This is a genomic window from Erwinia aphidicola (genome assembly GCF_014773485.1).
Classification (GTDB): Bacteria; Pseudomonadota; Gammaproteobacteria; order Enterobacterales; family Enterobacteriaceae; genus Erwinia; species Erwinia aphidicola.
Window position 1 is genome coordinate 288,034 of the sequence record NZ_JACXBP010000006.1, and the last position, 56,168, is coordinate 344,201.

Genomic DNA, 56,168 nt, shown 5'->3' on the forward strand with positions numbered 1-56,168 from the left:
GTTCGCGATGAGGTAGCCTTTTGTCTTATTAATAGGCCTCACATTTCAAAAATTCTGCTTATCAGACGCATTTCGCCCAGGCGGGCATCGACCTTCGCGTTTGAGTAACGCAGCGCACGTCCATAGGTGGGCGCTTTATCCGTGTTGATGGAGCGTGGGATCTGCCACTTCTTCATGTTGTTGAAGATTTTACCCAAGAACCGATATGCCGCCTTGCTGTTACGACGCTGGGAGAGGTAAAAATCGACAGCGCGGCCCATGCTGTCAACTTTGCAGTACCAGCGAACCGCCCATAGGATGTTGTCTCTCTGAAAATGCCGGCCTTTGAATAGGTTCATGTGCTACTCCATCAGCAAATGGAGCGATCACTCTACCACCTACAGATTTTTGCAACAGAGCCCCACAGGTCGGTTTCGGACGTTGAAGCGCAGTCGTCACGCCATTCGGTTATAACAAAAAGCATTATGGCTGGAAGCAACAGGGAGGATCTGTACGAGTGAGTGCCAGGAGCGGACATTGTGGAATGTGTACGAGGCTGGCCGCTATTCCCGATAGTTCACCTCTGATGCTACACTCTTCTCAATTATCATTACCCCAACGAATAAATTAATGACCAGCGCTGATTTCAAACGCCCTAAATTGGAACTCCCAAATGGGGCAGATAAACTGCTTCTACACTCGTGCTGCGCTCCCTGCTCCGGTGAGGTTATGGAGGCGATCCAGGCCTCGGGAATCGACTACACCATTTTCTTCTATAACCCGAACATTCACCCGAAGAAAGAATATCTGCTTCGTAAAGATGAGAATATTCGCTTTGCAGAACAGCATGGTGTTCCGTTTATCGATGCAGATTACGACACGGATAACTGGTTTGAGCGCGCCAAAGGCATGGAATGGGAGCCTGAGCGCGGCATCCGATGCACCATGTGTTTTGACATGCGCTTTGAACGGACGGCGCTATACGCCGCTGAAAATGGCTTCAGCGTGATCAGTAGCTCACTGGGCATTTCGCGCTGGAAAAATATTCAGCAAATCAATGACAGCGGACAGCGGGCCGCCGCGCACTATCAGGGAATAGTGTACTGGGACTATAACTGGCGCAAGCAGGGCGGTTCGTCGCGCATGATTGAAATCAGCAAGCGCGAGCAGTTCTACCAACAGGAATACTGTGGCTGCGTTTATTCGCTGCGTGACAGCAACCTGCACCGCAAATCCCAGGGCCGTCCTCTTATTCAGCTCGGTAAGCTTTACTACGGTAAAGAAGACGAGCAGGCATGATTTTTATGTGACGCCCTCGATGGAGTGACAGTCTTCCTTCTGCTTTCCTTTAACAACTGAATGCGCCACACGGCATGGAACAGTAATTTTTCAGTCATGAGATGGCTGAATGCCGATCTTGGGGTTGTACGCCGCAACACCAGAAAAATTCCGTCACCAAAGCTAAAGACCATCTGAAGCTCAAAAAATAAAAAAACTTTGTGCGCTGCAGGATGAGAGCTAGGTACCGGAACCGCATTTCGAGAAAGTACACTTTACTGCCCCTGACACCGTTCGAATACGCATGAATGTCATCAGTCGTGGTGAAATATTTTTCACCACGACTGATCGCTCTCCTATATAAAGCAATTTCCGGTAGCAGTACCTGCATCACGCGGATTAAGAGTGTCGGGCGCCTCCACCCTCAAAGAGTTCGTCGATAAGTCATATTTACATTCAAATATTTTGATTAAAAAAATATTTAGTTACATTTTAGCTCTAAAAAAAGACACATACTCAAGATACATTACAAAAAGCAGCGTGCATGCCTTCTGCTGGTTTTGATACATGAAAAAGAACTACAAGCTGTGTTCTGATTTCCTTATCGGCATAAAATGGAGTTCGTAGAGTGAGAAAGGGAAAGCTTAATAATTTACTTAGTTGTAAGTATCTCGTAATGACTTCAGTGTTCATGCTTATCCTGATATTCAAATCCGGATCATGTGAAGCGTATGAAGAGATAGACATCCCTGATGTTAGGGCTCTTCTGAACCCGCCTGAAATTTACATTAAAGAAGATACGCTCTTCTACAACGGACAAATCACGGACACATCATTTCTCGTTTTTCTTAAGCTTGTAAATAAACACCCTGCCAAAACTGTATCTATAAGCAGCACCGGTGGCGATGCTGAGAATGCATTGAAAATAGCCAGTTACATCTTCAGTCATGGGATGGATGTCGATGTTCGCAGCGTCTGTGCTTCAGCCTGTGCTAATTATATCTTCCCGGCAGGAAAAAATAAGCACCTGAGTAATGATTCGTACCTCCTGTGGCATGGCGGCCTCAACGGTCCCGACAGGGAGTTAACTGTCACGGGAAACATATCTAAAGAAGATTTTTTGAAACTTGATCAAATCAAGAGGCTGAGAAAAGAAGATGCTGAATTTTATAAAATGATAGATGTAGGTTTACAAGTATCCTTTTGCCCTCAACTGAACCCTGATTATAAAGACAAGTATCCGGAGAAATGGTTTTCATATTCCCCGGAAGACATTGAAAAGTTTGGCATAAAAAACATCCACTATGCCACCTCAGCTTCTCAGTGGGTTGCATCCATGAGAAAAAAGCACGTTATATTCGGAAATTACTGTAATTAGGAGAAACAACAATGCGTGAACTTTCTTTAAATGAAATGAATGTAGTAGCAGGCGGTTTTTCAATTGGCAGCTGTTCCTTTGGCGGTTCTTATTCCTCATCTAAAAACGGGCATGGTGGCTCCTCCACCTCGGGCAGTTTTCACGTGGGATGTAACGTAAACGTACCTGATTCGGCACTGTTGTAAAGTTCGCGATGAGGTAGCCTTTTTTCTTATTAAAAGACCTCACTTCAAAAATTCTGCTTATCAGACGCATTTCGCCCAAGGGGTCACCATAATAAAATTCTGAGGCCTGGCCTTTGCGTAGCGCACGCATCACCTCAATTCCTTTTTTACAGTACCAGCGAACCGCCCATAGGATGATGTCTCTCTGAAAATACCGGCCTTTGAATAGGTTCATGTGCTACTCCATCAGCAAATGGGGCGATAAGTCTACCACCTACAGATTTTTGCAACAGAGCCCATTTACTGGCCTTGGCCTCATTCTAGCGCTGTCATTTCAGAGACTTCATGCTGGAAAACGTAAGGGTCTGACAGCAGCTGAAACTGTTCATCATCCGGGTAGGTCACCGCAACGTGATAATCCTCACCCGCGAATGCTTTTACTGCCGTGAGGTCTAACCAGTAAGTCGCGAGGAAGAAATGCTCCCACTCGCCCTGAGTTGAGCGCCGAACAAATGCTCCCTGATTTCCGGGGGTGTTTTGAGAGTGTTCAATACCGGTTTTCTGCAGGTGTGCGCTGAAGCCTTCAGCATGTTTGAGAGGTACGCAGCCGTGCCAGGTTCTGACGATCATGGGCTATCTCAATCCGTGTTGTTTAGGTATAAAAACCATAATGTTCATGAGATTAACTGGCAAGTTCTTTTATGACATAAAAGATCTGATTACGGCAGACCGATATACATCGTGAAGATTACGGATATGGCTGGGGCGTTAGAGTGTTTAAGAAATCACTGCATAAATAGACAGTGTTATCAATTTTATGAGAGATTCATTGAGAAGAGCAGCACGATTGGTACTGCCCTGATGTAGCAGAGTATTTTTAATTAAGTAGTGTGTTTATGGTATCGAACTGTACTGAAGTGGTTAGGTCACCAAAGTGGAAGGTTCATAAAGAGCCTGTACAGACCAACTAAAGTCAGTATGCCCACGCCAGACAGGCAAAAGCAGAAAAGACTGGCACCCAGGGTCAAGCTAACATCCTTTTTCATCACAATACCTCCTTGAGAACAATATGGTGCAGCAATTAGCGGGCCAAATATAATCGATTTGTAGCCCAGCCGAACGACAAAAAAACTTATTCCGGCATAAATGGATGGATGACTAAAGCCTGGGGTAAGCGATGGTCTTTCACTCCTTGTCAGCAGCTTGGATGAAAGTGAACTGCACGGCATCATGTTACCGCTTTCAGAGTAAGAGTTTGTGCGGAGCGTTGGGACTGACCTGGCGCAACTACCCTCATCAGGCCACTCGCGATTAAGCCTTATGATGCAAACAAAAAAAGCCCGAATAGGATATTAATTCTTCTCAAGAATTCTTATGCAGCATGTTGTGCACTGCCAGCATAATCACACATATCCCTACAAATATCAGAAACCCATATCCCAGCAGATGGAACAGCCAGATACCCGCCACACCACCCAAGAGAAATGCCCCTAACGTCGAGGCGTGCAGCCTGAGTCTTTCAAGATATAGCGGGGCATCTTTAGGGGATTCTTTTCGTCTGACCACATCAAATAACATGGCCAACTCTATACCGATATCCGTAGACGTCCCTGAAATATGCGTTGTTCTGACTCGTGCGTTGGATATTCGCGTCACCACGGCATTCTGTAATCCCATCAGAAAACTCAGGCTCAGGATAAGTATCACGCCTGCTGAAACAGGTTTTAGCCAGATTTCAACCATACCCAGTACGACAAGGCCAATCCCCTCACAAATGATGTTCATGGCATAAACCGCGCGCATGTTTCTTCTGCGACCCGCATTGATCATAAAGGTAGAGAATGCTGAGCCGGCGATGAAAATACAGACAATTTCGAAAAAGAAAATGCCGGGTACCAGGTTGGCTTTAGCAAGGTGATCCGATAGAGAAGAGACGTTACCGGTCATGTTGGCAGAGAAAAAGCCCACAACTTCAAAGGCTGCTGTGTTCAGGGCTCCGGCAACCGCAGCTAGCGTGCAGGCAAGTTTGGTATCTGCACTGTTGCTACGTAGATTTTCAGTACTGATTAACATAGAAGCAGCCGCGTTCAACTGAGGTCATCCTATGTTCCGCTCATTTCAAATCAGGAACAAGACCACAAATTAAAAAAGGAAAATGCTCCGGTTGCTTAAGGCATTGCTGGCGAACGATCTTCACAGGTGCGCAGTTCCGAAAACGCCCCCCGGGTGACAGATGCCTGTCTGTTCATTCATACATACTGAATGAATGTCCACTTATTGTACTACTTCAGCTCAGGTTATGATTAAAGGGTCCGTAGGGAATCAAATTTTTCAATCGGTATAGTGAGGCAGTTATGGATGACGCAGATTTAGCACAGGAATTAGAGCAGGCAATTATCCAATCTTCATTGGTCAGTCGCCAAAAGAGTCCTAAAAGCCCTGACGGTAGGTGCATATGGTGTAAAGACCAGCCTGTAGTTGCCGAAACAGCTTTCTGTTCAGCTGACTGTGGTGTCGACTACAACAAGCACCTTAGAGAAATGAAGCTGCGCGGCACGAGCCCATCGACGCGAGATTCAGGTGATGAAGATTGACCTGCATTGAGTGGCAGGAAGATAGGTTCGGGTGGGTAGTTTTAATGACTCTCAAGTCAATTCCCACTTCAGAACTTCCAGCAAGATTTCGCTGAGGTCAGTGCCGCTATCGCAAGGCTCGTGCAAAAGCTAAGCCATCTGATTCAGAACGCCGAATTTTCGATACTTATGAGTATAGGTATCAGTGCTGGTCTTTCCCGGTAAAGACCTAAAAGTAAAATCAAACGCGGGCGCAGTACCGTTTTTTTGGCCTGACTTTCCTCCCCTTTAACCTGATACCTGCTCTGTACTCATCGAATTATATTAAAGTTTTTCCTAACGCGAGTAGAGTGCTCACGCAGCTTAGGCTGTGTTTGGATTTCCTTTCCCTTGCACGAATTTATGCCTGTGTAACGCCGGCTTTTATCTGCATCTAACGACTTGAGCGAGAGAGGTGCAAAATCGTAACGATGAAAATTAATCATAATAGCACGCTATCTAATAGCGCATTAATGAACTACCTTTAAGAAAGGATCCATTGCTGGTTCCATTTAGGGTGCAGATTATACCGCCGGCAGCTTGCCGGTTTTTTTTGCCTAAAATTGCAATTATAACTGGCACTACTAAACTCAAATTGACACAAGATAGTGTCAACCTCATAGAGCCATGGCTCTGCGTAACAAGGATTTTCGCCCGCCATAACTTTTGCGGGCAATTTTTTTGCATATTTTAGTGCCAGATTAGACTGGTTTTACTGGCGCATCACCTGCACTATTGTTACCAGGTAAGAGATTGATCTCTATCTAGCGCGATGCGGTTCTGAGCCTTTACTTAGTTCATTTCAGGCACGCAACGTCGCAAGTTGTGCATGGCGAGCTCCATCACAACCACGTTCAATAAAGCCAGATTATATAGAACTGTAATTAGGCTGAGTTTTATACAGTTTGGGGAAGGGTTGTGGGGACGTTTAGAGGAAAAGTTTTCTCGGGGTGAAACGATGGCGGGAACACGCGGTCCCCGCCGACAAACACCATTACATGTGTTTGATCATCGCGTCGCCAAACTCTGAAGATTTCAGCAGCTTAGCGCCATCCATCAGGCGCTCAAAGTCATAGGTCACGGTTTTGGCAGCGATTGCGCCTTCCATGCCTTTAACGATCAGGTCTGCGGCTTCGAACCACTCCATATGGCGCAGCATCATCTCTGCGGACAGGATAACGGAACCTGGGTTCACTTTATCCTGGCCTGCATACTTAGGTGCGGTGCCATGGGTGGCTTCAAACAGTGCACATTCGTCACCGATGTTAGCACCCGGAGCAATACCGATACCGCCAACCTGCGCCGCCAGGGCATCAGAAATGTAGTCACCGTTCAGGTTCATACAGGCGATAACGTCATACTCGGCCGGGCGCAGCAGGATCTGCTGCAGGAATGCATCGGCGATCACGTCTTTAACCACGATCTCTTTGCCGGTGTTCGGGTTCTTGATTTTCATCCATGGGCCGCCATCGATCAGCTCGCCGCCGAACTCTTCTTTCGCCAACTGGTAACCCCAATCTTTGAAAGCGCCTTCGGTGAACTTCATGATGTTGCCTTTGTGAACCAGGGTAACGGAATCACGGTCATTAGTGATAGCGTATTCGATGGCAGCGCGAACCAGGCGTTTGGTGCCTGCTTCAGAGCACGGCTTCACGCCGATACCACACTGCTCAGGGAAGCGAATTTTCTTCACGCCCATCTCATCACGCAGGAACTTGATGACTTTATCTGCTTCCGCGCTACCCGCTTTCCATTCGATACCTGCATAGATATCTTCGGAGTTCTCGCGGAAAATAACCATGTCGGTCTCTTCCGGGCGTTTAACCGGGCTTGGTGTGCCGGTGTAGTAACGGACAGGACGCAGGCAGATGTACAGATCCAGCTGCTGACGCAGGGCAACGTTCAGGGAACGAATACCGCCGCCGACCGGGGTGGTCAGTGGGCCTTTGATGGCTACGCGATATTCTTTAATCAGTTCGAGAGTTTCTTCTGGCAGCCAAACATCCTGGCCATAAAGCTCTACCGATTTCTCACCGGTATAAATTTCCATCCAGGAAATCTTACGCTCACCGTTGTAAGCCTTCTGCACAGCGGCATCGACAACTTTAATCATCACTGGAGACACGTCAACGCCAATGCCATCACCTTCGATAAACGGGATGATTGGATTGTTTGGTACGTTGAGTTTTCCCTGGACCAGGGTGATTTTCTGACCTTCCGCCGGAACAACTACTTTGCTTTCCATTAACCTCTCCTATCGAGCGCTTTTTTGTTAATGATTTGTAAGATGCGCGTCAATACTACTTGAATATTGACTCCGCGCCAATCTTCTCGGGTTTGCGGTATAATGCGCCTATTGTTACCAAGTGCAAAGACTATGCGAAAAACTCCCGTTACGAATCACCGCCTTAAACGTTTCAGCCAGCGTAAAGTCGCACCGATCGTGGACAAAGGCCCGCGTACCGTGGTGCTGTTTAATAAGCCTTTTGACGTGCTGCCGCAGTTCACGGATGAAGCCGGGCGCGCCACGCTGAAGGATTATGTTCCGCTGCCGGGTATCTACGCCGCCGGGCGTCTTGACCGCGACAGCGAGGGGCTGATGGTGCTGACCAACGATGGCGCACTGCAGGCGAAGCTTACGCAGCCGGGTAAACGCACCGGGAAAATTTATTATGTTCAGGTGGAAGGCGACCCGCAGGAGAGCGACATTCAGCCACTGCGCACTGGCGTAAATCTGAAAGATGGCCCTACTCTACCTGCACAGGTAGAAAAAGTGGCCGCTCCGGAGTGGTTGTGGGATCGTCAACCGCCCATTCGTGAACGCAAGGCCATCCCGACCTGCTGGCTGAAAATCACCCTGTTTGAAGGGCGCAACCGCCAGGTACGCAGGATGACCGCACATATTGGCTTCCCGACTTTGCGTCTGATCCGCTATTCAATGGGGGCACTGCAACTCAACGGGCTGGCCCCCGGCGAATGGCGCGATATCAGCAGTGAAATCTGACGACTTCGCGTGTGACAACCCATGCGCTTTAACCTAATGGAGAGCACCATGTTTAAACCGCACGTAACCGTAGCCACCGTGGTCCAGGCCGAAGGGCTGTTTCTGGTGGTGGAGGAGCGGGTGCGCGGGCGTGCCACGCTGAATCAGCCTGCCGGGCATCTGGAAGCCGATGAAACGCTGCTGCAGGCCGCCGTTCGCGAACTGTCCGAGGAGACCGGTATTGATGCCGTACCGCAGGCTTTCTTACGCCTGCACCAGTGGATAGCGCCGGATAACACCCCGTTTTTACGCTTCCTGTTCGCACTCGACCTGCCAAAAGCTGTGGAAACTTATCCGCAGGACCGTGATATCGACCGCTGCTGGTGGCTGCCGCCGGAGGAAATTATCACTTCGCGCAAGCTGCGTTCGCCGCTGGTGGCGGAAAGCCTGCAGATTTACCTGAGCGCCCCGCGCTACCCGCTGGAGATCCTCAGCGCTTTCCAGTGGCCGTTTAGCGAGAGTGCGCTGATCGCCGACGCATGATAGAATGCGCCGCAATTTTATCAGAGTCGCCTTTAACGACTCCTTAAAACTTAAAGTCGGGTAATTCATGTCAAACAGCTCTAACAGCCAAAAAAAAGTGATCGTCGGGATGTCCGGCGGTGTTGACTCCTCCGTTTCCGCCTGGCTGCTGATGCAGCAGGGCTATCAGGTTGAAGGCCTGTTTATGAAAAACTGGGAGGAGGACGATGGCGAAGAGTACTGCACGGCGGCGGAAGATTTAGCCGACGCGCAGGCAGTCTGTGACAAACTCGGGATTTATCTGCACACGGTCAACTTTGCCGCCGAATACTGGGACAACGTGTTCGAGCACTTCCTGGCGGAGTACAAAGCTGGCCGCACGCCAAATCCGGATATTCTCTGCAACAAAGAGATCAAGTTTAAAGCCTTCCTCGAATTTGCCGCCGAAGACCTGGGTGCCGACTATATCGCTACCGGTCACTACGTGCGCCGCGCGGATGTGGACGGCAAAAGCCGCCTGCTGCGCGGTCTTGACGGCAACAAAGACCAGAGTTACTTCCTCTACACCCTCGGCCATGAGCAGATTGCACAAAGTCTGTTCCCGGTGGGTGAACTAGAGAAACCCGAAGTGCGCCGCATTGCCGAGCAGCTGGAGCTGGTGACCGCGAAGAAGAAAGATTCAACCGGTATCTGCTTTATCGGCGAGCGCAAATTTACCGAGTTCCTCGGGCGCTATCTTCCCGCGCAGCCAGGGCCGATTGTTTCCACAGAGGGCGATACCGTAGGCCAGCATCAGGGGCTGATGTATCATACGCTCGGCCAGCGTAAAGGGCTGGGCATCGGCGGCACTAAAGACGGCAATGAAGAGCCGTGGTACGTGGTCGATAAAGACGTCGCCGGCAATACGCTGGTGGTGGCGCAGGGCCACGATCACCCGCGCCTGATGTCGGTGGGCCTGATTGCCCAACAGCTGCACTGGGTTGACCGCGAAGTGCTGAGCGCCCCGCTGCGCTGCATGGTGAAAACCCGCTATCGCCAGGAAGATATCCCCTGCACCGTGACCCCGATCGATGCAGACCGCATCGAAGTGCGTTTTGACCAGCCGGTTGCCGCAGTGACGCCAGGCCAGTCAGCGGTATTTTATCTCGATGAAGTTTGCCTTGGTGGCGGCATTATCGAACAGCGCCTGCCGCTGGTAAACGCGTAATTCGGTCCGCATACAGGAGTAAACGTGGCGAAGAACTATTATGATATTACTCTGGCGCTGGCGGGCATCTGCCAGTCCGCTCACCTGGTGCAACAGCTGGCGCATCAGGGCCAGTGCCCGCCGGACGCGCTGAAAATCACGCTGAACAGCCTGCTGGACCTCAATCCGTCCTCCACGCTGGCGGTGTACGGTGACAATGAAGCCAATTTGCAGTTTGGCCTGGAAACCCTGATTGCGGTGCTGAACAGCAACAGCCGCCAGGGCCTGGGCGCCGAGCTGACGCGTTATACCCTGAGCATGATGGTGCTGGAGCGTAAGCTCAACGCCAGTAAAAGCGCGCTGAATGAGCTTTCAACCCGCATCGCCCAGCTCGATCGTCAGCTGGCGCACTACGGTCTGGAGTCCGATACCCTGCTGAGCGCCATGGCCGCAATTTATGTCGACGTAATCAGCCCGCTCGGCCCGCGCATTCAGGTCACCGGTTCTCCGGCGGTTCTGCAAAATGCCCAGGTGCAGAGTAAAGTTCGAGCCTCACTGCTGGCGGGTATCCGCGCAGCAGTGCTGTGGCAGCAGGTCGGCGGTGGCCGCCTGCAGCTGATGTTCTCCCGTAACCGCTTAGTCAACGAGGCGAAAGCGATTCTGGCCCGCATCAACGGGACCGCAACCTGATTTTTTTAAACCGATCTGGAGCAGCAACAATGGAATTATCCTCTCTGACCGCCGTCTCACCTGTTGATGGTCGTTATGGTGACAAAGTCAGCCCACTGCGTAGCATTTTCAGCGAATTTGGCCTGCTGAAATTCCGCGTTGAGGTTGAAGTTCGCTGGTTACAGAAACTGGCCGAAACCGCTGTAATCAAGGAAGTTCCTGCATTTGACGCCGACGCAAACGCTTTCCTTGATGCCATTGTCAGCAATTTCAGTGAAGCTGACGCTGCGCGCATTAAAACCATCGAGCGTACCACCAATCACGATGTGAAAGCCGTCGAATACTTCCTGAAAGAGAAAGTTGAAGCCGTCCCTGCCCTGCACGCGGTATCTGAATTTATTCACTTCGCCTGTACCTCTGAAGATATCAATAACCTGTCGCACGCGCTGATGCTGGAAACCGCTCGCCGTGAGGTGATTGTGCCTTACTGGAACAAAATCATCGCCGCAGTGAAAGACCTGGCGGTGCAGTACCGGGATATTCCGCTGCTGTCACGTACCCACGGCCAGCCAGCCACCCCGTCCACGCTGGGCAAAGAGATGGCGAACGTCGCTTACCGCTTCGAACGCCAGCTGCGCCAGCTGGAACGCATCGAAATGCTGGGTAAAATTAACGGTGCTGTCGGTAACTATAACGCCCACATTGCGGCCTATCCGGAAGTGGACTGGCATCAGCTGAGTGAAGAGTTCGTCACTTCCCTGGGCATTACCTGGAACCCGTACACCACGCAGATCGAACCGCATGACTATATCGCCGAGCTGTTTGACTGCATGGCGCGCTTTAACACCATCCTGATCGATTTCGATCGCGACGTCTGGGGCTACATTGCGCTGAACCACTTCAAGCAGAAAACCATTGCCGGTGAAATCGGTTCTTCTACTATGCCGCACAAGGTTAACCCCATCGACTTCGAAAACTCAGAAGGTAACCTGGGCCTGGCGAACGCGGTGATGCAGCATCTGGCAAGCAAACTGCCGGTATCCCGCTGGCAGCGCGACCTGACCGACTCCACCGTGCTGCGCAACCTTGGCGTGGGCGTGGGCTATGCGCTGATTGCTTACCAGGCAACGCTGAAAGGCATCTCCAAGCTGGAAGTGAACCGCGACCGCCTGCTGGACGAGCTGGACCACAACTGGGAAGTACTGGCCGAGCCAATCCAGACCGTCATGCGCCGTTACGGCATCGAGAAGCCTTATGAGAAGCTGAAAGAGCTGACTCGCGGCAAGCGTGTCGATGCGGAAGGCATGAAGGTGTTTATCGACGGTCTGGCGCTGCCGGAAGAAGAGAAAACCCGCCTGAAAGCGATGACGCCAGCGAACTACATTGGCCGTGCTGTGCAGATGGTTGACGACCTGAAGTAACCCCTCCCCACGCGGGCTGGCGCTAGTCAGCCCGTGTTAAGCTGCTGTTTATCTGCTTCCTCCTATACTCAAGGCAGTTTATGCTGTCGACTCCGGCAGTTCTTTGTTTAAGGATTAGATTATGCGTGTGTTAGTTGTGGAAGATAATCCACTGCTGCGTCATCATCTTGCGGTTCAGCTGCGTGAGATGGGTCATCAGGTGGACGCCGCCGAGGGCGCGAAAGAAGCTGACTATTTTCTCAATGAGCACACTCCGGATATCACGCTGGTCGACCTCGGCCTGCCTGATGAAGACGGCATGGCGATGATCCGCCGCTGGCGCAGCCAGGAAGTGCGTCAGCCGATTCTGGTGCTGACCGCGCGCGACGGCTGGCAGGCAAAGGTCGAAGCGCTGGAAGCCGGTGCCGATGACTACGTCACTAAACCGTTCCATATCGAAGAAGTGGTGGCGCGCATGCAGGCGCTGATGCGCCGCAATAGCGGGCTGGCCTCACAGATTATTACCCTGCACCCTTTCCAGGTGGATCTCTCGCGCCGCGAGCTGACCATCAACGACAACCACATTAAGCTGACCGCCTTTGAGTACACCATCATCGAAACCCTGATCCGCAATGCCGGAAAAGTGGTGAGTAAAGATTCGCTGATGCTGCAGCTCTACCCCGATGCTGAACTGCGCGAAAGCCACACCATCGACGTACTGATGGGGCGCCTGCGCAAAAAAATGCAGGCGGAGCATCCGCTGGAAGTGATCACCACGGTGCGCGGTCAGGGCTACCGCTTCGACCTGTAAATGCGCTTTAGCTGGCGCCGAAGAAAACCGCTCTCGCTGCGGGTCCGTTTCCTGCTTGCTACCGCTGCGGTAGTGTTAACCATGTCTCTCTCCTACGGCATGGTTGCCGTGGTGGGCTATGTCGTTAGCTTTGATAAGAATACCTACCGCGTTCTGCGCAGCGAAAGTAACCTGTTTTTTACCCTTGCTCAGTGGCAGGACAATAAGCTCAGTATCGTGCAGCCGGAGCGGATGAGCCTCAATTTTCCGGCGCTGGTATTTATCTATGACGATCGCGGCAACCTGCTGTGGCAGCAGCGCGACGTGCCGGATATCCGTAGCAAAATCCGCCGTGAATGGCTGAATAAATCTGACTTTTACGAAATCGATACCAATAACCATACCAGCCGCGAAGTGCTCGGCAATGACCGTGATGCGCAGAATAAGCTGACCGCCTATGACGACGACGGGGATGACACCTTTACGCACTCGGTGGCGGTTAACCGCTATGAAGCCACGACTACCCTGCCGGAACTGACCATTGTAGTGGTCGACTCAATCCCGCAGGAGCTTCAGCACTCGGACGTGGTCTGGTCGTGGTTCAGCTATGTACTGCTGGCCAACCTGCTGCTGATTATTCCGCTGCTGTGGCTGGCGGCGCACTGGAGCCTGCGCCCGATTGGCGCGCTGGCGGGCCAGGTGCGCGAACTGGAGAGCGGCAGCCGTGAAACGCTCGATCCCGCGCCGCCGCAGGAGCTGAAAGGGCTGGTGCGCAACCTGAATATGCTGCTGGATAACGAACGTCAGCGCCATACCCGCTATCGCACGACTCTGAGCGACCTGACCCACAGCCTGAAAACGCCGCTGGCGGTATTGCAGACCACGCTGCGTTCACTGCGCGGTGGGCAAAACCTGTCGGTGGAGCAGGCTGAGCCGATAATGCTGGAGCAGATCAGCCGTATCTCGCAGCAGATTGGCTATTATCTGCACCGCGCCAGCATGCAGGCGGATCACCACGCGCTGAAGCGCGATCTGCACTCCGTCCCTGCCCTGCTCGACAGCCTCTGCTCCGCGCTGAACAAGGTTTATCAGCGCAAAGGCGTGGTGCTGACGCTGGATATCTCTCCCGAGCTGATTTTCGTCGGTGAACAGAACGACTTTATGGAAGTGATGGGCAACGTGCTGGATAACGCCTGTAAATACTGCCTGGAGTTTGTGGAGATAACCGCCCGTCAGACCGACAACTCACTCCACCTGATTGTTGAGGACGATGGCCCCGGCATCCCGGAAAATAAACGCGATCTGGTGTTTATTCGCGGCCAGCGCGCCGACACCCTGCGCCCCGGCCAGGGGCTGGGCCTGTCGCTGGCACGTGATATTCTGGAACAGTACGCCGGTGATATCATCGCCAGCGCCAGCCCGTTGGGTGGCGCCCGCATGGAGGTGATCTTCGAGCGCCAGGAACCCCTGCACAAGCACGAGTGACAGATTTCTGCGCGAGGGTACACAGCGACTGCCGCGCACTGTTATAATCGTTTCACTTTCGCGTTTCAGGAAATCATCATGGATTATCAGCTCGATCTCAACTGGCCCGACTTTATTCAGCGCTACTGGCAGAAACGCCCGGTAGTGCTGAAACGCGGCTTTAAAAACTTCGTTGACCCGATCTCCCCGGATGAACTGGCCGGCCTGGCGATGGAAAACGAAGTCGACAGCCGACTGGTCAGCCACCAGGATGGAAAATGGCAGGTCGCTCACGGCCCGTTCGAGAGCTATGACCATCTTGGCGAGAACAACTGGTCGCTGCTGGTACAGGCGGTCGATCACTGGCATGAAGCGTCTGCCGCGCTGATGCACCCCTTCCGCACAATCCCCGACTGGCGCATGGACGATCTGATGATCTCCTTCTCGGTGCCGGGCGGCGGCGTGGGGCCGCATTTCGACCAGTATGACGTATTTATCATTCAGGGCACCGGCCGTCGTCGCTGGCGCGTGGGTGAAAAAACCGAACTGAAACAGCACTGTCCACATCCCGACCTGCTGCAGGTGGAGCCGTTCGAGGCGATCATTGATGAAGAGCTGGAGCCGGGCGATATTCTCTATATTCCGCCAGGATTCCCGCATGAGGGCTATTCGCTGGAAAATGCGATTAACTACTCGGTGGGATTCCGTGCGCCAAGCGGGCGTGAGCTGATCAGCGGCTTTGCCGACTACGTGCTGGCCCGCGAACTGGGCAGCCGCCGCTTCAGCGACCCGGACGTGCAGCCACGCGAGCATCACGCCGAAATTCTGCCCGCGGAGCTGGCGGGCATTCGCGCCATGATGCTGGAAGTGATTGACCAGCCGCAGCACTTTAATCAGTGGTTCGGCGAGTTTATCTCCCAGTCGCGTCACGAACTGGACATCGCGCCGCCGGAGCCGCCATATCAGCCGGATGAGATTTACGATGCGCTTCAGCAGGGCGATAAACTGTCACGCCTGGGCGGTCTGCGCGTGGTGTCGATCGGTGAAGCGGTGTTTATCAACGGTGAGCAGGTGGAATCCCCGCACCGTGCTGCCCTCACTGCGCTGGCCAATCAGCTGACGCTCGGCCAGGAACAGCTTGGTGATGCGCTCGACGATCCGTCATTCCTTGCGCAGCTTGCCGCGTTGGTGAACAGCGGATACTGGTATTTCCCCGAGGAAGAGTAAACCTTTGCGGGGCGGCCCCTCTTTTCCGGTCCGCCCGCAGGTCCCACCGTTGACACGGGGCGACCGAAACAAAAGGTCGTCCCCTACGAAATCTTGCCCTCGTAGGGGCGGCCCCTCTTTTTCGCTCAGCCCGCAGGTCCCACCGTTGACGCGGGGCGACCGAAATAAAAGGTCGCCCCCTACGAAATCTTGCCCTCGTAGGGGCTGACCCTCTTTTTGGGTCAGCCCGCAGACCCTGCCGTTTTCGCCTGTTCCGCCGCCAGCGCCGCAATGCGCACAATCACCTGTACAGCCCGCTCCATATTATCCAGCGAGGCAAATTCATGCCTGCCGTGATAGTTGTAGCCGCCGGTAAACAGGTTCGGGCATGGCAAGCCCATAAATGACAGCTGCGCGCCATCGGTGCCGCCGCGGATCGGTTTCACCTGCGGGGTAATATCGCAGTCGCGCATCGCCTGCAGCGCCAGCTCGATACTCTGCGGGCAGGCTTCCACCTTTTCACGCATATTGTAATAGCTGTCCTCGACCAGCAGCTCAATCCCCGCCGCGGCAGGCAGCGTCTGTTCCAGCCGTGCGGCGATTTCCGCCAGCAGCTGCTTACGCTGGCTGAAGCCGCTACGCGAGAAGTCACGCACAATGTAGTGCAGCTCGGCACGATCGACCGCGCCCTTGATCCCGTGCAGATGGTAGAAGCCTTCGTAACCGGCGGTTTTCTCCGGCACCTCATCTTCCGGCAGCTCTCGGTGGAAACGCATCGCCACGTCCAGCGCGTTAACCATTACCCCTTTTGCAGTTCCGGGATGCACATTATTGCCGGTGATCTTTACCGTCACCGAGGCCGCATTAAAGTTCTCGTACTCGAACTCGCCCATGCCACCGCCGTCAACGGTATAGGCCCAGTCAGCGCCGAATGCCGCCACGTCAAAGTTGTGAATGCCTTTACCAATCTCTTCATCCGGGGTAAACGCTACGCGCACTTCACCATGCTCAACGCCGCCCTGCGTTAAGTGCGCCAGCGCGGTCATGATCTCGGCAATACCGGCTTTATCATCAGCGCCAAGCAGGGTTTTGCCATCGGTGGTGATCAAGGTATGGCCGATCAGCTCGTGCAGCACCGGGAACATCACCGGGGAGAGGATCTCATCGCCAACGCCGAGCGCGATATCGCCCCCGCGGTAGTTTTCAATCACCTGCGGATTGACGTTTTTGGCGGTAAAATCCGGCGAGGTATCCATATGCGAAATAAACCCGATCGCCGGCGTAGGCCAGCTGACGTTGGACGGCAGCGTCGCCATGACAATACCCTGCTTGCTGCAGCGGATATCCTGCATGCCAAGCGCTCTCAGCTCTTCACACAGTATCTGCGCCAGGCGTAGCTGCCCCTCGGAGCTGGGTATCTGACGCACGTTAACTTTTGATTGCGACTCCACGGATACATAGTTTAAGAAGCGATTGAGTAAGTTGTTCATCTGTCGTCCCTCTGAATGCCAGCGTTTATTATGGGTAGCCGTACCAGGGCAAATATTGTTTCAAATCACTTTGCGTCGGTGAACGCGTGATTAACGCCGGGGATAATGAATCAGATCATGAAAACGCACTTTTTCATTACCCACATTATGGTAGCTGTGCATGCAGTCGGCCTGAAAGCGCAGCGCCTCCCCCCTGCCCAGCCGCTGAACCTGACCATCAACCACCAGTTCCAGCGCCCCTTCCAGCACAATAACGTGTTCTATCACGCCCTTCTCATGGGCGGCGGATTCACTCAGCGCGCCGGGTGCCAGTTCAATCACCAGCATCTCGAAGCGTAGCTCAGCATCGAAAGGAAACAGTGAAACGATCTGCATCCCGTTCCCCGCCGGTGAATAGCCCGGCAGAAGGGATTCACGGCGCGGAGCGCGATCATCATCGGCGGCGACCGGTTCAATAAACAGAGAGAATGGCAGATTAAAACCGGTGGCGATTTTCCATAGCGTGGCGATAGTCGGGCTGGACTCGGCGCGTTCAATCTGCCCGAGCATCGCCTTACTCACCCCAGTGATCTGAGCCGCATGGCTCAGACTCCAGCCGCGCAGCGAACGCTGCTGCTTTAGCGTGTTGGCCAGATAATGTTGCAGAGCGTCCACGATGTTCCTCCCGCGATCTTTTGCCGAGTATAGCCGCTTGTACGTTATAACGCACGATGCTACTTTGTGCGTGATAACGTACAACCTGCGGAAACCGTATATGCGCCCTCCACTCACGCTCAGCCATCTGACCTTTCCCGCGATTGTTGCCGGGTTCGTCGCCGTACTGGTGGGATACACCAGCTCCGCGGCCATTATCTTTCAGGCCGCCGCTGCCGCCGGGGCCAGCCCGCTGCAAATTGGTGGCTGGCTAACCATGCTCGGGCTGGGGATGGGCGCCACATCGCTTGGGCTGTCGCTGTGGTATCGCACTCCGGTGCTCACCGCCTGGTCAACCCCCGGGGCTGCGCTGCTGGTGACCAGCCTGCCCGGCACGCCGCTGAATGAAGCGATAGGGGTATTTATTTTTGCCTCCGCGCTGATCCTGATCTGCGGCGTAACGGGGCTGTTTGCGCGCGTGATGAACGCGATTCCGCAGGCGATCTCGGCGGCAATGCTGGCCGGTATTTTGCTGCGCTTCGGCATGGATGCCTTTGGCGCTCTGCAGGTCAACTTCGCGCTCAGCGGCAGCATGTGCCTGGTCTACCTGCTGGCAAGAAGGCTGCTGCCGCGTTATGCCATCATCCTGACGCTGCTGGCCGGGCTGCTGGTGGCGGCCATTCAGGGCAATATCCACGTTATGCCGGGGCAAAGCAGGGTTATGCCGCAGTTTATTGCGCCACACTTCAGCCTCTCCAGCCTGCTCGGCATCGGTATTCCGTTCTTTGTGGTGACGATGGCTTCGCAGAATGCACCCGGCATCGCCACGCTGAAAGCGCACGGCTATACGCTGCCGGTGTCGCCGCTGATCGCCTGGACCGGGCTGACCGCCCTGCTGCTGGCGCCGTTTGGCGGTTTCACCGTCTGTATCGCCGCGATTACTGCCGCAATCTGCATGGGGCCGGAGGTGCACAGTAACCCGCAGCGGCGCTACTGGGCGGCGGCAGCGGCCGGGGTGTTTTATCTGCTGGCGGGGGTATTTGGTGGGGCGATTGGCGGGTTATTTACCGCGCTGCCGCAGGCGATGATCCACACCATCGCCGGGCTGGCGCTGTTGGGGACCCTTGCCGCCAGCCTGCAGCGGGCGCTCAGCGATGAGAAACAGCGCGATGCAGCGGCGATCGCCTTTTTGATCACCGCTTCCGGCGTTACGCTGCTGGGCGTGGGCGCCGCGTTCTGGGGATTAATCGGCGGTGTTATCGCCCATCTGATCCTGACGCAGGCCAAACGCTGACGGCGCATCGGGACCTTTGCGCGCATCAGGCCTGGCGATGTTTTCCAGCAGGTCGTGCACCCACTCCGGCACCACTTCGCTGGCCAGGCCATACTGCTTCTCTTCAAACTCGCTGCCAACCTGGCTTGGCTCCAGGTTGAGCTCAACGGTGTGCGCGCCCTGCAGCCTGGCCTCATGGACAAAACCGGCCGCCGGATAGACGTGGCCGGAGGTACCGATAGCCACAAAGTAATCAGCCTGCGCCAGCGCCTGATAGATCTCATCCATCTGCAACGGCATCTCGCCAAACCACACCACGTGCGGTCGCAGCACCGACGGGAACTGGCAGCAGTGGCAGCGATCGTCCGGCTTAACGTCTTCGGTCCAGTGCAGGACCTGGCCACTGCTGACACAGCGCACTTTCAGCAGTTCGCCATGCATGTGAATCACGTTGCGGTTACCGGCACGCTCATGCAGGTTGTCGATGTTCTGCGTGACCAGCAGGAAATGGTCACCAAGCGCGGCTTCCAGCTCGGCCAGCGCCAGGTGCGCAGCGTTAGGCTGGATCGCCGGCTGCTGCAGCTGCTGGCGGCGCAGATTATAGAACTGCTGCACCCGTTCAGGGTTGCGGGCGAAGCCTTCGGGCGTGGCGACATCTTCGACCTTGTGCTCTTCCCACAGGCCATCGGCAGCGCGGAAGGTCTGAATGCCGGACTCGGCAGAGATGCCAGCCCCGGTCAGTACCACCACGCGCGGCAGCGGATGACGGGCTATTTCGATATTACGGTCGCGTTCGAAAATGCGCTGACGAAAACGCTGATGTACCTGGCGTCGGGTCTTCTTGTAGCGTGCCAGCCTTAAGCGGCGACGAGGTGTACGCATAACCAAATCCTCTAATCCTTAGAATCTGTCCCATCAGGCTATTTTACTTGCCGTTTTGAACCTGAGCAGTGCTCAAAATTGTCTGCGACAATTACGCCTGTTGGGACAGGTTCTTAATGTGCAGGAATGCGGCACCGCGCATTCCGCCTGCGTCTCCATGACGTGCCTTTGCAAAGCGCGGGGGCCTGGCAACCGGTAACAGATGTGGCGTTACCCGCTGCGCAAGGTCGTCATACAGCGCATCGAAATTGGACAAACCTCCGCCCAGCACTACCAGCTGGGGGTCGAGCAGCGTCAGAATGTTGCCCAGACAGACTGCCAGCAGGTCACGATAACGTTCGACGTGTGCCAGCGCGGAAGTATCTCCCTGATAATACCGGGTGATTATCTCAGGCGCACTGAGAGTCTGCTGATAAAAGTGCTGCCACAGCCATGAAAATCCTGTTCCTGAGAGATAGCCCTCAATACAGCCTTTTTTTCCACAGCCGCAGGTCAGCAGGGGGATATCACGGCCCAGCACCTCCAGCGCATCGACCGGCAGGCGCATATGTCCCAGCTCCCCGACCACGTAATTGCGCCCGGTGACCGGTTTGCCGTCAACGATCAACCCACCGCCCACGCCGGTGCCGAGGATGATCCCCAGCACCACCGGGTAGCGCTGAAATTCATCATCCCAGGCTTCCGACAGCGCAAAACAGTTGGCATCGTTATCAATGCGTACCTGGCGATTCAGGCGCTGGCTAAGATCGGCACACAGCGTGCGTCCGCGTGCCGCCGGAATATTGGCGGTGAACAGCGTGCCGTCATCCGGCACCGGCAGTCCCGGCACGCCCAGCCCGACGCTGCCCTGCAGCCCGCAAAACGCATCGGCCTCAAGCGTTAACTGCTCCAGCAGCGCCAGCAGCTGCGGATAATCATTCTGCGGCGTGGCAACGCGCTGCTGCCAGACCAGCTGGCGCTGAGCGTTATACACTCCAAGGGCGATTTTGCTACCGCCAATATCAAAGCCGTAATACATGCTGCCCCCGCGATGATTAACCGCTGCCTCTACTGTCCACTGTACTTATTGACCGCTGTACTTATTGACCACTTAGCACCCGCGCCGGGTCGATGCGGCTGGCGCGGCGTGCCGGATACCAGCTGGCGATCAGGCTCAGCAGCAGGGAGGTCACCAGCACAATGCCAACGTCGCCCCAGTGCAGCTCGGAGGGCAGGAAGTCGATAAAGTAGATATCCCCCGAAAGGAAATGATAGCCAGTCAGCGCTTCAATCGCATGAATGATCGGTGTCAGATTGAGAGCGGCCAGCACGCCAACCACCACTCCGCTGACGCTGCCCACCAGCCCGGCCAGCAGGCCGTACCAGACAAAGATGGCGCGGATTAAGCCATCTTTAGCCCCGAGGGTGCGCAGCACGGCAATGTCGCCGCTCTTATCTTTCACTGCCATCACCAGCGTAGAGACAATATTGAAGCAGGCCACGCCGATCACCAGCACCATCGCAAGGTACATAATGGCGCGGATCATCTGAATGTCGCGATACATATAGCCGTAGGTGCCAATCCAGCTGCGGATATAGACGGTAGCGTGGGTGACTTCGCCCGCCGCCCGCACGACGCTCATCGCGCTAAAGGGATCGGTGGCCTTCAGGGCAATCCCGGTGACGCTGTCGCCCATGCTCAGCAGCTGCTGCGCATCGGCCAGCGGCACCAGCGCCAGACTGTGGTCGAGCATGCCGCTCAGCTTGAGGATGCCGGCCACCTGCAGGCGCACCCGCTTCGGCTGCAGCAGCTTATGCCCGGCGTCGCTGTTGGGGATCATGATCGTCAGCCAGTCGCCCTGCTTAACCTTCAGGCTATCGGCAACGCCCTGCCCCAGCAGGATCTGCTGCTTGCCTGCGGCGAAGCTGGCCCAGGCATTATTCTGCACGTAGGAGGGCAGCGCGCTGAGCTGGCTCTCCTGCTGCGGGTCAACGCCCTTCACCTGCACGGCTTCCAGCTTGCTGCCGCTCTCGATCAGACCGGTAAAATTGATATAGGGTGCGGCGGCGGCCACGCCCGGCACCTGGCGGATCTTCGGCAACATCGCCTGCCAGCCGGCAAACGGCTGATCCTGCGGTTCAATCTCGCCGTGCGGCACCACCGCCAAAATACGGTTGTTCAGCTCGCGCTCGAAGCCGTTCATCGCACTCAGCCCGACAATCAGTACCGCCACGCCGAGCGCGATACCGACGGTGGAGATCACCGAGATCAGCGAAACCATGCCGCCGCGGCGACGGCCGCGGCTAAAGCGCAGGCCGAGCAGTAAAGAGAGAGAGCCGGCCATCAGAGGCTACCTGCCAGTTGCACCTGGTCGCTCAGCACGCCGTCGCGCATCTCCATCTGGCGCTGCATGCGTTTTGCCAGGCTCAGGTCGTGCGTCACCACCAGGAAAGCGGTGCCCTGAGTCTGGTTCAGCTCACCCAGCAGCTCAAAAATGGCATTGGCATTGCGTGCATCGAGGTTACCGGTCGGTTCATCCGCCAGCACCAGGCGCGGGCTGTTGACCAGCGCCCGGGCGATAGCAACGCGCTGACGCTCGCCGCCGGAGAGCTCTGCCGGGCGGTGCGCAGCACGATGATCCAGGCCAACCGCTTTCAGCATCGCCTGCGCCTTCGCCTGCGCCCCGGCCTTCGCCGTTTTGCCAATCAGCAGCGGCATCGCGACGTTTTCCAGCGCGCTGAAGTCCGGCAGCAGGTGGTGGAACTGGTAGATAAAGCCAAGTTCGCGGTTGCGCAGCTCGGCCTTGGCCGCTGACGACATGGCGTTCAGCGATTTGCCGTCAAACACCACCTCACCGGAGGTTGGGGTATCCAGCCCGCCCAGCAGGTGCATCAGGGTACTTTTACCGGAGCCGGAGCTGCCGACAATCGCCATCATTTCACCCGGCTTCACGCTGAAGGATACGTTGCGCAGGACATCGGTCTGCACGCTGCCTTCCTGATAGCGTTTACACAGGTTGTCGCACTGCAACAGGATGTTGTTACTCATAACGTAAAGCCTCAGCGGGTTGAACGGCGGCCGCGCGCCAGGAAGGGTAAAGCGTGGACAGCAGCGCCACCACAATCGCCGTAACGGTGATGGTGGCAACCTGCGTCAGAGAGATATCGACCGGAAGCGCGGCGCCATCAAGGAAGGCACCGATAACCGGCATTAAATTATTTAGCTGGCTGGCCAGCAGTACGCCCAACAGTGCGCCCAGCACCGCGCCCACCACTCCGGCGGTCGCACCCTGCACCATAAACACGGCGACAATCTGGCGGCGCGTCAGCCCCTGGGTTTGCAGGATAGCCACTTCACCCTGCTTCTCCATAATCATCAGGCCAAGCGAGGTGACGATATTAAAAGCGGCAACGGCGACGATCAGGCTGAGCAGCAGCCCCATCATATTTTTCTCCATCTTCACGGCCTGGAACAGTTCGCCCTTGCGCTCGCGCCAGTCTTTCCACACCAGCCCTTTTGCCAGCGGCTGCTGGCTAATGGTGTCGACCTGCAGCGGCTTATCCAGCCACAGACGCCAGCCGGTGATATTGCCTGCCGGGTAACGCATCAGGCGCGACGCATCCTGCTGGTTGACCAAAATCTGGTAGCCGTCGACATCGCTGTTAGCGGCAAAGGTGCCGATCACGGTAAACAGACGCTGGCTGGGAATGCGGCCCATCGGGGTGAACTGGCTGGCGGATGGCACCATCAGGCGGATTTTATCGCCGCGCTGCACGCCCAGCTGATGCGCCAGCTGCTCGCCGACGATGGTATTGTACTGGCCCGACTGCAGCTGCTGCTGACGCACGTTGTAGAGATACGGTGCCAGCGGGTCCGGCTCATCGGGGTTAATCCCCAGCATAACGCCAACGCCCACGCTGGCGGCGCTCTGCATCACCACTTCCCCGGTGGAAAGCGGCGTAATGCGGCTGACGCCGGAGAGATGCAGGCTGCTGGCAGGGGTCTGCTGCGGGTTGATGGAGCCGCTGTCACTGGTAATTAACGCCTGCGGCATCAGCCCGAGGGTGTTTTTTTCCAGCTCGTGCTCAAGCCCGTTCATTACGGAAAGCACGGTAACCAGCGCCATCACGCCCAGCGTAATGCCAATAGCAGAGAGCCAGGAGACAAACCGGCCGAAGCGGTCTGAGGCGCGCCCGCGCATATAGCGCAGGCCGATAAATAAGGCGACAGGTTGATACATGACATCCGTCTTTTAATGGCCGAAACAATTGCTGGGGATAATAAAGGTTAGTCCAGCGTTATGGAACCACTAAGCCTCTGACTGCGCGCATTGTTTTGTCAATTACTGAAACATTTCAGCGCCGTGGGTAACTGTACCAGGAATTCTCCCAAACCTTCTGATGCCCGACTTTTTTATTCGATCGCGCCGTTTAATTGCGTTATATGTGGCACCTCATAACGGAACCAGCCATCCAGCGCATTCATTTAGCTTAACTTTAGCCGCTCACGCAGCGCATATCACTGGCTCCAAAGGCACCAGGATTAATCTTAATAAATTGCTTTCAGCAGGGTTGTCGCGTATGTTGTGTGCGCATAAAATTACGCCAGCCCTCAGATCGCAGTCTGTTGTCAACCTGAAGCCAGCCCTTAAATTCGACCGTCCATAAGCGATCCGTTTTAACCGTCCTGAGCCTAAAGATGCCAAAGTATAAAAATAATGTTAATCGGGCAGTCATCCTCTTTGTCCTCGCTATGCTGCTGTCGATTATCGGCCTTGAGGCGCGTAACCTCGGTTCGTTGTCACTTTTCTGGCCGGGCAACGCGATACTGCTTGGGCTGCTCATTCGCTTTCCTCCGCTGGACAAACGCAGCACGCTGCTCACGCTCTTTTTGGGTATGCTCAGCGCGGACATACTGTACGGCACGCCCCCGATCATTGCTGTTGGCCTTGATGGGGCAAATGTTCTCTTTATTGCCTGCGCGCGCTGGATACTGCTGACCAGCCACTTTACCCGCGGTTACCCCCGCCGCCTGCAGGCGCTGCTGCACGTTTTCCCGGCCTCACTGTTCGGTGCCGCCGGCTGTGCGCTGGTCGGTGCGATTGTCAGCGAGCGCTACTTTGAGGATGAGCTGTTTAAGGCCTGGTTCTCATGGTTCTCCGAGCAGATGTCGACCTCCATCCTGCTGCTGCCGCTGGTCATCAGCCTGCCGCGCCGCGATGAGCTGGCTCAGCTGGCCAGCGCCCTGCGTGAATGCACCGTGCTGCCGCTGATTGCGCTGATTGCCACCACTCTGGCCGGTACCTGGCTTGGCGGCGGCGGCAGCATGCTGTTTCCCCTGCCCGCGCTGCTGTGGTGCGCCATCAGCTACCCGCTGTTTATCACCTGCTTCCTGACGATGATCACCGGAATTAGCGAGATCATCCTGGTGGCGGGCAACGTGCTTAATATTCAGGGCAAGGACGATCTGTTCCGCATCGATTCTCTCTCTTCTGCCCGCCTCGGCGTGGCGGCCATGCTGATCAGCCCGCTGATTGTGGCACTGAGCAGCACCTCCAATAAAAAGCTGGTCGCGCGCATCACTAAGCGCGCCGACTATGACTTTTTAACCGGCGCCCTGACGCGCAGCGGGCTCTCCTCAAAACTTGAAACGCTGGTGACGCCCCGCAATCGCCCACACGGCTTTTTCGGCGCGGCGTTTGTGATCGATATCGACCGCTTTAAAAATATCAACGACACCTACGGCCACGCCGCCGGGGATTTTGTGCTGGCGAAAACCGTTGAGTGCATCCGCCAGTCACTGCAGCAGACCGCGCTGGTGAGCCGGATGGGTGGTGAAGAGTTTCTGGTGTTAATTGAAGGGATTTCTCAGCCGCGCGCGTTTCTGCTGGCGAATCGCCTGCGCCACAGCATTGAACAAAACAGCATTATGCTGAACGGCAACGATCTGAGCGTGACGGTGAGTATTGGGATTAGCACGGTCAACCTGAAGAACGTCAACAGCCTGGATGAGTCAATCAAACAGGCTGATGAACAGTTGTATCTTGCGAAGAGTAGCGGGCGAAATCAGGTTCGCCCGGAGTTTGTTCTGTAGGGGCCAGGTTTGCCCGGCCCGCTATCACTTAGCGCGGGTTCACCCGCTGCATCAGGCTTCGTTTTCGATGCGGTTAGCTTCGATTTCGAAGTCCTGGATGGCGGCGTCTAACGCCTCCAGCAAAGTCCCCTGCTGATTCAGCAGCTGGTTAATCTTTTCCGCAGCTGACGGATCTTTGTACTCGCCCTCATCAAAGGCCAGCCACTGGCTGGAGAGCGTCTCAGTATTGGTCTGCGCGTAATGGCGCATCTCTTTTAGCTGTGAAGTCACGTCGCGTAAGTGTTCAGTCTGCGTTTTGCTTTCGATCTCACTCATGGATATTTCCTTTCATAGTTAAAAGATGACTACATAAATCGGACCGAAGCGGTGCCAGAAAGTTCACAACAAATTTCCATCAACTCCAAAAAAAGCAAAAAAAAGGCCGGGTAGCCCGGCCTTAACTCTCTGATTAATAATAAGCAATTTTACGATCCGTGCCGTTGATATTAACGGTGATATATCCGGCTGCGGTGGTGGTGGTAGGCGCCGTCGCCGGGGTGGTTGCCAGCGTCAGCACCCCTTTCTCGTTGGCCCCTACGCCTGCCAGCCCGTTGTGCATGCTCATGCGTGCCGCGGGCGTGTTGGTGCCGATGGTGGTGATATCGGTGGTCTCCGTTAAGTCCGGGGTAAACAGTGAGCACTCGCCGGACTCAAAGCGCGTTGGCCCGGTGGATTTCAGGTTAAACATGGTATCGCCGCTGGCGGCCTTCAGCTTCACCCAGATCTCCGTGGTGGTCACGCCGATGCGGTTATACTTGATATCCAGCACTGCCGGGGTGCCATGATGACGAATATCCGCATAAATCGCCGTGGCGCAGCGTGAGATACCGAGATAACTGGAGCAGGAGGAGACCGACGTGACCGGGCTACCCGCCGTGCCGGTTACCGCATCGCTGGAGACTTTGCCAATCATCTCAATAATCCACTGCTGATTCTCTTTCGGCATAAACACCTTGCCGAGCTTGTACCATTTGTCGGCGCTGGAGGTATTGGTAATTTTGTAGCCGGTATACCAGCCGGCCCGCATCGAACCGGTCATCAGCGTGCCGAAACTCTCCTCGCGCCGCCATCCCGCCTCATAGCCGGACAGCCAGCGTGTGGTGCTGGTGCCCTGACTGAGCGATGCCCCAGCCTGTAGATTGAGCTGGCGCAGCTGCACTCTGGCATGGTCGAGGATCAGCGGGCTGGAGCAATCCTCAAGGCTCAGGGCATCTATCAGCCACTGACCGTTATTAAGGTCGCCCGGCGCGCGGGTATGCTCAATCCATACGTTGCGCAGTACCCCCTGCGTGACGCGCGGCATCATCAGCGTAGCGTCGCCATAGCCGTACTGGAAATTGGCATTCGACAGTTCAATGGCCGTTGAGTGGTCCCATACGCCCTTCACAGTATCCGACCAGCCGACATCAAATACCCGGCCGTAGGTGTTAATGGTGTAGATTTGGTCGAACTTACTGTCGAGCGTATCCAGCAGTTTGAATATCGTGCCACCGTTGTTCTGGCCGCGGAAGCAGCTGATCAGAACAATTTCCCCCGCCACGGTGGTGTTTTCAAAAAACGGCTGCTGATTGGAACACATGGCGGAGGTGATCACGCTTTTATTGGCGCTGACATCCGCACTCGCCTGCCCGTTCCAGCTGATCCCCTTGATGGCCGTGCGCCGCGCCTGCACTTTAAATACCGGGCTGGTCGATTTGTCAGAGATAATCGTCGTGCGCGGAATGCCGCCCTGCGGGTTGCTATCGCCGTACAGGTAGAAGAACGGCAGTTCGCTGGCCGAAAGGTCAATGGGATTGATCAGGAACTTGCCGCCCGGAAAACGGACCCCAAGATCCTTACAGCTGCTGCTACAGGTCTGCGCCCAGCTCATCATCAGCTTAAATGCCCCACTGTCATCGGTATAGCCATCGCCTTTGGCGCCGAAGTGCAGGATATTGACCTCGTCGTAGTCGTTAATTACACGCTTCCAGTAAAAGCCGCTGCCGACCGCCACCGTTCCGCTATCATCGGCAGGGAGCGTGGTCGTGACAAACCCGACAAAATTACCGCCGCCGCGGAAGGTGGAGTCTTTATCGTAATAACGTTTGAGCAGGGCAATATCGCCAGATTTAGCCGGCGCGGTAGTACGTAATTCAGCAAATGAGTTAACTTCAATCATAATAACCTCCTGGCGGCGCGCACGGGCAGACCGCCTTATTAAGGGTAAATTAGCAGAATGAGCGGGGAGAGAAAGATAACTAAATTCCTGTCACCTCCTGGCAGATAATTAAATCCGCGGATCTATTTTTTATTACCACAAAGCGAAACCCACAGATCGTTATGGGTATTAATCTGCCTGACGGTTCTGATATCCATCAGCTGGGCATCCTGGTTGTGGGTATATATCGGCGAAAATAACGTACAGCTTGCGTCGGAAATCACTTCGTTATTTATCGTCGGCGTGGAATGGCGACTGCTGCATCCTGCGGCGAGCGTCACCGTCAGTAACAGCAGCATTGTCTGCTTGAACACGTTTTGCCTCCTGACTGTTAGCGGCCTGTTGTTTCGCAACGGCCGAGATTTGCTGCGCACTCTTTTGCGCGGCGGCAATATCGGATGTCGCGCGCTGCTGGCTCTTGCCGACCTGCCTGCCGCCAAACCATGCGGCAACAAAAGCCGCCACCACGGCGCCAACGGCCAACAGCCCACTCCAGCCGCCGCTGACCAGCGAAAGTAGCGTGCTCATACTTTGCCTCCTGCGAGGGTATCACGCTGTTTAGAGAGGTTTTTCTGGCGGATAAACTGCGCCATCACCGCCATCGCCACCATAAATGCGCCGATCATGCCGAGGAAGTTATGCGGCAGCCAGGATTTCACATCCTCAGGCAGCGTACTCCAGGCGCTGAGCGCCGAGTCAGGAAATGACTGCACCCAGGCACTGAGCGCGGAGCCAGCCGAGGCCAGCCACACCGACCAGGTCTTAAACAGCAGGCGGGCGTGATTTACCACCACAACTTTGCCGCAATGCACAAACAGCAGCACCGCCAGCGCCAGCATCGCTACCAGCAGAATAAATAAGGTGAATTTCATAGAACCTCCTGATAACTGGCATAAGTGCCGCTGCGCATCATCTCTGCCTGCCGCTGCGCGCGCTTCGGCGTCTGGCGCGCCCACAGGCTGGCGAGCATCGCCTCTGCGGCTCCGCTGAAGTTACCGTTGGCAATCATCAGCAGGGTATTTTTAAAGGCCGCCAGCCCGTCCACCCCCAGCTGGTAAGCCATGCTGTAAAGCACATCGCTGCGCGGAGGATTACACTGGCGCAGCGCGGCCAGCATCGCCGGGCGCTGCTTCATTTCAGCCATTTTGCTGTTAAGCATGAGCTGCATCCAGACATCGCCGACGGTGCGCGGCAGCGTGAAGGTGTAATTTTCCAGCGCCGCCCCTTTCGGACCGATCTTAATTCCGCAGCCAACGGTGGGATATCCCTCGCTATCGCGATAGGGCTGCTCTTTATATCCCTCTTCGAATACCAAAATCTGAATAATATTGCTCATCGTTCACCTCGCTTCCAACCAATAAAAAAAGGCCGCCTCAGCAACCTTATTCACCCTTCAATCTGATTTTTCACTTTCACAACCGTGGCCCGACCATTTCAATAGCGCCGGGAGTTTCCCCTGATGCCGCCAATCCGACATTAACAGTCTGGATCATAAATTGCGTACGCAATCCAGAAAGTGAAATTAATTTAATTCCCTGCTGATTAATGATTAATAAATATAAGAAATCAGATCGTCTCTTCGCACTCTAATTCACACTCCAGCGCGCTTAATACGCCAGCAATAAACCCTTCGGCGGTCTGAATCTGTTTGCGGATAGTGCCGTCCGCGCAGCGGCGGCGGCGGGCGATGGCGCGCAGGGAGATCTGCCAAAGATAGTGAGCAACCAGAATGTCGTGCTGCTCGGGATGATTCTTTTTCAGGCGGCTGATGCAAGCGTCGAGGATCATACCGTCATTGTCGCTACAGCTCGGGCGTTGCCCCGGGCGGGAATGCACCAACCCCCGGAACCCGGCAGCCACTGACGAATAGCCCAGACCGTGTTCACCCGTTGCCGCCCAGCCCCCCCAACGCTCCAGTAAATTTTTCATATCGCGCATGATGTGCCCCTTTTGTCAGCTGCAACCTGCCGCCAGATATCATCATCCGGCAGCAGAGACTCATTTAACACGGCGTCAGCGCGGCTGAAGGATGACTGCCACGGTGACGCAGGAGTGGCAGACGATGCTGCCAGGGAGTTTGCCAGCGATTAGGCTGGACGGCCTGATTGATAAAGAGCGGGTAATCGTTGAGCGGCACGCATCCGGCAGTGCGCTACGGCGTGGCGGCACCACCCTGCAGGCACTCTGGTTTATACTGGCACTGAAAGTCGGCGATAAACTCGTCTCTTCAGCACCACAGCGAACCAGACTCGGCAACGGCAGCGGTACGCTGGGTTATGCGCCCGGAAAGCCGTTATCGACGCGCATTCAATAACTATGGTTATAGCAAAAGCGCCATTAATAGCAAATAGTATTACTGCGGTTAATAGCAAAGCGTGTTTGACGAAAAATACGCATCGCTATAAATTCTGGTATATGAAACCGAATACACTCGCCTGGCGATTGAACATGGCTATGACCATGATGGGAATTACACAGGGTGCTTTAGCAAAAGCATCGGGCGTCTCACAGCCAACAATCTGGCGGCTGACAAAGGGAGAAGCAGAAGGCTCGCGCAAGCTGGTGGACATCGCCAGAGCGCTTGATATCAGCGTTGAGTGGCTGGCAAGTGGTGCTGGCGAGATGCGCGGCGGTCACGCCGGCAGCCCAATTGATAAAGTTAAAGCTGGCACTACCGTTGCCCTGTGGGACAGCAACGGTAAAACCAGCGAGCAGGTCAGTACGCCTACCGGCGTCAAGGCGCGCAAGAGCTGGCGTGCTTACATCCTCGATCGCAACAGCGGCTGTGCGGAGGCCAGCGCAGGTAGCATCGTAATTATCGATACCGAGGTACCAGCAGAATCTGGAGATCTCGTTATGGCCAGGATGAACTCACGCATCTCGGTTTACCGTTTTCTCGAAGGCCCCTCCAACGGTTTTTTAACCGTCGATGACCCGCGTTTACCCGCCGTTGAACTGTCGGAAGATGTGCAGTTAATCGGCGTCGCTATCTTTCTTATCCGCGACTTACGTCGGTAGTCGCTGACCTCCTGCTCCGGCAGGAGTGTCTCTTCGTAGTGACCGCCAGACACCCTGAATAATACAGAAACCATCAGTTTTTCCTCGCGGTGACCCATCAGCGCCCTCTCATCATGACCCTGACAGTGTTGTACAATCGATATAACTGAATAGATTAGTAAAGCTTTTGGAATCTTTGGGTTTTAATTTTCAAAAAATGACAATAAAAATATTAAAAATCAACTATTTCAACAAAATAACTCGATAGCTTAAGTTATTTTTTCAATAACATTTGATATTGATAATAACTATGGCTATCGTTTTTAGAGGCGGGATTCATCAGAAGCCTTAAGCTAAGGATTTCAGGTGAACTCAGTTATCAATGGCTCTTACTCTTCTCAGCGGAGGTCAACATGGCGACAATTATCTGGAAAAGTGCTGCGCCGTCAGGAACCTGCCGCAGTCGTTATAAAGCACGACGCGCTGCGGCCGTGGCGCAACGCCGGCGCGACAAGCTGCTGCTGCGTAAAATTAGCCAGCTGCTGGACCCGCAGGCGGGGATGGGGATCGGTGGGGGGATGCGTCAGGCTTTTTCTGCGGCGCGCGCCTGCCAGCAGTGCGGTCTGCCGCGCCAGCTGGAGTCGCGGTATTGTTCATTCTGTCAGCCACAAGCCGGCGGTAATTAGCCTGAGAAATGAAAACAGGCCGCACCGGGCGGCCTGTCAGGCAGTTAATCGTCTGTGCGATCGTCATCTTCAAGTAAAGATTCAATAAACGTCCGTTGTGCGGGTGTTAACACCCAGTGATCCAGCGCTCCAGGCACCTTTTCGTCCCCGGACTCTGCACTGCCAGGTAATTCAGCAGGTGTTTTTTTATCGTCGTTGTCCATAATATCTTATCAATGAACACAGGCCAGCAAGCGAATCCAGCCCGAAACGGCATGCTTTGCATCTGGCATTTGTTCGAAACCCTCACCAACCCCAGCTCGCCTCCCCTCATTCTGCTAATGACGATTTCATTTTAGGATCTTTCCAGCTTGTGATAAGTGAATAATTCTGATGTGTGCTGTTGCACAGGGAATAGCACGCCGTCGCCAGGGTGACAGCGGCGTCAGAGGGAGCGGCAGGCGCGGAGTCCTGCCGCTGAAGGCTTACTCCACGGCGTCTTCCAGCACCTGGTGGATCACCGCCGAGAGCTGATTGATTTCGAATTTCGCCACATAGCCATTGGCTCCGACCTTGCGCACATGGTCTTCGTTGGCGCTGCCGGACAGCGAAGAGTGGATCACTACCGGGATATTTTTCAGGTTCAGATCGCTTTTGATATTGCGCGTCAGGGTAAAACCATCCATTTCTGGCATTTCCAGATCGGTGAGAACCAGTCCAATCTTATCGTGAATCGAGTGCCCTTCGGCCTGCGCTTCCTGGTGCATCTGCTTAATCTTGTTCCACGCTTCCAGTCCGGTAGTGTGCATCAGCGCCGGAATGCCCATCGCCTTCAGGCCCTGCTCCAGCATCTGACGCGCCACCTTCGAATCTTCCGCCACGATAGCCACCGCACCCGGCTTCATCTTGAAGGATTTAATCTGTATATCGCCCTCTTTAACTTCGCGCACCGAAGGGATCACGTCATGCAGGATCTGCTCCACGTCGAGCACCATCGCCATGGTGCTGTTGTTATCGAGGCAGGCAATACTGGTGATATTGCGGGTGCTGACGCCCGACTCAGCCGCATGGACCTGGCTCCAGTCAAGGCGCACGATATCTTCCACCGACTCGACGGCGAAGGCCTGGGTGCTGCGCGCATACTCAGTGACCAGCAGCAGATTAAGGCCGGTTGCCGGGGTGCAGCCCGCAACGGCAGGCAAATCGATAACCGGGATCAGCTGACCGCGAATGTTGGCCATCCCCAGCAGCGGCGACTTCATCCCCGCCGCTTTGGTGATGTTGGTCATCGGCACGATTTCGCGCAGCTTAAACACGTTAATGCCGAATAACTCAGGCTTGTCTTCCTGATGAGCAGACCCCAGACGGAATAACAAAAGTTCGAACTTGTTCGATAATGCGAGATTCGCTCTCTCATCAATCTCTTTCTGAAAATTATCCATCTCTACCTCAGGTTATTATTCGTTGTTGTTGGCTTATTGGGTGCTCTGCGTGCATAGAGAGTGCACGCACTGTTCGCTATAACAACTTATCGGCAGTTCTGGAAAAAAGTGCAGGAAAGTTTTTGCGCACTCGTCACAAGATCACATCATCCGACCCAAAAGCCACTTTGGCGCTGAAGGCGGGTGGAATACGGTGAGGCATCACCTCAGCGCTGACAGTGAAGCAAACCCTGATGTGATAAGGAACGTTACTGAGGCGGCTATGTGCCGGAGGGTAAGCAGGTTGAAGTAAAGGGTGATCCCTGGCGAATTTTTGATAATTTTGCGAACAACTACTTTATTATTTTTTTCAGTGCGTTGGGTAAGGCCAGTGTGGGTCCCATCCTAGTGCTGACCAGGCCCCGGTCGCGACCATCCAGGCCAGCAGAGCCACAAACACCACAATCAATGACACTTCCATCAACCGTACAACTTTAGCCTTTCTCATCGATTAATCCTCATGAATTACAGGGTGAACGCGCCATATAACCCTAGAATGTTACCGGTAAAGTCACAATAGAAAAGGGGCTTATTTCGCGTTGAAAATGTTAAGTTTCATTTCTATAAATAAGACCTGAATATCATTTTCGCTTAAACGGAGGGCAGGATTTGACTACAGTGGGGAGGTCAGTCCATTAGACAGGTATCGACATATCATCATTAGGTTATCTGGCAGGTGTTCCCCGGACGAGGCCAGTTTGATAATTCAGAACCCTTTAATCCACTAAAAATTAAATGCTGAAAATTCAATGTGATAAATAGGTTTCGAGTAACTTAAAGCTTCCAGTTTACGCAGTGTTTAATTCCAAATCGTAATATAGCAGCCAACAAAACATATAAGGGATTTTGTCACATGAAAACTTCAATCATTGCTACCACTGTTTTAATCGGTTCTTTTCTGACCGGATGCTCTGTGCAAAATGATAAAACACAGTTTCAAGGCCTGGGGTTAACCTATCAGTCAGATATCAAAAAGCTTGATAATGGAGACTACCTCACGGAAGTTGAAGCGGCTCCTGCTGCAGGTCGCATACAAGGTGCTGTTGGCACTGCAAATAAAAAAGCTTCTGACTTTTGCCGGGTTCAAAACAAATCAATGAAAGAGGTCAAAACGGATATCGATACACACTTGCTGGTTAATGGCGTGGCTCGCCTGACTTTCAAATGCGTCTAAATATCGCCAAGCTTCATTGCTTTAGATAAGACCTGGAGAGCCATTGTGAAGGTGGCTCTCTAACACCACATAAATGTATTTATGCTGCTTTATCTTCCATTAGCCGCTATAACCGCATGTTTTGGTTATGCATCACCTTATCCCGCTAAACCTGCATATTCATAATGTACTATTGGTGCGAAAAGAATGGGTTATAGATAGCAAAGAGCACGCTCAAGCAGAGCCTTGCCGCAAGATGATGCGATTAGCTGGTTTAGATCGCGTAACCTTGCGGCAATTTTTTGCCCCATTGATGCCCCAACCCATCAAATCGCCGGCCCGTTGAAATCGTGATGCTGCGTAATCGTTAGCACCACAGTCCCGATCACAATGACCTCACTCAGCCCCTCACCTTCAATCGAATCACCATCCGGCGTGATAATCGCCCTGCCCATCATTTTCCCGATCGCCACCTCTCCGAATATCTCATAGCAAATCACAGAGCCGCTGCCGGGCGCCACTGAGCGGTCAATGACGTACTGCAGCCCGCCGAACTCGACGAGAGACGTTGCAGATGGATGAGGGATGAATAGTCGGTTGAGGCATATGCTGTCTTCGATGTAGTCCGTAGCTGGGGATGGAAAGCCCATTAGAAGCCTCCGTTGTTCGGGTTGTACAGCAGGAACGTCCGGCGCTCACCCTCTTCCGTCGACACGTCTTTGAACGTGCTCTGATAGTGCTCTATCCAGCGATTAGCTTCAGCTAGCGACCATTCATAGTTGACCAGCGCCAGCGCCGCTACGAAGTCAGCCGTGGTCACTGTGCGCCGCCCGTTTGCAGCTATCTGTATGCTCGCCCGGAACGCTGCCGGGATGTCGTCTCTTCTACCCATGATGCACCTCAACACTGTTTGGATATACAGTATTATCTGATCAGGTGACCGGATTGATCAACCGGGTGGAGCGGGGAGAATTGTCAGGATGATGATCTGGCGAGAAATTTTCCTACACTAAACTTTACGAATTCTTGCCATTGTCACGACAGATGGTAGGATCTGCCCACTTCAAAATTTAAGATAATTCAATGTATAAACTATTCGCTCGTTATGCATCTGTGGGGGTCATTAATACTGCCATTCACTGGATAGTTTTCCTGATTATTCATTGGCTTGGCGTTAATCAGGCCATGTCGAACATGTTCGCTTTTTTAGTAGCCGTTACGTTCTCATTCTTCGCCAATGCTCGGTTTACATTCAAGGGCGAAGTTACATCAGGCCGCTACATGATTTATCTGGCATTCATGGGTGCAATGGCAGCGAGTGTGGGTCAGATGAGTGACAGCCTTGAGCTGCCCTCTATCGTCACGCTTGTGACGTTCTCCGTAGTAAGCTTGGTGATGGGATTCTTCTACTCAAAATACGTTGTATTTAAGGAGAGAAAGTGAAAATTTCTCTGGTTGTTCCGGTCTTCAATGAAGAAGACGCTATTCCTATTTTCTACCAGTCGGTGCGTAGCGAGCTAGCGCAATATGAAGTGGAGATCGTCTTTGTTAATGACGGCAGCTCTGACGGAACTGAGGCCATTATTAATGCGCTAGCTGTTTCTGACCAACTGGTAAAACCAATTTCCTTTACGCGGAACTTTGGTAAAGAGCCTGCACTTTTCGCTGGGCTTGAGCATGCCACTGGCGATGCTGTAATACCAATCGACGTAGACCTGCAAGACCCAATTAACGTTATTCCGCACATGATTTACAAGTGGCAGACTGGCGCTGATGTAGTGCTGGCAAAGCGAAGTGACAGGGCGTCAGACAGCCACGTTAAGCGGAAGACTGCTGAATGGTTCTATCGGCTCCACAACAAAATAAGCTCGCCGAAGATTGAGGAAAATGTTGGTGATTTCCGCCTCATGTCACGCGCCACAGTCGAAAATATTAAGCAACTTCCTGAGCGCAACCTGTTCATGAAAGGGGTGCTTAGTTGGGTAGGCGGTCACGTTGAAGTCGTCGAGTACACTCGCGCAGAACGTGTGGCTGGCACAACTAAATTTAATGGGTGGAAGTTGTGGAACCTAGCTCTTGAGGGCATCACGAGCTTCTCAACCCTCCCTCTGCGCATCTGGACTTACCTTGGTTTGTGTGTGGCAGGGATCTCATTCCTTTACGGTGCATGGATGATTGTCGATACTATGGCTTTCGGTAATGCAGTGCGCGGATACCCATCATTGCTTGTGTCTATCCTTTTTCTTGGAGGTATACAGCTGATTGGGATTGGCGTTCTCGGGGAATACATTGGAAGAATTTATGTTGAAGTTAAAAAGCGTCCAAGATACGTATTAAAAGGGAATAACAATGCGAAATAAATTATCGCTGAGTATAGTGTTTTCATACCTGTTAATTGGCGTTATTGCCCTTCTACTTAGAGAATTTTGGCTGATTTCTCGCAATGGCTTGCATGTTGATGAGTCTTTGTCTTTTCTACTATCAGCATACAAAAGCATCGGATATGCATCATCGCCAGATAATATATTTCTGACTGGAAACCAACTAAGAGAACTGATGTGGTTCCATGATAGTACATGGGCCGGCGCGATTAAAGATGTTGCGTCTTTGTGGGAATTCAATAGAGACACTCCACATAGCAACCTTTACTATTCGCTACTCAGGATGTGGTTTTCGGGTTCGGTTGATTCAAGGTCTTCATTTATAATAATATGGGCTGGTCAGTTAAACATTTTGCTTTTCGTTTTTTCGTTCATATTTCTTGCCTGCACATCATTCAAGATTACTAGTTCTCATCTAATATCATGCTTCGTGTGCATAATCGCCTTCCTAAATTCAGAATCAATTTCTAATACCATCTTTGCCAGACCATATCAACTTCAAGAAACGCTGATATTGGCATACATTTACGTTTCGATATGCACAATTAAGAGTGGGAAAAGAGGTTATTTATACTATACTTCGTACGGAGTACTGTCCGCTCTGACATTACTTACCGGTTATTTCTCAATGATATTAGTCGGAATTATGAGTTTGTTTGTTGCTGCTCATGTGCTTTACGAAATGAGAGATGAGGTGGGAGACTTTGTAAAGCGAGCCATGGTCTACATAGCTGGCACTTTATTCTTCGGGTACATAATATACCCACCTTATCTTTTTGTTTCAAACTATAGAAAAGATGAGGCTTTGAAAAAAGCGTCAAGTGTGACAGAGAACATTATATCCTCATTGCACTCACTATCAATTGTTGATGGCACATACATCTTCGGTGTATTTTCGATTATTGTGGCAATAGCTATTTCTTTATATCTGACAGCTAGGCACAGGAAGTGGAATGATTACTCTATTGCATCCATTTTAATAACCCTATCAATTTGGTATCTTGTAGTGATGTTCTTTGCGCCGTACAAGATAGCCAGATATGTTTATCCCGCCATCCCTGTTATCGCGTTGGCATACGCATATCTTGCATCACAGATAAAAAATAGACATGTGCTTATTTCATTTGCGATCATACTTTCGGCGTTATCACTTCAGAAAATGATGGCGAACTGGAAAATAGATTATCAGTTCATTGATAAACCTATTGAGTGCCACTACGCTGATTATGACAATGTCGCATTTGTGATAGATAAGAACTATAGAATGAATGAGTTTGCAGAGTGCTTAATGCCAGATAAAAAGTATTTCTTTACCAGGAACATGGATGAAGCATTACGAAATGGGGCGAAGATAGTTATTACTGATGTAGAGTTAAATGACAGCAGGATGGAGCTATCGACTTACAAATCGAAAGCCCCTTCTTATTATAAAGTCTACATTGTTAGATAGAGTAAAGGCCCTAGCGGGCCTTTATGTTGTTCTAAATACGCTAGTGTCTCGATAGTTATACCATTCATCCACTGTTCTTCCTGATATGGCTCCCCCTGCCTGTACAGTATTACCATGACAGTACTTAGCCAGAGACCCAACGGCGATAGAGGCGTTAGTTATGATATGGTTTTCATAGAAGTAACAAACGTCATTACCTGTTGAACCTCCGCATGGTGTCCCTCCTATATCACACCTTTCGACCTTTATTGTTCCTGCTGAGTTTGATATCCCACCAATTTGCAGTTTGTTTATCACGCTTCGTCTTACCGTGAATCTATTGGAGGGCGGCAGAGTTACAATCCCGCTAACGCCGCCATTGATATCTTCGAGTGTTATGTCAGCGGTAATTCTATAGTTGCCTGCGGTAATATCGGCTGCCGTGGCACTGATTACAAACATGTTTGCCGTGTTAGATGCCCGGCACCGCCTCATGATACTCCTCGTCATCCCTTGCACGATGTTTGTGTTTGTTCCCAGAACAGGCCAGCGTGGGTCAAGGGCCCATCCAGGCCCGCTTGTATCGAGATACAAATCCTCAACTATGTAATCTGTAGGGTATCGCACATTTTGCGTGAATGTGGTCTGGAAGAAAACCGGATTAACCACCACTTGGTCTACTGTCCATGCGGCGTTCGGCACGTAAACTTTTAGGTTTCTCATGCTGATTCTTTTCCCGAGATAGCAATCCCTGGTCAGGTCTATCGAACCGATATCGGCGCCAATCATGTAAATCATGGCCATGCCGTTACCAGATGATACCGGAGCTGAATAAAGCACCTCCAACCCTTCGACATCTATTTCACCCTCCCACGCCTGGCCATAGTCACCGCGCGTAGCTATTGGGTGGTCTTTTGCTCTTGGTCCGCCACGATAGATGTAGTGGATATTCCTTACAGTGAGCTTCCCTCCACCTGTAAGCCCTATTCCTCCCTGATACTCGCCCTGGACAAGGGTCGCAAAGAATCTACATCTCTCAACATGGAAGTTCCAAGCCATTGCGTGACAACCTACTGCCGCTGCCTCACAATCCATAACAACCGTATTTCTCATGAAATTCCCGTCAACTAAAGACCAACCATTAAGGCATCTACAATTGACGACTTTCAGGTCAAGAACGCAATAGGCGTTAATAACATAGTTTCCGTTGTTATCTATGTTATCGTTTTGGTTGAGCATCTGAACATCGCGAAATTCGCAGTTTATGACGCTGTTAAGCTCAAACATGCTTTCAACATAAAGACCAGCAGCCTGAGCATTCATACAGCCACCTATGATCGTGACACTATTCCTTTCGATTCTAATGCAGGTTCTAAGCTTTCTATTGCTAGATAGCGGCTGCGAAAGGATAAATTTTGGCGGTCGGTTAATATGCTGGTTACGTATAGGCCTTGCGGTTAATTTGGCTGTATCGTTATATTTGAAAAGTGCTGGAGTTGCCCCATGGAACCCGGTGCCACTATCATCCATCACATAGATGTCTGCCTTCTTGATGTAATTCGATCCAAGACGCAAATAGGCGTTATCATTAGGTGTTTCAGCCTCGATTCCAACGGAGCGGTTCCTGAAATTTGGTCCAGATAATTGTATTGTGGCAAGTTGCCCTACGTTGGATGTAGAGAATGATTGACCTGTATAAACAACACTGTCCGGGTCAGTTATAGTAAATAACCTGCCTGAACTTCCAGATACCGTGTTATCACTGTTTGGGTCAATATAGATCGTCAAGTCACTAAAATCAAACTCAACATTGGGAATTTCAATCGCTGATGAAACAGTTACCACTCCAGATCCAAACGCTTTCATTTTCAACAGCCCAACTGTGCGGAAAAATCTCTTCAGCGTTATTGTTCTATCAATATTTTGTGTCGTATCGCACCAGGATGACAGGTTGTTAATTTCTTTTCCATTTAACAACCCAGCGCAATACCACAATGAATCTAAAGTTGGGTCTGTGTCAGGAGGTACTGCGAAAGGGAATGTGCCTGTGTAAAACCACCAGTTCCCAGAAACATCAATGAACGCATCCTGTGATGTCTGAGCTGTACCTCCTGCCGCAAAAGAGTACTTCCTCTTGAATTCTGCCAACTCATACTCGGCGAGCATCTCAGGGAGCCTTTTCTCCAGTTGGTCTGGGTCATAGCCTAAAACGTTTGGAAAGTAGAACTGCTGTGCTCCGTATGAGTCATACACTGCCATCGAGTGGCCCTCTACTGTCACAAACTTTGTTATCTGTCCATTATATACAGGATACCCTCCTGAGTTTATCGAGAGAGGCTGAGAAACAGGGGTATACCCTCCGGTCTCATTTTCAATATAAACTTGAATCTGATTAGCAGGGATTGTCGGATCAGTATCTATTTTTCCAATATACACACTACCATTTGTTACTGATTTGAAAGCTCTGGCTTGAGTAAAAAGTTGATTTGGCATGCTTACAACAACATTAGCTGTGATTTCTGGCATTTACTTTGCTCCGGGCGCAGCAAAGCCGCACAAGCCATAGCTTGCGCAGCTTCAGATTATAATATTCAGGTGTGCGGCATCCCTGCCGGAGAATTACTGTTGCGAAGTCACTTCAGTGGCCAGCAATGGGCGAACCATTGTTGCCGCCTGGTTCAGTGCCCTCTCATATGCAGGACTTCCTGGCTTGGTATTTGACAGGCGAAGAAGTGCGTTGCGAACTGGCTTGCTCTCATACACTCGCGTCATTAGCCCATAACCTGCCTCCGCTGCCAGTGACGACCCTTGGCTTACCACAGCCGACCCAAGCCTTACCGGATTGGCGAGCGCCTGCCCGGTCTGAGTAACAACGCTGGCTGAATCTGCCCTGTTTGTGAGCCTTAACACATCCATCAGGCCGTTCAACTCTTTGACGTGACGAGGCCCAAGAACATCGTTTATCGCAGGGTTTTTCCTCAGTCTGTTAACCTCTGACATAAAGCGAGCGGGTGAGTCTCCGGATTTTTCGGCAACTTTGCTGATATATGCCGCCCTCATAGCATCCTTCCCTTTTTCATCAAGAAGAGAGTATAAATTCCTGACCTCTGAAGGTTTGGAGCTGTATACCACGCTGTTAACCACCTCAGGAACATACTCACCCTTTTCGAGAACTCGCTTTAGCGCTGTGTTCTTCACGCGGTTAGCAAGGGTACCGTACGCGTTATTTGCAGCAGCGTATTTAGATGCAGTGCCGGGCCCAAGAGTGCGGCCTACAGATGATGTAAGGTCATCACTCATCGATTTATAAACGCGGTCGATGATTGCCTCTGTACGGCCTCTCATTGCAATATTGTCGCCTTTAACCCCTTCACGGAAGGCAGACCTGAGGTTTCTGAAATCGTCATAGCTAACAGGGGATTTTTGCAGATCTCCACGAAGCCCTTCCAACACACTCACTGCGCCAGTATCTTTTAGCGTTCCCAGCTTGTTCAGGTCAGCAATGGCACTATCGAGTGAGGCAATGGTCTTGTTCGCGGGAACGGTTCGGCCCTTCATCTGAGTTGATACTTGGCTAAGTAGCTCACCAGCTGCATTTCTTTCAGCTCTTACGCCGCGCTGCAGAGAATCAATTACCGCCTCTGGTGCGTACTCGCCGAACTTGCTTTGATAGCTTTGAATAATTCCCTGTCGCGCATCCTGCTGAGCCGCTCTGGCTGCTCCGGTACCAAGCAATGCACCCTCTCCACCCTGTACCAATCCCTTAGTAAAAGCGCCAGACGGCGGAAGTACATCCGACGTCATCGGCGTAACTCCCGCAGCCTCCGCCCCTGCGATGAGCTGAGTCACTTCAGGATTGACCTGACCGCGTAAAGCGGTGATACCACGACCTACTGCCTTTGCAGCACCGGATAGAACCCCTTGGGCGCCGAGGTTTACAACTGCATTCTTCGCTGCGTTTTCCGCAAAGTCACCCTGCTGATTACCCGCCTCCGCAAGTGAGCCGGCAACCATGTTCCCCGCCACTCCGAGGCCAGGTGTAAGGTAGTTGCCAATACTCTCACCTGCCTGTGCATATGGATCGGTTGGCCTATCCACCGGGCGGTAAACGTCCTCAAGAAGCTTGGGGACGCCAACACCCTGGCTAACAGCGTTAATCAGGCTGGCACCGCCCTGCAGGGCGTCGAAGGGTATGTTTACAAGTCCGCGACCAGCCTGCTCAATGGCATTCCCGGCCTGTTGCAGGAATGAAGGTTCTTGCTGATTAGATGATTGCTGTTGTGATTGAGTGGCAGGAGGGTAAGCTGAAAAGAAAGCCTGCTTGGCCTGTTCTGCACTTTCTCCAGCCTGCGGGGAAACAACTTCATTAAAATACTGCTCCTGAGCCGCAGCCTGCTGGTCTGGTGGCAATGACTGATACTGCGGTGAAGCAATTACCTCTTTCCACGCCTTAGCCATTAGTCACCCCATAGTGAAGAGAATCCAGATGAGAGTTGCGTGGGCCTCGCTTGTTGTGCTGCTGCAGGCTGATTTGAACGGGATGAACCACCGATGTTAACGTTATACTGCTGGTTATAATTATCAGTGTATTCCCTGATCCCACGTACGGACTGCTGCGCAGCCTCTGGGCTAGAGAAATCCAGTTGAGGCATGCCCTGAAAGTACATTTTTGCCTCTGCAACGGTGTTTATACCACTGGCGCCCATATCACGAGCAGCTGCAATGCCTTGGTTCTGCATGCGCCCCTGGATTCTCTGGGTCGCGTTATATAACTGACGCTGCTCTTTACCACTGATTCGGCTACGAATGTCGGCGCCAAAAGCTGGCGTTCCGTTCCCACCTGTCACCCCCGTCATGAAGTCCAGGCTGTCAGGGCTGGCACCTTCGATGGTATCAATATCCTTTTTCATTGCGTAATTTTGCGCTGTAGCAGATGAAGTTGGAGGTGCGGCAATAGCACTTGCAGGAACGCGAACCATATTCCCGTCATTGTCTACACCCTCATAAAAAGCGTTTGCTCCAGCGCCGTGTAGTTTCCCCCCTACACTAACCGTCCTTCCGTCAGCTAGCTGGACAGTGCGATCGTCAGCATCAGAAGCAGCGCCTAGCGACTGGGCTCTCTGGTAGGCCATGTCCTGACCACGCCTCGCCGTTGATGCTGAAATATTTTGCCCTCGGATTTGAATATCCTGACCTCGCGACTGAAGCGCTTCCCCGGCCTGATTGCTGCGGACAGTTTCCTGAAGGCGGCCGCGGTCGATAACGCGCCCTTGCTGTTTGTCGATGGTGTCGAAATAATCTTTGCCACCGAGCGATGACATGCCGAGAGTATCCACAAACTGTTGGGCCTGCTGTGGGTCTTTGACGCCCATCTGCAATACGGTATTTGGATCCGCTCCAACACGAGCGAGCGCGCTGGTGTTTTCGTTAACGTACTTGCTGAAAGCCTGTGGCCCCTGAGACAGGGAAACACGCATGCCTGCAGCTAAGGTGCCAATATCTGATTTTTGCTGGTCGTTGAGGTGCGCCACTGCCTGCTGTGCCTGCTCAACGAACGCAGGGTTCTGCACTGCAAACTGTCGAAGAGCTGACGTATCACCTGACTCCCAAGCCTTGGCATGAGCCTGGTTGAATGCGCTTTGGGCTTCCTGTTGCTGATTCTGTTTAAAGGCCTGAGCAACACCAGATACCCCCTGCAGCGCCTGCAATCCAACGTTGTTAGCTCCACTTCGCTGGATGTCGTTATTTTCACGAATGAGAGACAGCGCGCCGTTTACATCATTTGCCTGCGGAGCATTGGCATTCATACCACCAATACCTGCCAGCAGGCCTCCTCCGTTCCAAGGCTGTGACATTGCCATGATTGCTCCTTAGAAAAGTGACCCGAGAACACCGAGGCCGCCGCCTATTGCTGCGCCCCATGGTCCTCCGATTGATGCACCCATGGCAGCACCACCAAGCCCACCACCGATGGCAGATTGCAACCCAGACTGTTTGTTACCATTTGCTGCAGCAAGAGCGGCTTGCTGCTGATAAAGCGATCCGGCGTTGTTTGCGTATGTCTGCCCGGCATTGGCCTGCCCCTGCAACGCGCCGAGGCCGATATTCGCCAGATTCTGAGCATTCTGCATCTGCCCACTCAGCCAGTTCTGGCCCAGCGTCGGTGCGATTGTTGCCAGTTGGTTGCTGGTAGCCGTGGATCCAAGCCCTCCCGTTGCCTCGGCGCCCGCCAACGACTGATAACGCGCCTGGTTGGCGAGCTGCTTATACTGGTCTGAGCCGTAGTAGCTGTTCAGCGCGCTGTTCTGTCCGCCGAGGGTGGAAAGGTTTTGCAGCTGGGATACGTACTGCTGGGCGAGCGGGGTAAATGGTGCAAGGTTGTTCATGACCGTCTGCCACTGATCGCGCTGCAGGTCAGTAGATTTATTCAGTGCATCTGCCTGAGCGCCAGCGCCATTATCGCCGCCACCCTTGCCCCCTTTTTGATAGAAAAGAGGCTCCTCGCCGGACAGCTTCCTGCCCAGCCTGAACGCATAAAACATGGCTATCTCCTGCTATTGAGGAATTCGATTAACTCTTCACGAGTGGCCGAGTAGAAAGTGACGTCATCGACGCCCTTAAAATATTTACGGATGGTGCCGACACGCCTAAGGCCAATCATGGCGCAGTACATTTGACCGTGACGGAACTTGCTGGCCGCGTATGACGTGATGCAGGCGAATGGAGTCGACGACAAGAGCATTCTCCAGAATGCCAGGCCAATATCTTTGCTGAAACCCCGCGCCTCAGGTAGATACATGGCGTGGCAGTCATAGCTCATGGGCTGAATTTCGTGGTAATAGACAATGCCTCCGAAATTTCCGTGAACATGAACCTCAAAATACCTGCATTCAGGCCGGTAGTCGTAACCGTCTCCGTTGTTGCTGCCAGCAATGATTTCCGGGTGATTTCCAACGCCTTCAATGAGGTCGATGTTTCTTGTTGGCTTGAATTCAATCATGCGATTAGCCCATGCGTTCTCACCATATCCTCCAGCGCCTTGATACGCTGCCTTGCCTGCACCAGGCCTGTCGCCAGTGCCTGGATGTCGGCCTGCGTATAAGTTGCGCCAGCGGAGTAGGACTGGTTGGCGTTAAATGCTCCGAGCAGCGCTGTCCCGGTGGCTACTGTCCAACCTGCCTGCCGGGCGCCAATAACCTTTGTCCCACCAACAGAGTAAGAGGTTGTGACATTTAGAGGCGAGCCCAGGGTCTGAGATGTCGTGGCCGATTTTGAAACGTAATCGCCTTGCAGGGTGGATATTGTTGTCTCGGTAGCGGTAACTCTTCCTGTTAGCGCTGAAAGGTCAGATTGGATTGTGGAAACGCTCCACTCTACCGACCCTACCCTGTCGTTTAGCAAAGTAATGGCATTGGTGTTGGAGGTTATGCGTAATTCGTGATTATCTACCTCAATGCGCAGGTTTGATAACCGAAGCTCGTGGTCGGCCAAGGTTACATCCTGCTCCTGGTTTTTTAAGGTAGCCTGATATGCCAGGTCATTGGCGTTGTTAGACGCATCTGCAACATTCTTCAGGTCACCACTCTGCTGAATGATGTATAACCTGTACGCCAGAGATATGCCTTGCGGAAGAATGGAGTCATCAACTCGGCTTGCCTGAACTATGACTTTTTGCGGTTCGTCTGCCATCACTCCAGCCTTATCTGACACCCGCTGAGCGTAACGGGTGATGATGTGATAATTCTCACCTTAAACCCCAGGTTCTTTCGGATTCTGCCAAGCCTCCTCAAGATTGCCCGCTGGTCATATCGGAATGGAGCATTCCATGGTATGAGTTGCTCACGGCCATAGTTAATTCCGTCCGCAGTGGTAGAGACAAACATCCTCTCGGCAAATTGGGCCACTCCCGTGCTGGATTCAAGTTCGAAATCAAACGCTCTTGAGTTGTCAGCTCGGAATAGAGGGGTGTACAGCAGGTGCTCCTGTTGCTCTCCGTGTTGGCTGGAGATAGATTTATCCAGCGTGCCAGTTACGGATGCTCGCTTGTCGCCGCAGCTTATAGAATTCCCCTCATAGACAAAATCAACGCCTCGATATGGATCGTCGTTAAGTCCTGTTTTGAGGATTGCCCACTGCGGGCCGGACTGACTTACTGATGCGTCGTAAACAAGCACATGGCGCGGAAGGTGGATAATCAATATCTCATGAGACTCAAAACGTGTCGTTTCCATGAGCGCACTAGCCAACTCATCAGTGCTGTAATCCTGTAGAATTTTCTCCACAGAAGCGGTGGCTATTTGCTGCGTCTGTGCTGAGTTGATGATGTAGACCGACGGCGCTCCCGTTGCGGGGTGACTTATAATGGCGTGCGTATCTGCAAACTTAGTCTTGCAGTAGGTACCGGCAATTCCCTTCTGCACCATGAGCGAGGGCTGAGACTGATACAGGGCTGCGCCTATCGCGGATGTGGCGCCCGTGAGGGAAAAGTACTCGATGGTTGTGGTGCCGAATGCGACGACGAAATCTCGCCAGTTGTCGATACCTATAATCCCATCCGGCTGACTCTCTGCGCGGTATTCTGCGCTGTAGCGATCGGGTCTTGACTCATCCTCAAGGTCAGAAATAAAGAATGAGTCGCTACCGTCTTTGCTCCAGATATACCGGGATCGGTTTCTGCACAGGTCTCTAAGATTGCCCAGCTCGTATTGGATGTAACCAGATGAAGACGGCCAGTTTGACAGGGTTTTAACTTCGCTATCGTAGCGAAACAAAGTCATTGTGCCATTCGCGCCAACTGCCTGACTGTTGTAGCTGCAGGCAAGCGAAACGCGCGCTGACCCCGGGACTTCTCCGGACTCCACCCCTGCCTTATACAGCTTTGTTCCGCAAACCCGGTACACTGCGCTTTCATGAGAGTTATACATCACGCCTCGCGAGAGCCCTGCCACATCATTACGCTTTGCAATGCCCGGGAATGACCGAAGGTAACCACTCGACCCTACCACTTCTTTAGGCGTGGCGATCATGTTTACGGGCATCAGGTCGACGTAATCAGCATTCCGAAAATCCTTACCCGTTCCCTTCATCAGGGGGAGTTGTTGTATCGGCATTGCATACCTCATCACGATGATAGAAATTCCAGCCGTTGTAGGCTGCAAGTCGGTTGCCTGAACCGGTAGGCATGCGATTTGGATAACCGGACTTACATTTAGCTGTGCGGGCGCGGCTCATTGCGGACAGTTTGACAAGCTGCTCTTTTCCGTACTTCGCAGTCACCTGGAGCTTAGCCGTCGCCTCCATGCCGTAGTCCGGTGCGATGCGGCATGCGATATTGAGGATTACAGCATTGATAGCGGCAATCTCTATGCCATGTTCATCACCCGCATCAGCTGGCTCTCCATCTGGCGCAAAAAGATATCCAACACTGATGCCTGGTGATTCTACGCCCCCTGCCCACTCCGCCATCATTAGCTCAAGGTCATTAACGCCATCTTCCATCGACTGCGGTTCAATGTCTGTCAGCGTGGCGTTTGATGCAACTCCCAGCTTTCTGAGAGCCGCAGTAATCAGATCACCTTTAGTCGTCAGATTCATCTGTGGCCGCCTTAGGCTTTGGACCAGGCTTTTTACGCTCTTTCACTAATGGCTCTGGCTCTGGCTCTGGCTCTGGCTCTGGCTCTGGCTCTGCAATAGGCTGAATCAGTTCGTCAGGGTGTGCAACCCAGCCTTCTTCCAGAAAATCAGCCACTTCATCTTCGTGGATAATCTTCCACTCATAACCAACGCCTTTCCACTTCGCCATTTTTCCAGCGCGATAAATCATCTGGGTCATGTTTAATCTCCAATAACTAAGGGGCCGAAGCCCCTTTAATTATGCCTGGTCTGCAAGGCCCACGCCGATAGCTTCCGGGCGGGTTGCGTTAACGCCATACCAAACTGCGATACGGCACAGGCCGGACAGCGTGCTGATATCACCCTGGGTAGCAAAGATGCCGTTCAGCCCAACATCAGGGATGCTGAATGAAGTGGTCTTCATGCCAGCAAACAGCTCGTGATTGGCCGGGATTGGCTGACTCACGATACGGATGGAGTCATCAGCCCAGAACACGTTGGTACGCGCCGTAGTGGTGTTGAGAAGGTTAACCGCCATCGCATTAGCAAGGGTGGTGTTGACGTTGGCATATGCGCGCTGCTCAGGAGTGAGTGATGTGTCGTTCAGCGCAACAGGCTTCGGCGTGATTTCTACGTGGGTGCCGTCGATTACACGGACTACGGAGAAGGTAGCATCCTGCGTCAGCACGTTCTTCGCCATCTGGCCGAGGAACTTAACGCCAGTGAAGCTGATTTTGTCGCCGCGCTTCAGGCCAGTGGTTGAAGACAGGGTAACGTTCGCCAGGCGGTTATCGACGTTGCGCTTGTTTCCGTCAGCATCGAGGTCCCAAGCTACTGGCTTGAATGACTGAGCGCCGGAAACAGTCAGGCCTGTAGCGGTTGATGCGTTCAGAACTGGCAGCTTAGGGGAGCGCAGCACATCATCAAAGCCAGCAACCTGCCGCTGTATTGTGCCGTTTTTATATGCTTCCTCCGGGATGCGACCGAACATATCGCGGTTAATCAGGTCGTGGCCGGCTGCTTTGTAATCCTTCGGGTTGAAGAAGTACGACAGGCCTGAGTCACGGTTCAGCTCGCGTGAGAACATCAGCTCTTCAGCGTCAGCAACGAAATCCCAGCCGCTACCTGCTGCAGTGCCGATTGGGTCATCGCTGGTTACTACCAGTGAGCCCATATCTGCAGCCAGGTTTGCGATTTTGATTTCACAGTTGCTTGCCAGCTTTTTAGCAGCTGAACGGATGCGGTGGCGGTATGCCGTCTCATCTCGCAGGTCATCGGCGCGAAGCTGGAAGAAGTCGTTATCCGGCTCGCCCAGGCTTACCGGAACGTTAAGCTCCAGAATGCCAGTCGCGTCGCCAGTTAGATCCCAGCCTTCCTGCGTTGGGGATTCCTGCTCAACAGGCATCCAGATAGTGTTGCTTGAGCGCTGCATGCCAGCAGCAGGTGGAGTGTATTTTGACGCTTTCTGCGCCATTGGGGTCAGGCTGGTAATAGTATCGATAATTTCATCGACTGCCAGCGTAACCATTTGACCTTCGTTAAGAGCCATTAGCGGATTCCTTGTAACTGTTTCTTAATTTTGCGGTAAGTCTCTACGTCACCTTTGCTTGAAGCGGCTTCCATCTGCTTTTTGAGAGCATCGATGTTTCCGGCGACAGCGTGGCCTTGAACAGGTGTATCAACCTGTGGAGCAGACGAAAGAGTCTTACCGCGTGGCTTGAGAGTTAAACGTTCAGATAGTCGGGTGAGTTCAATCAGCGCCTGCTGCCCGTTCATTGCCATTAACTGGCGAACCTTCTCGGGGTTAGAACCGAGGTGGTACATGAGTGCCGGGGACTTATCAGGGAACAGAAGCATGATGTCCGTGCTTACCTGTGGCGGCACGAGCTGCATAAATGCCTCTTCTTTGTCCTGATAGTCCGGGATATTGAGCTTCTCGGCAGAGTCATAATGTTTACGGGCAGCATCGACGTATTGCGCTGACTGCTGCGTAAAGTCCTGTGTTTTTCGGCCCTGCTCGGCAGCAGCGTTGCTACGCGCATCCATCGCTTTGATCTGCCAGTCAGACTGTGCAGCCTGGAATGCAGCCAATGCGCGATTGGTGTCGTACTCGTATTTAGCCAGAGCCTCATCAGACAGATACTCATTAACGTCCGGCTGAGGGGGCAAGTTAGGATTTACACGGATGTTCTCCGGCAGCTCTCCGCGACTCACAGATTCCATCTGTTGCTCAAGCTCTCGCTGACGCTTACGCTCCAGACGCTTAGCTGCAAATTGCGCGTTAGTTGCCGGGTCTTGTTTCGGTTTCTCATCTCCATTCAGGACCACGTCGAAGCCTGAATCCTGTCCATCGCCAGAGTTGGCATTCACATCTGGCTGCTTAACTTCAGGTGCCGCCTGAGGGTTAACGGGCAGGGATTGCTCTTCAGTTGCCTGAATTTCTTTGGTGTCGTACATGTTTATCTCTCTCTTATTGAGGAATCTCGGCTGCTCCGCCGGAAGGGATTTGTTGTTGTTGCTGGCTGGCAACCTCGCTCAGCAATCTGACGGCATCCATAACGGCTTTGGCGTCTATGTTCTTGGCCTGGGCCAGCTTGTAGACGGTGTTAGCCTGGGATTCCATTGCATCCTGTTGAGCGGTGAATGCTTTAATCTGAGTTTGTGCTGTTTCGTTCTGCGCTTTCTCTGCCTCAGCCTGAGCTGCGACCATCTGCGCTTGCGCGAGTAGCATGTTCGGATCTTGCTGATTTTGAGATGCCGCATGCGCCTCCTGCATCCACTGCTCTTCTTCCGGTGTTTCCGGCTTCTTGAGGCCTTGGGTAACAAGTTGCTTAGTTGCGTATTCTCGGGTGATGTCGATTCCTTTGCCGTCAAGCAGTGACAGGAACTGGAGTAGCAGCACGTTCCACACCGGGTGCTCCACCGGAACCTTCTGCAGTAACTCGCCAATCTCTGCACGATTCTGCTCTTTCATGCTCTGGAATGATGGGCCAACGTCGGTATAAGTCTCGTACCGTCCACGGATATCGTTCAGCGTCACGACCTTGCCAGATTGATAGTCAACTACCTGTGTCAGCAGCTGTACCTCTTTCTCGCTGCCATCTTCAAGTGTCATTGCGGCAATGCGCGGCACATCGTAGATATCGTTGACCATTGAGGCGTATATCTCGCCGTCCCTGCGCATGGCAGTTGACAGGTTGTCGAGGAATACGTAGGTCTCAAGGTCAGCGCGCTGATTGAGTTGGTTTACGGTGTCGAATGCTACGTTACTTCCTGCCGCCTGAGCATCGACACCAAGTGTCGCCACCTCTTTCACAGAGTTTGTTGCGGCCTCAAGCATGTAGGCGCTGGCCTGTGATACCTCCGGGTTCTCCATGTACGCTATCGGCTGCGCAGGGAGTTCTCCGTTGTTCTCATCAGTGCGGTTAAGCAGGTAGTACGGGTAGTCGTCATTGCCACCGTACATGTACTCATATCCAGCGACCTGCTCAGGCCAGAAGATAGGCTTCTTCTTCGGCGTGCGGGCTACCGTGTCGGCGTTGAATGACATGATCATGTTGCGCAGGCGCTGGCCGTCTTTAGTCAGGCGTACGACACCCTCATAAACTTCCTTATCACCAACGAAACCCCACTCACCAAACACAGGCACAATCGGGATGTGCTCGCCTGCAATCAACTCGCGATCCTTCAGCACTTCAGAGCCGGTGAGGATTGTCTTGTAGACGCGGCGCCGCTTAACCTTGCGCTCGCCAACCTTCTCCATGCCCTTCTCTGCCAGCTCATCAATGACGTCGGCTATGTCGCGCTTAAAGTAGCTGACTGGCTCACCAGTGAGTGGATCTGCATAGATGAATACAGTCTCTTTTTTCTCTTCTACCTCGTAGTGCTCGGCAACATAGAAAACGTCGCGGCTAATCCACGGGAACAACCATGAGCTGTCGGGTGACTGGAAGTCCGGCATCTCGTCACTGTCGAAGCCCATTTCATCTGCGAAAGCTTCCCAGCCGTCTTTGCTCATCGCATTAATGACAGTGCAGTGACGAGCGTCGCTCTTGTCCATCTGCTTGCTGTTACTGTCCCAGATAACGTGGCTTGATGCCTCATGAATCGGAACGCGCCGGATAATCTGGTTATTGCTGGTTGGGTCCTGGTCTTCGTACTCAGTGACGATGCGCCATGCACCCACGCCCGCTTCAATCTGCTCGCGTACTGCGATATTCACGCTGATTTTCGCGGTGTTGTGCCGCATGTCAGTCCGGTACATGCCCATGAGGATGTCAGCAGCGTCCGGGCTGGCTCCGTCCTTCGGCTTGAACATCACATCAATAGGGTTCTGGCGCATCTCTGCAACCAGCTTGCGCACCACAGGCCGAACCACATCGAACTGCCCGCGATACTGTAGGGTTGTGTACTCATTCAGCCAGTCATCCCACTGACTAACGCGTGAAAAGAACAGGTCGTTAGTCGCTTCGGTTCTGGCCTCGTCGCTTGCTGTCCAGTCTCTGTCAAACTTGCAGAGAATGTCCTCAAGTCTGTTTTCTTTATCGGCCATTTATCTGCTCCGTGGGATCGGCCTGATTGGTGCCGGGATTTTTTTCTCTTTGATAACTCCGATGTCGCCATATCGCTTGGCAAAGCGGCGCATCATGTAGGCGTATCTCGTGGCGTCGAGCAGGTCGTCTCGTGTCTTAACGATTCGCCCTCTGTCATCACGGTGGTAAAAGTTGAATTCCTCGAACCAGTCGCGCAGCCCAGCGAATACCTTGAAGCGTCCTGTACTCATCAGGTCATGGAGCTCAAAAAGCCCAGGCTCAACTGAGCGTGAACCGTCAGGCCATTGCGCAGGATCTGGCAGCATATGGAAGCCAGCAGTGGAGTAGTATTCCTTCTGCTGCAGGCCACTACCTTTCTCTGTCTGCAGCCCATCCTGAGGCCATGCTGTTGGCACCTTGTTGGACCATGACTTTGTCGCCCCCCACGCTTCTGATGGTGATGTCTTGCTGGCTTTCCACGCTTTTGTTACGTAGAAGGTTTCACTGTCGAGGTCGATAGCCAGCTGTACCCGGCTTTGTGGGTGGTCCCAGCCAAAGTCCATGCCATCAATAACCATGTAATGCCTCGGAATTGGGAATGGCTCGCAGGTAATAACATCCTCGCTGAAGTCAAAGATTCGCCCTTGCCCAAGCATTGGTATCCCCTTGGTGCGCATGTCTCGCTGGTGCGGCGGGTATGACTCAAGCAAGCTGCGTTTTGTCTCTTCCGTTAGGTGCGGAGCATCATCCCAACCAACATTCATGCAGAACTGCGAATCTGCAGGGTCATCTAGAAGCTTGATAACCAGCTCTGTTCGCCCGTTCTCAGGTGTAAATGTCAGGATGCCGCGACCACCACGCCCTTTGTCACCTGTGGCGGTGCGTGTCAGAACCTGCGGGTAAATCGTCTGGTCTTCTGGCTCCTCATCGATATGGAACCAGTCGATGTCATCACCCATAAGAGCATGCTGGCCCTGCGTGTAGGACCAGAACTGCACTTTGCTGAGGTTTCCACTGCTGTGGCGTATGTAAGCTGAGCGCACGGCGTTTGGTGTGCCGGTCATTGGCTCCGTAGAAACAATGCGATCAGCAGGGACGAGTCCGCCAGTAAACTCACCATTGACCTTCTTGCCGATGATGGCAGCCTGAAGAAGGTCACGACACTTCTCACCGGAATAACCTAGGCACCACATCAGCGGAGCGTGGTCGAAGCGGTGACCCTCCCAACCTTCGGGATATTCTCCGAGGAGATGGATAGCGTCGATGTACGTTGCTGTGTCAGTCTTGCCAACGCGGTTTGCTGCAATAAGCGCGCACTGGCGGTAGTCAGCAGTGGATGAGATGAATTTTCTTTGCCAGGGATATCGGGTCTCGAAATATGACTTGTAGCGATAAACTTCTTTGCGACGTGCCTTTTCCTCAAGCAGCCTCAGCAGCTCAATCTTCTGCTCCCGACTGAGATTCTGCATTGGCTAACTCCCGTATTTTCCTCTCCAACTCATCATCTGACAGGTCGGTGATCGTAATCTTCTGCTCGTGCTGAATGCGATCGCCGTATTTCTTAGGCATGATTTTTGACAGATACCACTTGCGCGTATCAATGCGCAGTTTCGAACGCTGAACATGCTCGCCGTTAAGTTGGTAGCCTACTGCCTCGCCATCCTTATCAAGCCTTTCCATCCAGTCGTTACTACCATCATCAGCAATGTCGAATAGCTCTTCGGCAATTGCCTCTGCACCTTCTTCCTTCGCTCGCACGTATTGGGCACGAAATGCCTCATTGCGAGCTAACCAGCGCAGCACAGCTTGTTTTGATGGCATGCCTTCATCACGACACACGGAGCGCAGAGACTCACCCTCCGCCAATCTGAGACAGATGATTTCTGCTAATTCTTCCGTGTAGTCTGATGGCCGACCGCACTTAACTCCTTCAGTCGCCATATCTGTTTCCTCGTTAACTCATTATCCAGCCCACTCAGTGAATGAGCTGTGTAATTTGCTATGCAGTAACGCCAGCTGCTTTATTGGCCGCCATTGATGCGTTTAGCTTTGCGGTTAGTGTGGCAATATCATTTCTCATTGCCGTGATAGCAGCATTTGTCGATGTTAGTGACGCTGCAGTCGTGTCGGTTGTTGCCGCAGTTGCCAATGGAACTGCTGCGACAGTGTTGCCACCTGATGTGCCACCGGAGGAATCCGTCAGCGCAACAATTGCGGTTTGCAGCAGCACTCCACCGCGTTCAGTAGCGGTTGGAACCTTATTGCCAGCCATAGCCGTTGTTGCTGTCGTTCCAATAATAGGAGCGAATGATGCTGGCTTCCCTGTTACTGATGACCAGGTTACCGCCTGGCCTACGATTGAGTATTTAGCCTCAAACACAGTCTTCGACATGTACAGGGTTTCACCGTACTGGCTTTTGAAGATGTAGCCGCCTGCAACTGGCTGGAATACTGCCATGAACTGCGCTGACAGGGTTTCCGCCTGATAGCCGCTGCCAAACTCTGCTTTGCCTGAGCCATCGATGGCCTGAGTGATTTTTGTTGCTGCGACTGCATAAACAACGTTGCCGTCCGTATCTGCGTACTTAGGCCATGTTTGATTAATCATTTCTGGTTCCTCTTCTGGTTACTGAAACAGAGCGTATGCTTCTGTTGCGATCTGAATGGCTTTTTCTGTTCGGGCAACCACACCCGTTTCACCAGTAGCCAGGGTGTAACCGTCCGTGAACAATTCGAGCTTTAGCGCATCGCCACCTACGTAGCTGATTGCCTTTTTAGCTGCTGCTGTGTCGCGCATTACCAGTCGATAGATGCTGAGATTCAGCGACTGCTCTTCATTTATGGGTGTCATTTAGAGTTTCCTGCTGGGTTGTTGGATATTTTGCCGTGATGTCGCGATACCCACGCATCAGGATTCAGTGTGTTTATGCTGAAAATTGAACTCTGTGAATGCATTTTTCAGAACAAAATAAAAAAGCCCGACCTAAGTCAGGCTCTGTTTTCGTCAATCTTGCTGATTGCTCTCAGCTTTCCGTTGCACTCGTCTAGAGAGTCAAGGAGCCTGAAGTTAAGAAGCACGCTATCGCCGTATGTCATGTGCCTGGGGATATCCGGTACCGGGCATTCACTTAGCAGGCTGGCGGGGATCGGCAGGTAAGGTGTCTTTACCGTTGCGTACTGAATATGCCTGTTCGCGCAGCTTGCCAGTAACGTCGTCAGGCATAACAACAACGCTGCACGTATTGCCACGGAGTGCGTCTTTGATCTCATCCTGCAACCCCTGCTGTTTCATTTCTGCTGCGGCCCGGCGCTTTGCCTCAGTCCGTACAATCTCGTTCTGCTCTCCGACGCGGTCAGCAAGGTTCTTTATTGTGGCCGCGAGGTCGTTGTTCTTGCTTAGCAGTTCGCTGTTTAATGTGCGTAGGCGTTCGTTGCGGTTTGTCAGGTTCTGATTGTCATATCCCAGCTTTGCAATAAAGCCGATGATGATGACAGTGAAGATGACCGGAATGAGAATTTTCAGTGCGTTCAGGCTTGGCATAGAACACTCTCCGCAATCTTTGTTCTGGCCTTGCGATCATCCAGCCCGTTATTGCCGCCGTTAATGCGCCTTGTCAGCCCAACCACATCACCTGCGTCAGCAAAATGATTGCAGTTATTGGCTTTCCAGAACCACCCGGCAGAGCGTGCCGCGTTCATA

Annotated in this window: 59 protein-coding genes and 2 pseudogenes (1 of these 61 running past the window's edge); 19 read left to right on the top strand and 42 right to left on the bottom strand. The window is 53.0% G+C overall.

Going from position 1 to position 56,168, the window contains the following annotated elements; translation table 11 throughout:
• Positions 1-81: 81 nt before the first annotated feature.
• Positions 82-338, bottom strand: a pseudogene (locus tag ID864_RS16125) (DDE-type integrase/transposase/recombinase); the annotation flags it as partial.
• 271 nt (positions 339-609) lie between these two features.
• Here ID864_RS16125 and ID864_RS16130 point away from each other — a divergent pair.
• Both ID864_RS16130 and ID864_RS16135 read left to right on the top strand, forming a co-directional pair.
• Entirely contained in the window at positions 610-1,278 is a 669-nt protein-coding gene (locus ID864_RS16130; protein ID WP_099754146.1) for an epoxyqueuosine reductase QueH, read from the top strand.
• 655 nt (positions 1,279-1,933) lie between these two features.
• A complete protein-coding gene (locus ID864_RS16135; RefSeq protein WP_191150084.1) occupies positions 1,934-2,635 on the top strand; it encodes a hypothetical protein in 702 nt (233 codons plus the stop codon).
• 225 nt (positions 2,636-2,860) lie between these two features.
• On the opposite strand, the pseudogene ID864_RS16140 reads toward ID864_RS16135, so the two are convergent.
• The 4 genes and pseudogenes from ID864_RS16140 to icd all read right to left on the bottom strand — a co-directional run.
• A pseudogene (locus ID864_RS16140) lies at positions 2,861-2,965 on the bottom strand (IS6 family transposase); the annotation flags it as partial.
• 149 nt (positions 2,966-3,114) lie between these two features.
• Complete coding sequence (locus tag ID864_RS16145) at positions 3,115-3,429, bottom strand: hypothetical protein (protein WP_048916321.1); 315 nt, start codon at positions 3,427-3,429, stop codon at positions 3,115-3,117.
• A 732-nt stretch (positions 3,430-4,161) separates the two neighbouring features.
• Positions 4,162-4,872 (bottom strand): YoaK family protein, encoded by a 711-nt coding sequence (locus ID864_RS16150; RefSeq protein WP_048916322.1) that lies wholly within the window; start codon positions 4,870-4,872, stop codon positions 4,162-4,164.
• Between the two features lie 1,533 nt (positions 4,873-6,405).
• Positions 6,406-7,656 (bottom strand): NADP-dependent isocitrate dehydrogenase, encoded by a 1,251-nt coding sequence (gene icd, locus ID864_RS16155; protein WP_048916323.1) that lies wholly within the window; start codon positions 7,654-7,656, stop codon positions 6,406-6,408.
• A 102-nt stretch (positions 7,657-7,758) separates the two neighbouring features.
• On the opposite strand from icd, the gene rluE reads away from it, so the two are divergent.
• From rluE to ID864_RS16195, 8 genes are all read left to right on the top strand, one after another.
• A complete protein-coding gene (gene rluE / locus ID864_RS16160) occupies positions 7,759-8,415 on the top strand; it encodes a 23S rRNA pseudouridine(2457) synthase RluE (protein ID WP_099754445.1) in 657 nt (218 codons plus the stop codon).
• A gap of 48 nt (positions 8,416-8,463) precedes the next feature.
• A complete protein-coding gene (locus ID864_RS16165) occupies positions 8,464-8,937 on the top strand; it encodes an NUDIX domain-containing protein (RefSeq protein ID WP_048916325.1) in 474 nt (157 codons plus the stop codon).
• Between the two features lie 67 nt (positions 8,938-9,004).
• A complete protein-coding gene (mnmA, locus tag ID864_RS16170; protein ID WP_048916326.1) occupies positions 9,005-10,123 on the top strand; it encodes a tRNA 2-thiouridine(34) synthase MnmA in 1,119 nt (372 codons plus the stop codon).
• A gap of 24 nt (positions 10,124-10,147) precedes the next feature.
• On the top strand, positions 10,148-10,792 hold the full coding sequence (gene hflD / locus ID864_RS16175; RefSeq protein WP_048916327.1) for a high frequency lysogenization protein HflD: 645 nt from the start codon (positions 10,148-10,150) through the stop codon (positions 10,790-10,792).
• A gap of 29 nt (positions 10,793-10,821) precedes the next feature.
• Positions 10,822-12,192, top strand: coding sequence for an adenylosuccinate lyase (gene purB / locus ID864_RS16180; protein WP_048916328.1), 1,371 nt, complete (start codon positions 10,822-10,824; stop codon positions 12,190-12,192).
• Between the two features lie 121 nt (positions 12,193-12,313).
• Positions 12,314-12,982, top strand: a complete 669-nt coding sequence (gene phoP, locus ID864_RS16185) for a two-component system response regulator PhoP (protein ID WP_048916329.1) — start codon at positions 12,314-12,316, stop codon at positions 12,980-12,982.
• Positions 12,983-14,446, top strand: coding sequence for a two-component system sensor histidine kinase PhoQ (gene phoQ, locus ID864_RS16190; RefSeq protein WP_048916330.1), 1,464 nt, complete (start codon positions 12,983-12,985; stop codon positions 14,444-14,446).
• Between the two features lie 78 nt (positions 14,447-14,524).
• Positions 14,525-15,652 carry a ribosomal protein uL16 3-hydroxylase gene (locus ID864_RS16195; protein WP_048916331.1) on the top strand — a complete coding sequence of 376 codons (1,128 nt, stop codon included), beginning with the start codon at positions 14,525-14,527 and terminating at the stop codon, positions 15,650-15,652.
• Positions 15,653-15,873: 221 nt separating this feature from the next.
• Here the strand turns inward: ID864_RS16195 and pepT are convergent, their stop codons facing one another.
• Positions 15,874-17,121 carry a peptidase T gene (pepT, locus tag ID864_RS16200; RefSeq protein WP_099754443.1) on the bottom strand — a complete coding sequence of 416 codons (1,248 nt, stop codon included), beginning with the start codon at positions 17,119-17,121 and terminating at the stop codon, positions 15,874-15,876.
• A gap of 90 nt (positions 17,122-17,211) precedes the next feature.
• Positions 17,212-17,775 (bottom strand): helix-turn-helix domain-containing protein, encoded by a 564-nt coding sequence (locus ID864_RS16205; RefSeq protein ID WP_048916333.1) that lies wholly within the window; start codon positions 17,773-17,775, stop codon positions 17,212-17,214.
• A 100-nt stretch (positions 17,776-17,875) separates the two neighbouring features.
• On the opposite strand from ID864_RS16205, the gene ID864_RS16210 reads away from it, so the two are divergent.
• On the top strand, positions 17,876-19,048 hold the full coding sequence (locus ID864_RS16210) for a benzoate/H(+) symporter BenE family transporter (RefSeq protein WP_191150085.1): 1,173 nt from the start codon (positions 17,876-17,878) through the stop codon (positions 19,046-19,048).
• Here ID864_RS16210 and cobB read toward each other — a convergent pair.
• From cobB to lolC, 5 genes are all read right to left on the bottom strand, one after another.
• Positions 18,998-19,909 carry a Sir2 family NAD+-dependent deacetylase gene (gene cobB, locus ID864_RS16215; protein WP_191150086.1) on the bottom strand — a complete coding sequence of 304 codons (912 nt, stop codon included), beginning with the start codon at positions 19,907-19,909 and terminating at the stop codon, positions 18,998-19,000. The two genes, ID864_RS16210 and cobB, sit on opposite strands and share 51 nt — an antisense overlap.
• Positions 19,910-20,000: 91 nt before the next feature.
• Entirely contained in the window at positions 20,001-20,927 is a 927-nt protein-coding gene (gene nagK / locus ID864_RS16220) for an N-acetylglucosamine kinase (RefSeq protein ID WP_191150087.1), read from the bottom strand.
• Positions 20,928-20,988: 61 nt separating this feature from the next.
• Complete coding sequence (gene lolE / locus ID864_RS16225) at positions 20,989-22,233, bottom strand: lipoprotein-releasing ABC transporter permease subunit LolE (protein ID WP_099754440.1); 1,245 nt, start codon at positions 22,231-22,233, stop codon at positions 20,989-20,991.
• Entirely contained in the window at positions 22,233-22,937 is a 705-nt protein-coding gene (gene lolD, locus ID864_RS16230) for a lipoprotein-releasing ABC transporter ATP-binding protein LolD (RefSeq protein WP_191150088.1), read from the bottom strand. The genes lolE and lolD overlap by 1 nt, the downstream gene beginning before the upstream one ends.
• Positions 22,930-24,129 carry a lipoprotein-releasing ABC transporter permease subunit LolC gene (gene lolC / locus ID864_RS16235; protein ID WP_048916340.1) on the bottom strand — a complete coding sequence of 400 codons (1,200 nt, stop codon included), beginning with the start codon at positions 24,127-24,129 and terminating at the stop codon, positions 22,930-22,932. Before lolC ends, lolD begins: the two co-directional genes overlap by 8 nt.
• A 458-nt stretch (positions 24,130-24,587) precedes the next feature.
• Between lolC and ID864_RS16240 the strand changes: the two genes are divergently transcribed.
• Positions 24,588-25,982: a GGDEF domain-containing protein gene (locus tag ID864_RS16240; protein WP_191150089.1), complete on the top strand. Its 1,395-nt coding sequence runs from the start codon at positions 24,588-24,590 to the stop codon at positions 25,980-25,982.
• Positions 25,983-26,033: 51 nt separating this feature from the next.
• On the opposite strand, the gene ID864_RS16245 is transcribed toward ID864_RS16240, so the two are convergent.
• The 6 genes from ID864_RS16245 to ID864_RS16270 form a co-directional block, all read right to left on the bottom strand.
• Positions 26,034-26,297 (bottom strand): hypothetical protein, encoded by a 264-nt coding sequence (locus ID864_RS16245; RefSeq protein WP_048916342.1) that lies wholly within the window; start codon positions 26,295-26,297, stop codon positions 26,034-26,036.
• A 133-nt stretch (positions 26,298-26,430) separates the two neighbouring features.
• Positions 26,431-28,179: an amylovoran biosynthesis protein AmsF gene (locus ID864_RS16250; RefSeq protein WP_048916343.1), complete on the bottom strand. Its 1,749-nt coding sequence runs from the start codon at positions 28,177-28,179 to the stop codon at positions 26,431-26,433.
• Between the two features lie 267 nt (positions 28,180-28,446).
• Complete coding sequence (locus ID864_RS16255) at positions 28,447-28,746, bottom strand: hypothetical protein (protein ID WP_191150090.1); 300 nt, start codon at positions 28,744-28,746, stop codon at positions 28,447-28,449.
• Complete coding sequence (locus ID864_RS16260) at positions 28,743-29,057, bottom strand: DUF7940 domain-containing protein (protein WP_396018888.1); 315 nt, start codon at positions 29,055-29,057, stop codon at positions 28,743-28,745. Before ID864_RS16260 ends, ID864_RS16255 begins: the two co-directional genes overlap by 4 nt.
• Positions 29,058-29,086: 29 nt before the next feature.
• A complete protein-coding gene (locus ID864_RS16265) occupies positions 29,087-29,554 on the bottom strand; it encodes a glycoside hydrolase family protein (RefSeq protein ID WP_191150091.1) in 468 nt (155 codons plus the stop codon).
• Positions 29,555-29,784: 230 nt separating this feature from the next.
• On the bottom strand, positions 29,785-30,156 hold the full coding sequence (locus tag ID864_RS16270) for an antiterminator Q family protein (protein WP_062820962.1): 372 nt from the start codon (positions 30,154-30,156) through the stop codon (positions 29,785-29,787).
• Between the two features lie 91 nt (positions 30,157-30,247).
• Between ID864_RS16270 and ID864_RS16275 the strand changes: the two genes are divergently transcribed.
• The 3 genes from ID864_RS16275 (at position 30,248) to ID864_RS16285 (ending at position 31,901) form a co-directional block, all read left to right on the top strand.
• Entirely contained in the window at positions 30,248-30,532 is a 285-nt protein-coding gene (locus ID864_RS16275; protein WP_048918781.1) for a hypothetical protein, read from the top strand.
• A 134-nt stretch (positions 30,533-30,666) separates the two neighbouring features.
• Positions 30,667-31,236 carry a LexA family transcriptional regulator gene (locus ID864_RS16280; RefSeq protein WP_224750533.1) on the top strand — a complete coding sequence of 190 codons (570 nt, stop codon included), beginning with the start codon at positions 30,667-30,669 and terminating at the stop codon, positions 31,234-31,236.
• Positions 31,237-31,628: 392 nt separating this feature from the next.
• Positions 31,629-31,901: a hypothetical protein gene (locus ID864_RS16285; protein ID WP_133623384.1), complete on the top strand. Its 273-nt coding sequence runs from the start codon at positions 31,629-31,631 to the stop codon at positions 31,899-31,901.
• Positions 31,902-31,945: 44 nt separating this feature from the next.
• Here ID864_RS16285 and ID864_RS16290 read toward each other — a convergent pair whose 3' ends face one another.
• The 3 genes from ID864_RS16290 to ID864_RS16300 all read right to left on the bottom strand — a co-directional run bounded on the left by ID864_RS16290 (position 31,946) and on the right by ID864_RS16300 (position 33,809).
• Entirely contained in the window at positions 31,946-32,104 is a 159-nt protein-coding gene (locus ID864_RS16290) for a hypothetical protein (protein WP_166643173.1), read from the bottom strand.
• A 261-nt stretch (positions 32,105-32,365) separates the two neighbouring features.
• On the bottom strand, positions 32,366-33,322 hold the full coding sequence (locus tag ID864_RS16295; RefSeq protein WP_048916349.1) for a chemotaxis protein: 957 nt from the start codon (positions 33,320-33,322) through the stop codon (positions 32,366-32,368).
• Between the two features lie 349 nt (positions 33,323-33,671).
• Complete coding sequence (locus tag ID864_RS16300; RefSeq protein WP_180276764.1) at positions 33,672-33,809, bottom strand: hypothetical protein; 138 nt, start codon at positions 33,807-33,809, stop codon at positions 33,672-33,674.
• 405 nt (positions 33,810-34,214) lie between these two features.
• Between ID864_RS16300 and ID864_RS16305 the strand changes: the two genes are divergently transcribed.
• Positions 34,215-34,535 (top strand): hypothetical protein, encoded by a 321-nt coding sequence (locus ID864_RS16305; protein ID WP_048916350.1) that lies wholly within the window; start codon positions 34,215-34,217, stop codon positions 34,533-34,535.
• A gap of 305 nt (positions 34,536-34,840) precedes the next feature.
• Here the strand turns inward: ID864_RS16305 and ID864_RS16310 are convergent, their stop codons facing one another.
• Complete coding sequence (locus ID864_RS16310) at positions 34,841-35,164, bottom strand: S24/S26 family peptidase (protein ID WP_191150092.1); 324 nt, start codon at positions 35,162-35,164, stop codon at positions 34,841-34,843.
• Entirely contained in the window at positions 35,164-35,406 is a 243-nt protein-coding gene (locus ID864_RS16315; protein WP_191150093.1) for a DNA polymerase V, read from the bottom strand. Before ID864_RS16315 ends, ID864_RS16310 begins: the two co-directional genes overlap by 1 nt.
• Positions 35,407-35,597: 191 nt before the next feature.
• Between ID864_RS16315 and ID864_RS16320 the strand changes: the two genes are divergently transcribed.
• Genes ID864_RS16320 through ID864_RS16330 form a run of 3 tightly spaced genes read left to right on the top strand, consistent with a single transcriptional unit; the run spans position 35,598 to position 38,345 of the window.
• Positions 35,598-35,957 carry a GtrA family protein gene (locus ID864_RS16320; protein WP_191150094.1) on the top strand — a complete coding sequence of 120 codons (360 nt, stop codon included), beginning with the start codon at positions 35,598-35,600 and terminating at the stop codon, positions 35,955-35,957.
• The gene (locus ID864_RS16325) at positions 35,954-36,874 is read left to right on the top strand and encodes a glycosyltransferase family 2 protein (RefSeq protein ID WP_191150095.1); all 921 of its coding nucleotides are present in this window, start codon (positions 35,954-35,956) and stop codon (positions 36,872-36,874) included. Before ID864_RS16320 ends, ID864_RS16325 begins: the two co-directional genes overlap by 4 nt.
• Entirely contained in the window at positions 36,864-38,345 is a 1,482-nt protein-coding gene (locus ID864_RS16330; RefSeq protein ID WP_191150096.1) for a hypothetical protein, read from the top strand. Before ID864_RS16325 ends, ID864_RS16330 begins: the two co-directional genes overlap by 11 nt.
• 21 nt (positions 38,346-38,366) lie before the next feature.
• On the opposite strand, the gene ID864_RS16335 is transcribed toward ID864_RS16330, so the two are convergent.
• From ID864_RS16335 to ID864_RS16420, 19 genes are all read right to left on the bottom strand, one after another.
• The gene (locus tag ID864_RS16335) at positions 38,367-40,850 is read right to left on the bottom strand and encodes a phage head-binding domain-containing protein (RefSeq protein ID WP_191150097.1); all 2,484 of its coding nucleotides are present in this window, start codon (positions 40,848-40,850) and stop codon (positions 38,367-38,369) included.
• Positions 40,851-40,943: 93 nt separating this feature from the next.
• Complete coding sequence (locus ID864_RS16340) at positions 40,944-42,782, bottom strand: DNA transfer protein (RefSeq protein ID WP_191150098.1); 1,839 nt, start codon at positions 42,780-42,782, stop codon at positions 40,944-40,946.
• Positions 42,782-44,188 (bottom strand): phage DNA ejection protein, encoded by a 1,407-nt coding sequence (locus ID864_RS16345; RefSeq protein WP_396018889.1) that lies wholly within the window; start codon positions 44,186-44,188, stop codon positions 42,782-42,784. The genes ID864_RS16340 and ID864_RS16345 overlap by 1 nt, the downstream gene beginning before the upstream one ends.
• A gap of 6 nt (positions 44,189-44,194) precedes the next feature.
• Positions 44,195-44,866, bottom strand: a complete 672-nt coding sequence (locus ID864_RS16350; RefSeq protein WP_191150099.1) for a DNA transfer protein — start codon at positions 44,864-44,866, stop codon at positions 44,195-44,197.
• Between the two features lie 2 nt (positions 44,867-44,868).
• Positions 44,869-45,324 carry a DUF2824 family protein gene (locus ID864_RS16355; protein ID WP_191150100.1) on the bottom strand — a complete coding sequence of 152 codons (456 nt, stop codon included), beginning with the start codon at positions 45,322-45,324 and terminating at the stop codon, positions 44,869-44,871.
• On the bottom strand, positions 45,321-46,013 hold the full coding sequence (locus ID864_RS16360) for a phage tail protein (protein WP_191150101.1): 693 nt from the start codon (positions 46,011-46,013) through the stop codon (positions 45,321-45,323). Before ID864_RS16360 ends, ID864_RS16355 begins: the two co-directional genes overlap by 4 nt.
• Positions 46,013-47,434, bottom strand: coding sequence for a packaged DNA stabilization protein (locus ID864_RS16365; protein WP_191150102.1), 1,422 nt, complete (start codon positions 47,432-47,434; stop codon positions 46,013-46,015). Before ID864_RS16365 ends, ID864_RS16360 begins: the two co-directional genes overlap by 1 nt.
• The gene (locus ID864_RS16370) at positions 47,394-47,918 is read right to left on the bottom strand and encodes a packaged DNA stabilization gp4 family protein (protein ID WP_191150103.1); all 525 of its coding nucleotides are present in this window, start codon (positions 47,916-47,918) and stop codon (positions 47,394-47,396) included. Before ID864_RS16370 ends, ID864_RS16365 begins: the two co-directional genes overlap by 41 nt.
• Positions 47,902-48,156 carry a hypothetical protein gene (locus ID864_RS16375; RefSeq protein ID WP_191150104.1) on the bottom strand — a complete coding sequence of 85 codons (255 nt, stop codon included), beginning with the start codon at positions 48,154-48,156 and terminating at the stop codon, positions 47,902-47,904. Before ID864_RS16375 ends, ID864_RS16370 begins: the two co-directional genes overlap by 17 nt.
• Positions 48,157-48,195: 39 nt before the next feature.
• A complete protein-coding gene (locus ID864_RS16380) occupies positions 48,196-49,485 on the bottom strand; it encodes a P22 phage major capsid protein family protein (RefSeq protein ID WP_191150105.1) in 1,290 nt (429 codons plus the stop codon).
• A complete protein-coding gene (locus ID864_RS16385) occupies positions 49,485-50,393 on the bottom strand; it encodes a scaffolding protein (protein ID WP_191150106.1) in 909 nt (302 codons plus the stop codon). Before ID864_RS16385 ends, ID864_RS16380 begins: the two co-directional genes overlap by 1 nt.
• Positions 50,394-50,406: 13 nt before the next feature.
• Complete coding sequence (locus ID864_RS16390; RefSeq protein WP_191150107.1) at positions 50,407-52,488, bottom strand: portal protein; 2,082 nt, start codon at positions 52,486-52,488, stop codon at positions 50,407-50,409.
• On the bottom strand, positions 52,489-53,937 hold the full coding sequence (locus ID864_RS16395; RefSeq protein ID WP_191150108.1) for a phage terminase large subunit family protein: 1,449 nt from the start codon (positions 53,935-53,937) through the stop codon (positions 52,489-52,491).
• Positions 53,906-54,409 (bottom strand): terminase small subunit-like protein, encoded by a 504-nt coding sequence (locus tag ID864_RS16400; RefSeq protein WP_191150109.1) that lies wholly within the window; start codon positions 54,407-54,409, stop codon positions 53,906-53,908. The genes ID864_RS16395 and ID864_RS16400 overlap by 32 nt, the downstream gene beginning before the upstream one ends.
• Before the next feature lie 58 nt (positions 54,410-54,467).
• Positions 54,468-55,076: a hypothetical protein gene (locus ID864_RS16405; RefSeq protein ID WP_191150110.1), complete on the bottom strand. Its 609-nt coding sequence runs from the start codon at positions 55,074-55,076 to the stop codon at positions 54,468-54,470.
• A gap of 18 nt (positions 55,077-55,094) precedes the next feature.
• Positions 55,095-55,319, bottom strand: coding sequence for a DUF2560 family protein (locus tag ID864_RS16410; RefSeq protein ID WP_162475278.1), 225 nt, complete (start codon positions 55,317-55,319; stop codon positions 55,095-55,097).
• A 137-nt stretch (positions 55,320-55,456) separates the two neighbouring features.
• Positions 55,457-55,699 carry an Rz1-like lysis system protein LysC gene (lysC, locus tag ID864_RS24010; protein ID WP_455709047.1) on the bottom strand — a complete coding sequence of 81 codons (243 nt, stop codon included), beginning with the start codon at positions 55,697-55,699 and terminating at the stop codon, positions 55,457-55,459.
• Positions 55,593-56,009 carry a DUF2570 domain-containing protein gene (locus tag ID864_RS16415; RefSeq protein WP_191150111.1) on the bottom strand — a complete coding sequence of 139 codons (417 nt, stop codon included), beginning with the start codon at positions 56,007-56,009 and terminating at the stop codon, positions 55,593-55,595. The genes lysC and ID864_RS16415 overlap by 107 nt, the downstream gene beginning before the upstream one ends.
• Positions 55,997-56,168 carry the end of a glycoside hydrolase family 19 protein gene (locus ID864_RS16420; protein WP_191150112.1) on the bottom strand. 461 nt of this gene lie beyond the right edge of the window, so the window shows 172 of its 633 coding nt (coding positions 462-633); the start codon falls outside the window, past its right edge; its stop codon occupies positions 55,997-55,999. The genes ID864_RS16415 and ID864_RS16420 overlap by 13 nt, the downstream gene beginning before the upstream one ends.

What these genes read in the sequence shown, in the direction of transcription:
- nagK (WP_191150087.1), bottom strand. Translation starts at nt 20,927, where the DNA reads ATGTATTACGGCTTTGATATTGGCGGTAGCAAAATCGCCCTTGGAGTG.
- lolE (WP_099754440.1), bottom strand. Translation starts at nt 22,233, where the DNA reads ATGGCCGGCTCTCTCTCTTTACTGCTCGGCCTGCGCTTTAGCCGCGGC.
- ID864_RS16395 (WP_191150108.1), bottom strand. Translation starts at nt 53,937, where the DNA reads ATGCAGAATCTCAGTCGGGAGCAGAAGATTGAGCTGCTGAGGCTGCTT.
- phoQ (WP_048916330.1), top strand. Translation starts at nt 12,983, where the DNA reads ATGCGCTTTAGCTGGCGCCGAAGAAAACCGCTCTCGCTGCGGGTCCGT.
- ID864_RS16370 (WP_191150103.1), bottom strand. Translation starts at nt 47,918, where the DNA reads ATGAATCTGACGACTAAAGGTGATCTGATTACTGCGGCTCTCAGAAAG.
- ID864_RS16385 (WP_191150106.1), bottom strand. Translation starts at nt 50,393, where the DNA reads ATGTACGACACCAAAGAAATTCAGGCAACTGAAGAGCAATCCCTGCCC.
- cobB (WP_191150086.1), bottom strand. Translation starts at nt 19,909, where the DNA reads ATGCGTACACCTCGTCGCCGCTTAAGGCTGGCACGCTACAAGAAGACC.
- ID864_RS16145 (WP_048916321.1), bottom strand. Translation starts at nt 3,429, where the DNA reads ATGATCGTCAGAACCTGGCACGGCTGCGTACCTCTCAAACATGCTGAA.
- ID864_RS16255 (WP_191150090.1), bottom strand. Translation starts at nt 28,746, where the DNA reads ATGAGCACGCTACTTTCGCTGGTCAGCGGCGGCTGGAGTGGGCTGTTG.
- ID864_RS16135 (WP_191150084.1), top strand. Translation starts at nt 1,934, where the DNA reads ATGACTTCAGTGTTCATGCTTATCCTGATATTCAAATCCGGATCATGT.
- ID864_RS16390 (WP_191150107.1), bottom strand. Translation starts at nt 52,488, where the DNA reads ATGGCCGATAAAGAAAACAGACTTGAGGACATTCTCTGCAAGTTTGAC.
- ID864_RS16195 (WP_048916331.1), top strand. Translation starts at nt 14,525, where the DNA reads ATGGATTATCAGCTCGATCTCAACTGGCCCGACTTTATTCAGCGCTAC.
- ID864_RS16375 (WP_191150104.1), bottom strand. Translation starts at nt 48,156, where the DNA reads ATGACCCAGATGATTTATCGCGCTGGAAAAATGGCGAAGTGGAAAGGC.
- ID864_RS16275 (WP_048918781.1), top strand. Translation starts at nt 30,248, where the DNA reads ATGACTGCCACGGTGACGCAGGAGTGGCAGACGATGCTGCCAGGGAGT.
- ID864_RS16355 (WP_191150100.1), bottom strand. Translation starts at nt 45,324, where the DNA reads ATGATTGAATTCAAGCCAACAAGAAACATCGACCTCATTGAAGGCGTT.
- ID864_RS16310 (WP_191150092.1), bottom strand. Translation starts at nt 35,164, where the DNA reads ATGGGCTTTCCATCCCCAGCTACGGACTACATCGAAGACAGCATATGC.
- ID864_RS16350 (WP_191150099.1), bottom strand. Translation starts at nt 44,866, where the DNA reads ATGTTTTATGCGTTCAGGCTGGGCAGGAAGCTGTCCGGCGAGGAGCCT.
- ID864_RS16315 (WP_191150093.1), bottom strand. Translation starts at nt 35,406, where the DNA reads ATGGGTAGAAGAGACGACATCCCGGCAGCGTTCCGGGCGAGCATACAG.
- ID864_RS16165 (WP_048916325.1), top strand. Translation starts at nt 8,464, where the DNA reads ATGTTTAAACCGCACGTAACCGTAGCCACCGTGGTCCAGGCCGAAGGG.
- ID864_RS16260 (WP_396018888.1), bottom strand. Translation starts at nt 29,057, where the DNA reads ATGCTGGCGCTGGCGGTGCTGCTGTTTGTGCATTGCGGCAAAGTTGTG.
- ID864_RS16285 (WP_133623384.1), top strand. Translation starts at nt 31,629, where the DNA reads ATGGCGACAATTATCTGGAAAAGTGCTGCGCCGTCAGGAACCTGCCGC.
- purB (WP_048916328.1), top strand. Translation starts at nt 10,822, where the DNA reads ATGGAATTATCCTCTCTGACCGCCGTCTCACCTGTTGATGGTCGTTAT.
- ID864_RS16335 (WP_191150097.1), bottom strand. Translation starts at nt 40,850, where the DNA reads ATGCCAGAAATCACAGCTAATGTTGTTGTAAGCATGCCAAATCAACTT.
- rluE (WP_099754445.1), top strand. Translation starts at nt 7,759, where the DNA reads ATGCGCCTATTGTTACCAAGTGCAAAGACTATGCGAAAAACTCCCGTT.
- lolC (WP_048916340.1), bottom strand. Translation starts at nt 24,129, where the DNA reads ATGTATCAACCTGTCGCCTTATTTATCGGCCTGCGCTATATGCGCGGG.
- ID864_RS16380 (WP_191150105.1), bottom strand. Translation starts at nt 49,485, where the DNA reads ATGGCTCTTAACGAAGGTCAAATGGTTACGCTGGCAGTCGATGAAATT.
- ID864_RS16360 (WP_191150101.1), bottom strand. Translation starts at nt 46,013, where the DNA reads ATGGCAGACGAACCGCAAAAAGTCATAGTTCAGGCAAGCCGAGTTGAT.
- ID864_RS16400 (WP_191150109.1), bottom strand. Translation starts at nt 54,409, where the DNA reads ATGGCGACTGAAGGAGTTAAGTGCGGTCGGCCATCAGACTACACGGAA.
- ID864_RS16415 (WP_191150111.1), bottom strand. Translation starts at nt 56,009, where the DNA reads ATGCCAAGCCTGAACGCACTGAAAATTCTCATTCCGGTCATCTTCACT.
- lolD (WP_191150088.1), bottom strand. Translation starts at nt 22,937, where the DNA reads ATGAGTAACAACATCCTGTTGCAGTGCGACAACCTGTGTAAACGCTAT.
- phoP (WP_048916329.1), top strand. Translation starts at nt 12,314, where the DNA reads ATGCGTGTGTTAGTTGTGGAAGATAATCCACTGCTGCGTCATCATCTT.
- mnmA (WP_048916326.1), top strand. Translation starts at nt 9,005, where the DNA reads ATGTCAAACAGCTCTAACAGCCAAAAAAAAGTGATCGTCGGGATGTCC.
- ID864_RS16280 (WP_224750533.1), top strand. Translation starts at nt 30,667, where the DNA reads ATGGCTATGACCATGATGGGAATTACACAGGGTGCTTTAGCAAAAGCA.
- ID864_RS16150 (WP_048916322.1), bottom strand. Translation starts at nt 4,872, where the DNA reads ATGTTAATCAGTACTGAAAATCTACGTAGCAACAGTGCAGATACCAAA.
- ID864_RS16265 (WP_191150091.1), bottom strand. Translation starts at nt 29,554, where the DNA reads ATGAGCAATATTATTCAGATTTTGGTATTCGAAGAGGGATATAAAGAG.
- ID864_RS16245 (WP_048916342.1), bottom strand. Translation starts at nt 26,297, where the DNA reads ATGAGTGAGATCGAAAGCAAAACGCAGACTGAACACTTACGCGACGTG.
- ID864_RS16270 (WP_062820962.1), bottom strand. Translation starts at nt 30,156, where the DNA reads ATGCGCGATATGAAAAATTTACTGGAGCGTTGGGGGGGCTGGGCGGCA.
- ID864_RS16405 (WP_191150110.1), bottom strand. Translation starts at nt 55,076, where the DNA reads ATGATTAATCAAACATGGCCTAAGTACGCAGATACGGACGGCAACGTT.
- ID864_RS16210 (WP_191150085.1), top strand. Translation starts at nt 17,876, where the DNA reads ATGCGCCCTCCACTCACGCTCAGCCATCTGACCTTTCCCGCGATTGTT.
- ID864_RS16365 (WP_191150102.1), bottom strand. Translation starts at nt 47,434, where the DNA reads ATGCCGATACAACAACTCCCCCTGATGAAGGGAACGGGTAAGGATTTT.
- ID864_RS16130 (WP_099754146.1), top strand. Translation starts at nt 610, where the DNA reads ATGACCAGCGCTGATTTCAAACGCCCTAAATTGGAACTCCCAAATGGG.
- ID864_RS16305 (WP_048916350.1), top strand. Translation starts at nt 34,215, where the DNA reads ATGAAAACTTCAATCATTGCTACCACTGTTTTAATCGGTTCTTTTCTG.
- ID864_RS16250 (WP_048916343.1), bottom strand. Translation starts at nt 28,179, where the DNA reads ATGATTGAAGTTAACTCATTTGCTGAATTACGTACTACCGCGCCGGCT.
- ID864_RS16410 (WP_162475278.1), bottom strand. Translation starts at nt 55,319, where the DNA reads ATGACACCCATAAATGAAGAGCAGTCGCTGAATCTCAGCATCTATCGA.
- ID864_RS16340 (WP_191150098.1), bottom strand. Translation starts at nt 42,782, where the DNA reads ATGGCTAAGGCGTGGAAAGAGGTAATTGCTTCACCGCAGTATCAGTCA.
- pepT (WP_099754443.1), bottom strand. Translation starts at nt 17,121, where the DNA reads ATGAACAACTTACTCAATCGCTTCTTAAACTATGTATCCGTGGAGTCG.
- ID864_RS16320 (WP_191150094.1), top strand. Translation starts at nt 35,598, where the DNA reads ATGTATAAACTATTCGCTCGTTATGCATCTGTGGGGGTCATTAATACT.
- icd (WP_048916323.1), bottom strand. Translation starts at nt 7,656, where the DNA reads ATGGAAAGCAAAGTAGTTGTTCCGGCGGAAGGTCAGAAAATCACCCTG.
- ID864_RS16300 (WP_180276764.1), bottom strand. Translation starts at nt 33,809, where the DNA reads ATGAGAAAGGCTAAAGTTGTACGGTTGATGGAAGTGTCATTGATTGTG.
- ID864_RS16330 (WP_191150096.1), top strand. Translation starts at nt 36,864, where the DNA reads ATGCGAAATAAATTATCGCTGAGTATAGTGTTTTCATACCTGTTAATT.
- ID864_RS16295 (WP_048916349.1), bottom strand. Translation starts at nt 33,322, where the DNA reads ATGGATAATTTTCAGAAAGAGATTGATGAGAGAGCGAATCTCGCATTA.
- ID864_RS16290 (WP_166643173.1), bottom strand. Translation starts at nt 32,104, where the DNA reads ATGGACAACGACGATAAAAAAACACCTGCTGAATTACCTGGCAGTGCA.
- ID864_RS16240 (WP_191150089.1), top strand. Translation starts at nt 24,588, where the DNA reads ATGCCAAAGTATAAAAATAATGTTAATCGGGCAGTCATCCTCTTTGTC.